The following is a 55233-nucleotide window of genomic DNA, read 5'->3' on the forward strand; positions in this document are numbered from 1 at the left end:
AGCTCGCGTCCTCCGGCTACGCCGTCGGGGGTGCTACGCACCCTGGGCCCTCCAGACGCCTACGTTCGGCCTCCTGAGGTCGCGTTTCGCGTTGTCTGAACCTCCGCGCGCTTAGAAGCAAAAGCAAAGCGCAGAAGCAGAAGCAAAGCGCTCTGCTCAGATTATTTTGCCAATGGATCATCCCAAAAATGCCGCTCAGTCTCCTGCAGGATATCCGCACGGCTCAAACCCAAATCCTGCAGCATGGCATCGCTGATACTCGCCAACTGCCGCCGCTGCCGATACAACTCAATCCAGCGCGCTGGCCGCCGCGCCAGCTGCTGCCAAAAGTGAGTGAAGTTGATGGTGGATTGCTGCAAGCCACTAACCTGACCTTTCATCGTGAAGCCCTCCGTATCGATGGCTTCAGTCTCTGCCCAGGCTTAAGATCAATCCAACGAATGTTTCTTATGCAATGCATCTCGGAGATTGATGCAATGTCACAGTACCAAAGCCTCGACCCCGACGTGCTTCGCACCTTCGTCGCCATCGCCGAACAAGGCGGTTTCACCCGTGCCGGCGAAATCGTCAACCGCACCCAGTCGGCCGTGAGCATGCAAATGAAACGCCTGGAAGAAGACATCCTCCAGCGCCAACTCTTCGAACGCGATGGCCGCCAGGTGCGCCTGACTGCCGAAGGCCAAGTACTGCTGGGCTACGCGCGGCGCATTCTCAAATTGCATGGCGAAGTCTTCAATACCCTGCGCATGCCACACATGGTCGGCGTGGTGCGGGTTGGCACCCCCGATGACTACGCCATGCGTTATCTGCCCACCATTCTCTCAAGCTTCGCCCAGGCCTACCCTCTCGTGCAGGTCGAAGTGCACTGCGAATCTTCCAAGTACCTGATGCAACGCCAAGACCTCGACCTGACCATCGTGACCCGCGAGCCTGGCAACGAAGTCGGCCAGCTGTTACGACAGGAACGCATGGTATGGGCCGCTGCCGAAGGCTTTTGCCCACATGAACAACGGCCCATGCCCCTGGCGCTGTTCAACACCGACTGCTTCTGCCGTGCCTGGACCTGCAACGCCCTCGAAGCTCAGGGCATCGACTATCGCACCGCCTACACAAGCCCCAGCATTGCCGCAATCTTCGCTATCGTCGGCGCCGGCCTGGCGGTGACGGCGCAGTTGCAGAGCCTGATCAGCGGCAACCTGCGCATCCTTGGCGAACAGGACGGCCTGCCACAGCTACCGGTGGCCAACGTCATGCTGCTGCGCAACCGCCACAGCCAGTCTCCGATCATCGACGCCATGGCCGACTATATCGCCCAAGGCTTTCAGTGAGGGAGCAGCCAGACTGGCGTGCGAGCTACAGTTCGAAGCCCAGCATCACCGCACACACCACCAGAAATACACAGAACAGCGCCCGCAGCGCCTTCTCCGGCAGCGCGTGGGCCAGCTTCACGCCCCAGCTGATGCTCAGCAAGCCACCAATCGCCAGTGGGATGCCGATCGCCCAATCAACACTATGGTGCACGCCGTAAGTGAACAACGTCACCGCCGTACTTGGTGCAGCCAGGGCCAGCGACAGACCTTGCGCCACCACCTGCGTGGTACCGAACACACTGGTCAGAATCGGCGTGGCCACCACAGCCCCACCCACCCCGAACAACCCACCCAGGGTGCCGGCGAAGCTTCCCAGCACGCCTAGCCACGGCCAGGCATAGCGCATCTCGGCAGTGGGCGGCGAGGCCCTGAGGAACATGCGCAGCACGTTCCAGACTGCCAATGCCACCAGGAACCCGACGAAACCCAGGCGCATGGCGTGGGCGTCCAGGCCAACCGCCCAGATCGACCCCAGCCAGGCAAAGACAAAGCTGCACAACGACAGCGGCACGGCATGGCGCAAGGCAATGCGGTTGCGCTGATGGTAACGCCATAGCGCCAGCAGCACGTTAGGTACCACCATCACCAGCGCCGTCCCCTGGGCCAGCTGCTGGTCAAGACCGAACAACACACCCAGGGCTGGGATGGCTATCAGCCCGCCGCCAATGCCGAACAACCCACCCATCGTGCCCAGGCCCGCGCCCAGTACGATATACAGCAACCACTCGATCATCAGGGGTCCACCCAGCCAATTTAATTGCACGCATGCTAACCAACCACGGCTGGCAGCGAAACGCACAGCAACGCACAATGGCTATGCGCTTGACGCACAACCAGCATCTCTGCAAGGCCCGCCATGAGCCCCGACACCCTGACCGACCAACTGCGCCTGTTCCTCGATGTACTTGAAAGCGGCAGCTTCTCGGCCGCCGCGCGCCGCTATCCACTGACCCCCTCTGCGGTCGCGCGGCGGATCGACAATCTCGAAAGCGCCCTGGGCAGCCGCCTGTTCACCCGCAGCACGCATGCCGTACGGCCAACGCCGGCCGGCAAGGCGTTCGCCGAGCGTGCCCGACGTATCGTTGAAGAGCTGCGCCTGGCCCGCGCCGAGGCGGTATCACTGAGCAGTGCACCCGAAGGACTGATACGCATCGACGCTCCGGCTGCCTTCGGGCGACGCCATCTGGCGCCGGCCATCGCCGATTTCCTGGTGGCTTACCCTGGCCTGGACGTACAACTGCGCCTGATCGACAGCTTCGTCGACCTGCACGGTAGCCACCTCGGCGAGGTGGACCTGGTGTTGCGCGCAGGGCCACTCGCCGATACGCGCCTGGTCGCCACGCCGCTGGCGTACATGGTGCGCATCGCCTGCGCCAGCCCGGCCTATCTGGCCAGCCGCGGGGTGCCTGCCTGCCCCAGCGAACTGCCGCAACATGATGGCCTGGACTGGGACGGGTTGGCGCCGCCGTTCGCCTGGCGCTTTGCGCTCGAAAACGGCGTGCGGCTGTATCGTCCATCACGCATGCGCATGACTGCCAACAATGCAGAGGCCTTGTTGTTCGGGGCCCTGGCCGGCCTGGGTATCGCCCATTTGCCCACTTGGCTGATCAGCGACTACCTGCTGCGCGGTGAACTGCTAGCGCTTTTCTGCGACAACGGCCTGCCGCCCGCCGAGAGTAGCGGCATTTATGCGTTGCGCCTTGAACATGAAACGAACTCTCGCAGTCGTTTGCTGCTCGAATTTCTCAAGAGCCGCTTCAGCCCGGTGCCACCATGGGATCAGGCTTTGCGAAGTGAGCTGCGCTGGAATTGAGCGCACTAACCTTAAGCATGCTAGATTTCTCCATTGATGACATTCAAGGACCTGCATGAACGCCACTATCCACGCTTCCTGTGACGAGCTGCTGCTGGACAACCAGGTCTGCTTCGCCCTGCATTCGACCTCGTTATTGATGACCAAGGTGTACAAGCCCCTGCTCCAGGCACTGGGCCTGACCTACCCCCAGTACCTGGCGATGCTGGTGCTGTGGGAACAGGATGGCCTCACCGTGGGTGAAATCAGCCAGCATCTATTAACCGACCCAGGGTCGCTCACCCCACTGCTCAAACGCCTTGAGAGCGAAGGCCTGCTGCAGCGCAACCGCAGCCGTGAAGACGAACGTGTGGTGCTGGTGCAACTGACCGACAAAGGCCGAGCGCTGCAAGACCAGGCGAAAAAGGTCCCGCCCTGCATACTCAAGGCCAGTGGGCGCAGCCTTGAACGCCTGCAACACCTGCAGGCTGACCTGTTGGAACTGCGCGAAAGCCTGCAAAAAAACTTGTAGGGGCTACGCTGTGTGATGCTCGTTCGGACCAACGGTTGAAATTTATCTTGCGCGCAAAATAATAGCGCGCTAACTTAGATTCCGTACCCACTTGACGCCACCCGATCCCGGGGGCGCACAGCACACTAGCGAGGCTCAAGATGCAAAAGGTCACTCCGCTGTACATCGCAGAAGCCACCTCCACTGGCGGTCGCGACGGCAAATCACGCTCCAGCGATGGCAAGCTCGACGCCAGGCTGAGCACCCCGAAGGAGCTGGGCGGCGTCGGCGGCGAGGGCACCAACCCTGAGCAACTGTTCGCCGCTGGCTACTCGGCTTGCTTCATTGGCGCGCTGAAATTCGTCGCCGGTCAGGAGAAAAAAACCCTGCCCGCCGACTCGTCGATCACTGCCAAGGTCGGCATTGGCCAGATCCCGGGCGGTTTCGGTCTGGATATCGACCTGCACATCAACCTGCCCGGCCTGGCGCAGGCTGATGCCCAGAGCCTGGTCGAAAAGGCCCACCAGGTCTGCCCGTACTCCAACGCCACCCGCGGCAACGTCGATGTGCGCCTGCACGTGACCGTGTAATCACAGGTATAAAAAAACCCGGCATGTGCCGGGTTTTTTGCGTTCTGCAAGAAGCTTACTTCTTGGAACGGCCCTTGAAGCTGTTGTCGCGAGTGTCGATGTCGATCCACTCGTCGATCTGGATGAAGTCGGCAACCGAGATTTCGGTACCGTTCTTCAGCTTGGCAGGCTTCATGACCTTGCCCGAGGTGTCGCCACGTGCAGCGTTCTCGGTGTAGACGACCTGACGGCTGATGGTGGTCGGCAGTTCAACCGATACCAGACGGCCTTCGAAGAAGACCGCTTCGCAGACGTCTTCCATGCCTTCTTCGATGTACGGCAGAACGGCTTCGATGTCCTCGGCGTTCAGTTCGTACATGGTGTAGTCGGTGGTGTCCATGAAGGTGTATTCATCACCATTGATGAACGACAGGGTCGCTTCTTTGCGATCCAGGATCACGTCGTCCAGCTTATCGTCTGCACCGTAGACGGTTTCAGTCTTGTAGCCGGTCAGCAGGTTTTTCAGCTTGGTCTTCATGATCGCGCTGTTGCGACCCGATTTGGTGAACTCGGCTTTTTGAACCAGCCACGGGTCATTGTCGATCCGCAGTACGGTACCGGGTTTCAGTTCTTTACCAGTTTTCATTACGAAGTATCCGAATCTGGATGGATTTATAAAAATCGAGGCCGCATATCATAGCCAATTTCGGTAAAACTGTACCAGCGCCTTGGCAAGGTCCGGCTGAGCGGCCTGGCGGGCAGCCCAATCGCGCGCATGCCGCTGCAGTTCCGGCCAATGTTTACGGGCGCCTTGCCAGGCTTGGGCCATGTCGCGATCCATGTTCCAGGCGCGCCACAACGCCACCAAGGCGTCGCTGGCCGCGTCCGACAGGCCGTGTCGGTAAAGGCCGACGAACGCTTCGAGCTTTTCCCAGTGGGCGTTTTCATCCTGAACGTAGATGTGCCACAGCATCGGTCGCGCCGCCCACTGCGCACGCACGAAGGAATCTTCACCGCGCACGGCGTTGAAGTCACAGCTCCACAACAGCCGATCATAAGCCTCCTGGCTGACGAACGGGAGGATCTGTACCGTCAATGCACCGCGCCGATGCAGCGCCCCAGGTTGCAGTTGCCGCTCCCCCAGCCACTCACCCAGCTGCCCGACAATGCGCCCCTGAGGAACCAGCAGATGCACCGGGCTGGGCTCCTCGACCAACGCGTCGAGCCAGCTGCCGAGCTGGCTGTTTTCGTAGGCGAACAGGGAAATCAACAACGCGCCAGGCTGCGGATGGACGCTCAGACTCTGCAAAAACGCCGTGCGCGCCTGAGTCGACTGCTCGAACGCCTGGCGCTGCTGCAGCAGACTGGCCTCACGCAGCAGGCCGCCGGTTTGCTCGGTAAACCCTGGAAAGAAAAACACCTTGCGCAGGCCGTTGGCCTGGGGGGACGGCAAGCCGTGGCAGCCCTGCACCCAATCCTCGGCACTGAGGTACTCAAGGTTCAGCCACAGCACGGGTGACCGCCGGGTGCGCATGGCTTCGACATACGCCGCAGGCAATTGGCAGGCGAACGCAGCAATCACCACATCGGCAGGCTCGACCGGCTGCCATTGGCCAGGCCACGCGCGCACCTCCACGCCCTGCTGCCATTGCCGCGCGGCATCGTGTTGAGCACCTGGGCACAGTGGCACGAAGGCATTCAGGTCGTCGACCCACAGGCGCACGGCCAGCCCATGCTCGGCGACCAACTGGCGGGCCAGGCGCCAGGTCACACCGATGTCGCCGTAGTTGTCGACGACGTTGCAAAAAATGTCCCAAGTGGTTTTCATGTGGCCCTGCCTTGTCCTGGGAAAAGTCGCGGATTCTGCGGATAAATCGGCGCGGACGAAAGCATCGCACGGAAAACAGGCCGGGGCCATGCGACAATGACTACCCTGCCCGCCCTGCCAGGAGGCGTCATGATCCGCCGTCGTGAACTGAAGGTAACGCTCAAACCCCTGCAACTGATCATCTGCGTGGCGCTGGGCCTGTGGCTCGGTGCGATGGCGATTGCCCTGAGCCTGTGGCTGGCGCTGCATTTGTGGCCTGCGCAAGTCGCCCCGGTCGCCCAGGCGCTGGCACCTGCGCTGAGCCAACCAACGCCGCCCGCCGCCCCGCCCGGCGATGCCCAGGGCGAGATGTTCGAGCGCTACAAGGACATTCTGCAGCAACAGCAATCGCAGCAGGCCGCTGACGCCGCGCAAGGCAATCCGCGCCACCTCAACAATCCCAAGTGCCAGTTCTGGCTCGCGCAGAACCGCACGGCGCCGACCGACAAGAGCCAGGCCAACGTGTTGGAGTTCTGTTACTGACATGGACAAGGTGCTATTGCTCGGACGCATCGTCGCCACACTCCAAAGCGACATGCAGGTGCTGCAACGAGCAGCGCAAACCGCCTATGAGGCCGCTACAGCCGAAGAGAACATTGCCGAAAACAAGTACGACACCTTAGGCCTGGAAGCCTCCTACCTGGCCACCGGCCAAGCTCGGCGCACTGCGGAAATTCGTCAAGCGCTGCTGACTTACCAGCAACTGCTGCTTCGCGACTACGACCCGGCGCGGGGCGTGCAGGTGAGCAGTCTGGTGACCCTTGAAGATGAGCACGGTGCACGGCGCTTGTTCTTCGTAGGGCCAGAGGCGGCTGGGCTGAAGATCGATGAGGGTGCGCAGCAGGTTACCGTGATCACCCCGCGTGCCCCCTTGGGCCAACAGCTGCTGGGTAGACGGGTTGACGATGAGGTAAGCCTGGGCGCGCAGATCTTCTTTATCGTCGCCATTGCCTGAGCGCCTGATAACGGGCGACATGCTAGGATGGCGCCCCCTTTTTATCAGCCTGTTTCGCCCTTGCCGTGAGCCAAGCGTGCCCGCAGCGCACGGGTCGCTGAATAGGTTTCGTCCAAGGACACCTCGGCATGCCCCTGCTTCGCCCCCACCTGCCCCTGAGCCTGCTCAGCCTGGGCCTGGCACTGCACAGCCTGCAAGGCTGGGCAGACACCCACGTGGAGCTCGCCCCCGTGCAGGTGTCCGATATCTTGGCCAGCGACGGCTACGCGGCAAAAGAAGCCTCGGTCGGCGGCTTTGCGCCTGCAACACTGCTCGACACCCCCGCCTCGGTAAGCGTATTCAGTCAGCAGCTACTTGAAGACCGTCAGGTGCGCTTGCTCAGTGAAGTGCTGCAAAGCGATGCCTCGGTGGGCGAAAGCTACGCGCCAGTTGGCTATTACGAGAACTTCAACGTGCGCGGCTTCGAACTGAACGCTGCCAGCAGCTATCGCATCAACGGCCAGACCATCGCCGGCGAGCAGAACGTGGCGCTTGAAAACAAGCAGCAGGTCGAACTGCTCAAAGGCCTGTCCGGCCTGCAAAGCGGTGTGTCGGAGCCGGGCGGGTTGATCAACTATGTCACCAAGCGCGCCGCTGACGTACGCAGCGTGACGCTGGCGAGCAATGCCCAGGGCGAGCGCTACCTGGCCACCGACCTGGGCGGCTGGTTCGGTAGCGAACGCCAGTTTGGCCTGCGCGCGAATCTCGCCCACGAAGACATACGCTCGTATGTCGACCATGCCGATGGCACGCGCGACTTCGCGTCGCTGGCATTCGACTGGCAGCTGAGCGCGGCAGCCAGCCTGCAGCTGGACGCCGAATACCAGCACCGTGAACAACGTTCGGTGCCGGGCTATCAATTGCTGGCTGGCAGCGCGTTGCCGCATGGCATCGACCCGAGCGACCGCCTGGCGTACCAACCCTGGGCCAAGCCTGTGCAGAACGATGCGCTGAACCTTGGCGGGCGCTTTGAGTACCGCTTCGACGAGGCCTGGACCGGCACCCTGAGCGCCTCGCGCAGCAAGGTGGTGATCGACGACTACAGTGCATTCGCCTGGGGCAGCGAAAACGGCATGCAAGCGCATTTCAGCGCTGCCGGCGATCACGACATCTATGACTTTCGTAGCCCCGACGACACCCGCCGCACCGATGAAACCCAGGCCTTGCTCAACGGCCGCTTCACCGCCCTGGGTGTGCAGCATGAACTGATCCTGGGCGCCAGCGCCCAACGCCGCACCCTAGACCAGCGGCCTTATTACAACGTGCTGGTCGGCAGCGGCAACATAGACGCCGGCGCACCTTTCGCAGCGCCATCGGACGAGCCGATCGGCGCCAGTCAGAAGCGCTTGGACAGCCGCCAGTACGGCTTGTTTTTCAGCGATCGGATCACCTTCGACGAACACTGGCAGGCTGTATGGGGCGCCCGCGAAGTGCGCCTGGACGAGCGAACCTGGGACGAGACCGGCGAGCCTGGGCGACATACTCGTCAGTATCAGTTGCTGCCCAACGCGGCGCTGATGTTCAAGCCCGACCTGGACACTACGCTGTACGCCAGCTACGCCAAGGGGCTGTCCGCCGGCGCGACGGCGCCGTGGTACACCAGCAATGCCGCTGACATCCTCGCCCCGACGCTGTCGCACCAGTTGGAGCTGGGCATCAAGCGTGACTGGCAGGGCCTGAGCTTCAACGCCGCGTTGTTCCAGATCCGCCAAGAGTATCAATACGCGCGTCCCGATGGCGCAGGCAGCTTCACCTATGTGCAGCAGGGCCAACAAAAGAACCTCGGGCTGGAGCTGGGCGCCACCGGCTGGTTGACGCCCGACCTGCAGATCCACGCCAGCGCCGCGGCGATACGTGCTCGGGTGCAAAACAGCGGCACCGACGCTTACGAAGGCCATCAGGCCATTAATGTGCCGCGGCTCAGGGCGGCATTGCATGCCGACTATGCCCTGCCGCTACCGGGGCTGGCGCTGCTCGCTAGCGCACGCTACAGCGCCAGCAAGTACGCCAGCCAGGCCGGCACTGTGCAGGTGGGCGGTTATACGGTGTTCGACCTGGGCAGCCGCTACACCACGCAGGTAGGTGGCTACCAAACGGTGCTGCGGCTGACCGTCGACAATGTTTTCGACAAACGCTACTGGCGCGACGTAGGCGATTACCTGGGAGACAACTACTTGTTCCAAGGCGCACCGCGTACGGCGCGCCTGTCGGCGTCGGTGAGTTTCTAGCGAGCGCATAAGCCCTGGCGCCAGCGCGCAAAGCGGCATCGGCCGTGCGCTGGCGACATGGACAGGCTGCGCTGAAAGCAAAAAGCCCCCGAGCTTTTCAGCGCGGGGGCTTTCGCAGAATGTGGCGGTGAAGAAGGGATTTGAACCCTTGATACGATTTCTCGTATACACACTTTCCAGGCGTGCTCCTTCGACCACTCGGACACTTCACCGTTTCTCTTCAAGGCATTCACCCTGTCGAGGCGCGCTAATTTAGTGGAAGGGCTTTTCTTTGGCAAGCATTTTTTTTAGTTTTTTCATGTATTTAAGCCATCCTGACGAAATGTGACGATGGCCAAGGCAATGCTGCCATTCTCGCCAGCGCTTTTACCCAGGCAGCCGCCCTGCCCTAGACCTGGCGCAGCATAGCGCCGGCCGGCTGACCGAGTAGTCAGTCTTGCTGCTTTACCTGGCCGGCCGTGCTGGGTAACGTCAGCGCCACGCCACCCAAAGGATTTTGCCATGAGCGACTTGATCTCCTACCACGCCGAAGACGGCATCGCCACGCTGACCTTGAACAACGGCAAGGTCAATGCCATCTCGCCCGATGTCATCAGCGCCTTCAACGCCGCCCTGGATCGCGCCACTCAAGAGCGCGCGGTGGTCGTCATCACTGGCCAGCCCGGCATCCTTTCCGGTGGCTACGACCTGAAAGTCATGACCTCTGGCCCGAAGGAAGCAGTCGCCCTGGTGACCGCCGGCTCGACCCTGGCCCGCCGTCTGCTTGCGCATCCCTTCCCGGTGGTCATTGCCTGCCCAGGCCACGCCGTGGCCAAAGGGGCCTTCCTGCTGCTGTCGGCCGATTACCGTATCGGCGTCGAAGGGCCATACAAGATCGGCCTGAACGAGGTGCAGATCGGCATGACCATGCACCACGCCGGTATTGAGCTGGCCCGTGACCGCCTGCGCCGTTCGGCCTTCCAGCGCTCGGTGATCAACGCCGAGATGTTCGAGCCCAAAGAAGCGCTCAAGGCCGGCTTCCTCGACAAAGTGGTGCCCGCCGAGCAACTGCTCGACGCTGCCCACGACATCGCCCACGAACTCAAGAAGCTGAACATGCAAGCGCACAAGAACACCAAACTCAAGGTGCGCAAGGCGCTGCTCGATGCACTGGACGAGGCCATCGCGCTCGATCAGGGCTACATGGGCTGACCCGGCCACGCCGCCATGACGGCTCACGCCAAGGTTTGCCCCAACCAGTGCACAGCCGTACACTGGCCGGCGACTGTCTGGTGTGAGTCGTACCATGCTTTATGTGCTTCGTATGTTTCTGCTGGGTCTGCACTTCATCCTGGTCGGATTGGTGGGCCTGGTGATCGGCCTGTTGCGCCCGTTCAACCCTGACAACAGCCGCGTGTTCGCGCGCCTGTACAGCGTGCCGGCTACCTGGCTGATGCGTATCAAGGTCAAGGCACAGGTCGGCCCACTGTGGGATCAGCCGCCCGGCTGTGTGATCGTCGCCAACCATCAATCGAATTTCGATCTTTTCATTCTTGGCCATGTGGTACCGCCGCGCACGGTGGCCATCGGCAAGAAGAGCCTGGGCTGGATCCCGCTGTTCGGGCAGCTGTTCTGGCTGGGCGGCAACGTGCTGATCGATCGCAAGAATGCCTACCAGGCGCGCAAGGCCCTGCAAACCACCACGCGCACCCTGCGCAACGACACCTCGATCTGGATCTTTCCCGAGGGCACGCGCAACCCGGGCGAGCAACTGCTGGCCTTCAAGAAAGGCGCGTTCCACATGGCCATTGAAGCCGGCGTGCCGATCGTGCCGGTATGTGTCAGCCGCTATGCCCGACGCATGAGCCTGAACAGCTGGCGACGGCGCACCGTGATCGTCCGCTCGCTGCCGCCGATCGCTACCCAAGGGCTCAGCCAACAGGACCTGCCGGCCTTGATCGAGCAGTGCCGCGCGCAAATGCAACAGTGCATCGACCGCATGGAAAACGAACTGCAGCAGCGCTAGGTTGCTCTGCTGGCCGCTTCGGCCCAAGCTGTACAGCGAGTACAACCGAACAAGTGGATAACCATGGGTCGAGTCGTGGCATCGGCGGTGTACGCCGCAGGCAGGAAAGTGACCAACATCAGCATCGACGAGGGCCGTGAATGGGCGTGCAAGCCCGGCCATTTCGTGTGGATCGGCCTGGAGGAACCCAACGCCGAGGAGCTGGCCACCCTGCAGTGTCAGTTCAATCTGCATGAGCTGGCCATCGAGGATGCCCTGGAAAAACACAGCCGGCCCAAACTCGAGACATTCGGCGACGCGCTGTTCATCGTCACCTATTCTCCGGTGCGCCTCGAGGGCAAGCTGGAGTTCATCGAAACCCATATCTTCGCCGGCAACGGCTACGTCATCACCTGCCGCAACGGCCACTCCAAGTCCTATGCGCTGGTGCGCCAACGCTGCGAGGCGCGGCCGCTGCTGCTCGAACATGGCGAAGATTTCGTGCTGTATGCCCTGCTCGATTTCGTCACCGAGAACTACCAGCCGGTCAGCGAAGCGATCCACAGCGAAATCGAAGCGCTCGAACAGAGCGTGCTGAGCAACTCGCTGCAAGAGGCAGACATCCAGCGCCTGCACAGCCTGCGCCGGGACATTCTGCGCCTGCGTCGCTACGTGGCGCCGATGGTGGAGGTAAGTGAGGAGCTGCAGCGCCTGAGCTTTCCGTTCATCGACAAGAACATGCGCCCGTACTTTCGCGATGTGCAGATCCACGTCACACGGCAGATGGAAGACTTGTCCGGCATTCGCGACATCGCCAGCCAGACCATCGAAATCGGCATGCTGCTGGAAGCTTCGCGGCAGAGCATCGTGCAACGCAAGTTCGCCGCCTGGGCGGCGATCCTGGCGTTTCCCACGGCAATTGCCGGTATCTACGGGATGAACTTCCAGAACATGCCCGAGCTTGGCTGGCACTACGGCTACTATGCCGTGCTCGGGGTGATCGGCTTGGGCTGCGCTGGCTTGTACGCCAGCTTCAAGAAGTCTGGCTGGCTCTAGCAGCCCTTGCGCAATCAGGCGGCGCTGTCGCGAGCCTTGCTTGGCTGCTGGATGAAACGCAGCATCCATTCGCCGACTAGGTCGCCCTGGTGCTCGGTGGCAAGGCTGGCAATGGCTTTCTGGTAGACCTCATCGCCCAGGTACTGCTGGCGCGCATCGAGCAGTGCCCGTGAGTAGTCGTTGACGAATTCCGGGTGCCCCTGGAAGCACAGCACCTGATCGGCGATGTAGTACGCAGCGTTGGGGCAGAACTCGCTCGACGCTATCACGGTAGCGCCGGCAGGCACCTCGGTCACCTGGTCCTGGTGGCTGATCAGCAAGGTCAGCTCGCCTACCTCGGGGTCCATCCAGGGTGCATGTGCGGTAAGGGTGTAGCGGTGGGTGCCCACGCCCCAGCCCTGCTCGGCACGCTCGGCCTTGCCACCGAGGGTCAAGGCCAGCAACTGGTGACCGAAGCACACGCCCAGCAGTTTTTCGCCACGCTGATAGAGCTTGAGCAGATACGCCTTGAGGGTCTGGATCCAGGGGTCGTCACCGAACGAATCAGCCTTGCTGCCAGTCACAAGATAGGCGTCGAAGCGCTCGCCCTCGGGCGGGTAAACGCCATTCATGACGTTGAATACACGGAACTCGGCTGCGATCGGCTGACGCGCGAAGAGCTGCTCGAACATCCTGCCGTAGCCCTGGTACTGCGCGGTCAACTCCGGTCGCAGGACATCGGTCTCAAGGATGCAGATGCGTAACGACATAGGGATAGTCCTGAACGACGTGAGTGGAAATCAGCTATAGAGCCTGACGCGAAAGACACGTACAAGCAAGTAGGGTGCACTGACGAACGGTCACATTTTGCCTGGGTTGGTTCAGCGGCACGCCAGGCGTCTAGGCAGAGCATGTGAGCATGGCGCCAACGGGCTTAATAACCCATCGCAATTGATATTTAGGTTTTTAGTACAAAGCGTTCTCGACCCAGGAAGACGCTGGCCGCTTGAGTGGTTTATATCCACATACATGAGGCAAGCAGACCCGACAAGGAAGCCACCGGGTATTCAGGAATAACAACAAAAAGGCGGTCCGCCATGTTCAGACAATCGAAAATTCGCCAAGCCGGGCTGATTCTCTTCGCAACCACGTTGCTGTTGATTCTGCCCAACCTCACACGCCTGTTCGGCTGACGCTCCTGGCCACGCTTGGGTTAACCTGCGCATTTTCATGTGCGGAGAATGCCCCATGCGTCGATGCATCGCCCTGATGGCGCTGCTGCTGAGCCAATCACCGTTGGCGGCGCAGTTGAACCTGGAACTGGGTAACGGCGCCCGGCAGTGGTCCAGTCAAGCGTTGCTCGAGCATCCTCAGGCCCGCGACATCGCCATCGCGCACGATGTGTCGTACAAACGCAGCATGCACTACCGCGCCGTGCCCGTCTCGGCGCTGCTGCAAGGGGTGCAGCCGAGCGACCATTTGCAGGGGGTGGCCCTGGACGGCTTCGCGGCAGAAATGCCGGCGGGGCCATTGCTGCAGAATGGGCCTGCGCGCGCATGGCTTGCCGTGGAAGACCCGGCCAAGCCGTGGCCGGCATTGGCCAAGGGCAAACCTAGCGCCGGGCCCTTCTACCTGGTATGGACCGATCCGCAGGCAAGCGGCATCCGACCAGAGCAGTGGCCGTTTCAGATCAGCACTATCCGCCGCCTGGCACCGGTCGAGCAGCGCTTTCCAGCGCTGTTGCCCGATCCGCAGCTACCTGCTGAGAGCCCGGTGCGCCAGGGCTTTGCCCTGTTCCAGCAAAATTGTCTGGTGTGCCATCGATTGAATGGCGCAGGGGATGCGCAGTTCGGCCCGGACCTGAACGTGCCGCACAACCCTACTGAGTACTTTCAGCCGCAGTACTTGCGCCAATACATCCGCGACCCGCAAAGCCTGCGCCATTGGCCGCAGGCGCGTATGCCAGGGTTTGCCGAAGCGGTATTGAGCGATGAGCAACTGGACGCCTTGCTGGGCTACCTGAGCCATATGGCAGGCCTTAGACCGGCAAAAAAATGAGGGCTGCCAAGCAGCCCCCTTTGCGCATCCTGCACCCAAGCAGCAGTGCAGGCCTGTGAATGGCCTAGGCCATTATGCGCTCCTGTTTGACGCCCCAGCCTTCGACCTCACCGCCATGGGGCGAAACCACTTGCTCGAAGGCTTCCTCGAAGTCGCCGATGCCGCCGTAGGTAGCGAACATCACCTTGCTCAACTCCAGGTGCCAGGCGCCATCGTCCATTTCGTGGACCTGCGCATTGAGCGATTCGCCCACGAACTCCCCGGCAGCCCGCCTGGCGGCGGCTTCGTCTGGAAATACCGCATAGAACTCGATGGGGTGGATGCGGGTGAAGTCAAAACCACCCGCTTTCATCTGGCGCAGCACATTGCTGCTGATATCGTCGCTTTGGCTGCTCATGAATCGTCCTCCCGAATAAAACAATGGATAGACTTTCCGTGCACTACGCACCTGCCAGTACCCCTGGCAGTCCGAGCTGATGCAAGACGCGAACAAAGACAGCGCAGGCTGGCAGACAAGGCCCGCGCCTTACAAGCGTAGCGCCTGCGATGGGGCTACGCCAAGGGGTGTGTCAGGGCGCCTCCTGAATGGTCGTGATGGTCACGCCGCTGTGCTCCTTGAGCCAACGCGCCGTGGGCGAAACCGTGCGGTCCTGAAAGTCGTTGAGATCCAGCTCGTCCATTACCGGAAACAGATGAGTTCGTATTGCCCGCGCAGCGTCTTCCTCGCTGGGGCAGTGCTCCGCATGCAAAAGCAACGACGTTGGCACGCCTTTCGGATCAGCAAAGATGACTTCCCACTCTTTCATCGAACGCGCCCTCTCGATCAAGGAACAACAGGTATGTAGTGCCTGTTAAAGCTGACCTTGGCCCTCGGCGATTGTTCATTAAGTCAAAGGGCCGCAGTGCGGCCCTTCGTCGTTCTTCATTTAGGCATGCCGTGCACTACACCGGCAGTGTTGTCGAGCAGGCTCTTGGTCGCGGTCTGAATGAACGCCTCGAGCTGCTGCAGCATCTGTGGCTGCTCTGGGCTTTCGATGAGTTCGGCCTTGAACTCGCGGCCCAGTTGGTAGCGATACAGACGCGGACTCATGTCCTTGGACTCGATGAGCAACTGATCACCCTTGACCAGGCCGACGATCTGCTCGCTGCCAGACGGCTTGATCATGCCCACGCCCTGATCGCCTTGCGGCAGGTTGAGCAGGTCGCGGCCCCAGCACTGATGGCGGGCTTGGCCACCCAGACGGCCCATGATGGTCGGCACGATATCGACCTGGGTGCCCACGGTGTGGTTGATGGCACCGAATTTTTCCTGAATACCGGGGGCGATCAGCAGCAGCGGCACGTTGAAGCGGCCCAGGTCCAGTTCGGTGACTTGCTGGTGGTTGCCAAAGCCGTGGTCACCGACGATGACGAACAAGGTGTCCTTGAAATAGGGCTCCTTGCGCGCCTTCTCGAAGAACTGCCCCAAGGCCCAGTCGGAATAGCGCATGGCCGTCAGGTGTTCATCGAGGCGGCCCTGGCCGGTGACTTTCTCCACCGGCAGGTCAGCCGGCAGGGCGTAAGGAGTGTGGTTCGACAAGGTCTGCAACAGCGCGTAGATCGGCTTCTTGCCATCGTGCTTGGCGAGTTCTTCGTTACCGCGGTCGAACATGTCCTGGTCGGACACGCCCCAGGTCGGGTCGGAGAACACCGGATTGACGAAGTCGTTACGACCGATGAAGGTGGTCATGCCCTGGTTGCCGAAGAAACCAGACTGGTTGTCCCAGGCGAAGTCGCCGTTATAGACATACACATCGTCATAGTCGCGCGCACCGAGCAGTGCCGGCAGGCCAGACAGCTTGTGGCCGCCCTCTGGGGTCTGCATCAGGTACTCGAAGCCGGGCAGGTTGGGGAAGCAGGCCATGGTGGCGAACATACCCTGATGGGTATGGGTGCCATTGGAGAAGAAGCGGTCGAACAGCAGCCCTTCCTTGGCCAGTTTGTCGAAGTACGGGGTGATGTTGTTCGGGCTGCCCAACGCACCCACCGAGTGGCCGGCGAAGCTTTCCATGAGGATGACTACAACGTTCTTGATCGGCAGCGTCCGCTCGGCTGGCGGCAGGAAGTCGCGGCGCACGGCGGCTTCATCGGCATCGACCAAGGTATCGTGGGCGGTCAACAGCTGCTTGCGCACGGTATCGGTGGCCAGCGCCTGCTCCAGTACCGGCTTCCAGATGTTGGCGCGGTCTTCACCGAAGCGGCTCTTGGCGGCGTCGATCAGCGTGAGGGTGCCATTCAGGCCCAGCTGGTTGACGAAGTTGGAGTCGGTGGTGAAGGCATCGCCCCAGCGCATGGGCGGGCCTTGACGCAAGGTGCCACGGGCGGCGACCACGGCCACCAGCAGGATCACCATGAACACCGCCAGGCGGTTGTACCATGGCGCCACCGGGCGCTGGCCAATGCTGCGGGTGGCGCGGTCGATACCCTTGAACAGCAGGCTCAGCAACCAGGTGCCGAAGGCCCATGCCAACAGGTAGCGCACCACCGGGAAGCCATACCAGAGCATGCTCAGCACGGTCTTCGGGTCTTCCTTGATGTACTGGAACACCAGGCCGTTCAGGCGCTGGTGAAATTCACGGTAGAAGTCCATCTCCATCAGGCCGAGGAACATCACCACGCTGGAAGTAAGCGTCAGCCAGAAGCGGAACAGGCCGCGCCGCGCCATCAGCCAGGGGCTGAGGATGGCCAGCAGCAAGGGAATGCTCAGGTACACCACCACCCGCAGGTCGAAACGCAGGCCGTTGAGCAAGCCCTCGGCAACCGTCGAATAGGGGGTCTCGCCGATCATGTCGCTGTTGTAGGCCAGCAGCGCGAGGCGCACCAGGCTCAGCATCAACATGATCACCAGGGCGCAAAGCAGCGTGTAGGCCAGGTGCGATTTCAAGGTCGGCGTGAAAGCTCGCGCGCCCTGTTGCTTCAAGGCATCCGTGTTAGCCATGAAAGAGGAAGTCCTAGGATTGCGGGTTGCTAAGAGGGCGCCGGGCGTTACCCAGCGCAGCATTGTGCGGGTGCGGATTCTCTTTAAACCAATGTGAAAATTTTGTCACGACCCTGTTGCTGATTTTGTCGAGCCCGCCCCCCGGGCGCCCGCGGTGCAGCGCGGGCCGGCGATGGCCCAGATGATCACCCCGAGCACGGGCAGCAGTGCGATCAGCAGCACCCATAGCGTCTTGACGACCGCCGTGGCAGCGCTGCGCAACACGTTGTAGATCGCCCACAGGCTCAAGCCCAGCAGCGCCAGGCCAACCAGGTCGTTGAATGCAGCGCTCATTCGCCAGCTCCTCCATGAAAGGCTTGGCAGCATACGCGTCTATCGAACCAATAGAAGGGAATCCTTGGCCACACCCACCGGTCACTGAATAAACTGGTCGCATTCATGAATTCGAGGTTTACATGCCCCCCGCCCACACCGACAGCGCCGTCCCACCCTCTTCCATGCGCAGCGCCTGGCGCCAGCAGATGCGCAGCACGCCCTGGCTCAGCGCGGGCCTGGGGGCCAGCCTGCTGGCGGTGCTGGTGCTGCTGGTAGCGAGCTTCTGGAACGCGGTGAACGGCGATCATGCCGACAACTTGCACCTGGCGCTGCTGGGCGGGCTGTCGGGCTTCGCGGCGACTGCGCTGGGGGCCGGGCTTGCCGTGGTACTGCGCGACGTCAGTACGCGCAGCCAGGACGTCATGCTGGGCTTCGCTGCCGGCATGATGCTGGCGGCCAGCTCGTTTTCGCTGATTCTGCCGGGCCTGGATGCCGCCCGGGAGATCACCGGCAGCGGCCCTGGCGCTGCATTCACGGTGGTACTGGGCATGGGCCTTGGCGTGTTGCTGATGCTCGGCCTGGACCGTTTCACCCCTCACGAGCATGAAAGCACCGGGCCTTGTGGGCCGGATGCCGAGCGCATCAACCGGGTCTGGTTGTTCGTCTTGGCAATCACCTTGCACAACCTGCCCGAGGGCATGGCGATCGGCGTCAGTTTCGCCAATGGCGACATGAACATTGGCCTGCCGCTGACCAGCGCCATTGCCATTCAGGACATTCCAGAAGGCCTGGCCGTGGCACTGGCGTTGCGCGCGACCGGCTTGTCGAACCTGAAAGCTGCACTGGTGGCGGTGGGCTCCGGGTTGATGGAGCCGCTGGGCGCGGTGATCGGCTTGGGCATCTCGACCGGCTTTGCCCTCGCCTACCCCATCAGCATGGGCCTGGCGGCCGGTGCGATGATCTTCGTGGTGTCCCACGAGGTGATCCCGGAAACCCACCGCCATGGCCACCAGACGTCGGCGACCTTGGGCTTGATGGGTGGCTTTGCGGTGATGATGTTTCTCGACACCGCGCTGGGCTGAGGGTGACAGGCAGGCCCGCAGCTCAGACGTGCACCGCGACCTTGAGCGCTTCCAGTGCCGGTTCGACCTTGATACCGAGCTCTGCGCCCAGGTCCAGGACACGCTGCAGATCCTGCTGACCGACCATGACCATTTGCAGTTCGTCGTCCAATAGCTGGCTGAAATTGAGCAGCACGTAGCCGCCCGCCTCCTTGTTCAACGCGCCCATCTGCACCTGGATGCGGTTGAGAGCGGTCAAAGGCTCGGTGCGCGCCAGCTGCTTGGGCTTGAGGGTGAACGGCACGCTCTTGTCGAAGGACTCGCTGATGTGCTGGAACAGCTCTTGGTAGCTGTCGGCCTGAAACACCACGGTATCGGGCAAGCTGCCAAGCACCACCCATTCACCGAGGGGTATCGGGAAGCTGTCGTCGTAGTTGATATCAGGATTGGCGGCGAGGAAAGCGGCCGGATCGGCGTAGGCCTGGGCGGCTTCCTCGGCGATGCGCTCGATCTCCTCATCGCGCATGCAACCGGCGCCGATGAGGCGAATGAATTCGAGCAACTGGATTTTCATGAAGGGGCCTGCGGCGCGGAAAAGTCGCCAAGGATAGCCGCAAAAGCCCCCGAACCGTTAGCCGGCCAGCGCTTGCAGGCGAGCTGCCGCATCGACCGCGCCCATGGTCTGCGCCGCCATCAGCGCCGTGGCACCGCGCGCGTCCTGGCGCGCTGGGTCAGCGCCCTGGTCCAGCAGATAGTCGAGGATTTCGAGGCGGTTGAACATCGCCGCCAGCATCAATGCCGTGCGCCCGTCCTCAGCAGCCGCATCGACCGGCACGCCACTGTCGAGCAGCAAGCGAATCATCGCCATATCGCCCTTGAAGGCGGCGCCGGCGATCGGCAACTGGCCATTGTCGTTGGCAATCAAGGGATCGGCCCCATGCGCCAGCAGTACCTGCACGGCCTGGTGGTGGCCATGGTAGCTGGCCAGCATCAGCAGGGTGTCGCCCTTGTGGTTGCGCAGGTTGGCGGGCAGTCCGCTGTCCAGCAGGCGTTCAAGCATCTGGGCATCGCCTTGGCGGGCACGCTCGAAGACTTGATCGGCAAAGGCTGCGGCTTCATCTTCGGTCATGGCGACGGCGGCGGGTTGTGCGGACATGAGGGAACCTCCTGGTAGTAAATGTTGCCCAAGTCTTTGTCAGGCATGCCATTGCCGTCAAAGGTTCCGAATCTATGGGCCTGATAGACAAACGCCTGACCCGTGCAAATTGCACTGTGCAAATTGCACGACCTTGCAGGCTGCACGGCAAGGGGTTCTGAAAATTCTCTCAACCACCTGATTTTAAAGGGTTTTCCCGGATCGCCATTTTTGGCACGGTCGCTGCAACTATCCACTCATGTCTGCCAACCTAACAGTCAGGAGTTGATATGGACCTCATCCAGGAAAAATTCGTCTCGGTGTTCCCGGCCTACCAAGTCGCCACCCAGCCTCGCCCTGATGGTGGCGTACTGCTGACCCTGCGCGCCGCCGATGGCAAAGTCACTCGCCGCGTGCTGACCTATGGACAACTGCACAGCGCCGAGCAGCTGTCCTGGGCTATCAGTGCAATCCGCCGGGACCTGGCTGAACAGGCCAGCGAGCTGCCCGTTATTTCGATGTTGCAAAGCCAGCAGCGTTTCGCGTTGCCGACCTACCGCTGAGTTTTGTCTGTACCGGCCTTTCGCGATGTGAATCAACTCCTACACAGATACTGCAGTGCCCATAGGGATGGCGGGGTACCTGCGTAGGAGCTGACTTACCCGTGAAGGGCCCGGTCAGACACTAAAACTCATCGATTCCGGCAAACAACCGGGCTGATTCATCGCCCGTGAACGTCAGTTGAGCGCCCTGCTCATCCTTGGTCAAGCGCACCGCCACACAGAACGGGTTATCCCCTAGCTCGATCCAACGCCTAGCGCCTGCTGGCACCAGCAGCTGATCGCCCTTCTCGCACACTACCGCATACACCCAATCCTCCACTCGCACTGCCAGTTGCGCACGCCCCGTGACCACCGCGAATACCTCGTCGCTGGCGATGACGTGCTCGGCGCGCAGATCCGCCTGTGCAGCATCGACACCGTCACGGTTGATTAGCCTGCAGGCCGCGCTCCCGTGCCTGTCCATCAGCTGGTCAAGATGCACGCGACAGGCATCGAGCACGTGCGCGTCGCTGCCGCCGGGACGCACGCGCAGTTCGATCGGCGTGTGGCTGAAGGTCAAGCCAGCCTGGGCCAGGGTATTGGCGATGTCGTCCAGGTGCGTAAGCACCTTGTTCGGCAAGCCCGGGCTGGACGCATGAAAAACGCAAAGGATGCTCATCGGCTACGGGTCCTGGTGGCAATCAAACAAGTGGCAATGATAACGGCTGCAGCCAGCGCTGCGGCACTGGCCATACCAAAGGTGAAGGCCGGCCCCAGCTGTTTCCAGCTATACCCTGAATACAGCGCGCCCAGCGCGCCGCCGGTGCCGGACAGCGCGGCATACAGCGCCTGCCCCTGCCCTTGCTGGCGCGCGCCGAAGCTGGACTGGACGAAGGCGATGCTTGCGGCGTGGAAACAACCGAAGGTGGCTGCGTGCAGCACCTGGGCGACAATCAGCACCACCGGCTCATCGGCCAGATTGCCCAACAGCAACCAGCGCAATGCCGCCAGCAGGAAGCTGACCAGCAATACCGATTGCACGCTGAAGCGGGCGAATACCCGGCCCATGAGCATGAACATCAGCACTTCGGCAACCACGCCCAATGCCCACAGCAGGCCGATGGCTCCCCGGCTGTAGCCCAAATGCTCGAGGTGCAGGGTGAGAAACGTGTAGTAAGGCCCGTGGCTCAGCTGCATCAACGCCACGCACACATAGAACGCCAGCACCCCCGGAGCGCCCAGTTGGCGCAAAAAGCCGCCGGCCGCCGGCCGCTCGACATGCTCGACGGGGTGTGCGTTAGGTACCCACAGGCTGGCGGCGACGATAGCGGCCATCACGGTCACCAGCGCGACCGGGTAGATGTCCAGGCTCAACCATTCGAACAGCCGCCCGAGCCCGACCACGGTAATGATGAAGCCGATCGAGCCCCATAGCCGCACCTGGCTGTAGCGCGACGTCTGGCCATGCAGGTGAGCCAGGGTGATGACTTCGAACTGCGGCAGTACGGCATGCCAAAAGAAGGCGTGCAGCGCCATGACCAGCGCCAGCCAGGCGTAGCTCGTGCCGAAGAAGATCAGCGAAAAGCTCGCCAGGGTGGCCAATGCGCCCAGGCGCACGATCAACAGGCGCTGACCGCTGCGGTCGCCGAGCCAGCCCCACAGGTTGGGCGCGACGCAGCGCATCAGCATGGGGATGGCCACCAGCTCGCCGATGCGTGCCGCCGAAAAGCCCAGGTGGTCGAAATACAACGCCAGGAACGGCGCCGTGGCGCCCAGCAGCGCGAAATAGCACAGGTAGAAACTGGACAGCCGCCAGTAGGGAATCGCAGGCATGGGCAAAGCCTTGTGTGGCCGGTCCGAGCCCTTGAGCGCAAGTTGCAGGCGCTCTTCAGACGAGCGCGAAAGCATCGGACCTGGCGGTATCAGAGCTGACGCAACACCGGCGTACCCACCTTGACGTCGGCGTTCTGCGCGCGATGGCGCAGCAGGTGGTCCATTAGCGCAATCGCCATCATGGCCTCGGCGATCGGCGTGGCGCGAATGCCCACGCACGGGTCGTGACGGCCCTTGGTGATGACATCGACCGGGTTGCCGTGGACGTCGATCGAGCGCCCAGGGGTGGTGATGCTGGAGGTCGGTTTCAATGCCAGGTGCGCCACGATCGGCTGACCCGAGCTGATGCCGCCGAGGATGCCACCGGCGTTGTTGCTGAGAAAGCCCTCGGCCGTCAGCTCGTCGCGGTGTTCGGTGCCGCGCTGGGCCACGCTGGCGAAGCCTGCGCCGATTTCTACACCCTTGACCGCGTTGATGCTCATCAGTGCGTGGGCAAGTTCGGCGTCGAGACGGTCGAAGATCGGCTCGCCCAGGCCCGGCATCACGCCTTCGGCGACCACGGTGATCTTGGCCCCGACCGAATCCTGATCGCGGCGCAGCTGGTCCATGTACGCTTCAAGCTCCGGCACCTTGCTTGGGTCTGGGCTGAAGAAGGCGTTCTGCTCGACCGACTCCCAGGTCTTGAACGGGATGTCGATCGGGCCCAATTGGCTCATGTAACCGCGCACCCGAATGCCCTGGGTCGCCAGGTATTTCTTGGCGATGGCACCGGCCGCCACCCGCATCGCGGTTTCGCGCGCCGAGCTACGCCCGCCGCCGCGGTAGTCGCGCACGCCGTACTTGTGGTGGTAGGTGTAGTCGGCGTGGGCGGGGCGGAACAGGTCCTTGATCGCCGAGTAGTCCTTGGACTTCTGGTCGGTGTTGCGGATCAACAGCCCGATCGAGCAGCCAGTGGTGCGCCCCTCGAACACGCCGGAGAGGATTTCCACTTCGTCCGCTTCCTGGCGCTGGGTGGTATGCCGGCTGGTGCCGGGCTTGCGCCGGTCGAGATCGTGCTGCAGGTCGGCCAGGGAAATCTCCAGGCCCGGTGGGCACCCATCGACAATGGCGACCAACGCCGGTCCATGGCTTTCGCCAGCGGTGGTGACAGTGAACAGCTTGCCGTAGGTATTGCCGGACATGAGCGCTCCGCGAAATCAGCCTGAAGTGATCGAAAGCGCGCAGTATACAGATGGTTCGGCTGCCTGTGCTGGAGAACCTTCCCGCGCCGCCCAGGTCGAAAAATCACCTCCCCATGTAGTACCGCATGATGCCGCGTTTCGTTGCCCTGTTGCTCCTGTTGTGCACTGGCCTGGCCCAGGCCGCCGCTCCCACTGTCCTGCAACGCCCCATCGACTTGGACACCGGCCAGGGCGTGCTGCACGGCAGCCTGTTGTTGCCCCAGCAGGGCACACCGCCGCCGGTGGTGCTGATCATCGCAGGCTCGGGCCCGACCGACCGCGATGGCAACAACCCGGCCGGGGGCAAGGTCGACAACCTCAAGCGTCTGGCCCTGTTGCTGGCCAACGAACACATCGCCAGCGTGCGCTATGACAAGCGTGGGGTCGCCGCCAGCCAGCCGGCGACCCCGGACGAGCGCAACCTGAGCGTGCAGCGCTATGTCGACGACGTGGTCGCCTGGAGCCGCAAGCTCAAGGCCGATCCGCGCTTCGGCCAGCTGATCCTGGTGGGCCACAGCGAAGGCGCGCTGATCGCCAGCCTGGCCGCCGAGCGGGCCGGGGCCAGTGCGGTGATTACCCTGGCCGGCATGGGCCGGCCGCTGGCCGAGGTGTTGCGCGAGCAACTGGCCCAGCGTCTGCCACCGGCTCAGTTGGCCGCTGGCAGCGCCCTGCTCGAGCGCCTGCAGGCCGGGCAGACCAGCCTGGACGTGCCTGCTCCGCTGCGTCAGGTGTTTCGCCCCAGCGTGCAGCCCTACCTGATCACCTTGCTGCAGCAGGACCCGGCGCAGGCGTTCGGCCGCTTGCCGATGCCGGCGCTGATCGTCCAGGGGCGCAATGACGTGCAGGTCGATGTCGCCGACGCCGAACGCCTGAAAGCGGCCAAGCCCGATGCCGAGCTGGTGCTGATCGACGGCATGAACCACATGCTGCGTATCAGCCCCAAGGACATGCACCTGCAGCGCGACAGTTACCTGAACCCAGAGCTGCCGCTGGCACGCGAACTCGGCGAGCGGGTGGTCAGCTTCATCCACCAGCTGCCATCGGCTTAGCCCTCAATCATCGGCGAACGCTGCCGATAACGCGGTATTGGTGCTGCATCCGGGCCGCTGCATGGCCCATTTGCGCGGTCGCCGGCAGTTGCTGCCCGTCGCGCGTCCGTTCAGCGCCGCCCGTCCATGAGGAAACGCCTAGATGACCGATGCCACCGCTGCCGTCGAACCGGCCGAAGAGCCGCACGCCCCGGAACCTGCCGCCCTGCCCTGGGCCGACCTGGTGGTGGAGCACTTCCAGCTGCTGCGCCTGGCGCCGCTGACCACCGACCGCAACAGCGGCGGGCGGCCACTGCGCTTCGTCGAATTCGCCTATGCCGAGCGGCATGACAAGGCCCATAGCCTGCTGCGCATGGAAATTCGCCTGCCAGGGCAAAAAGTACGCAAGGAGCAGAATCAGCTCGACGTACGCGTCGACCATGCCGAACGCCGGGTCACCCTTGGGGGCGACAGCGGGCTGCAACTGGAACCGCTGAACCGCGGGCTGGGCCGCTTCATGCTCGGCCAGGCGGTGCAGTGGCTGCAGCGGCGCTGGTCGAATTATCGAGTCGAAGGCACCGCCCTGGCCAACAAGGACGCGCTCAACGAGGACAGCCGCCTGCGCCGCGACCGATTCCTGACCGCCACCGGGCTTGAGGTGGAATACGCCGACCCGCAGCACCTCAAGGGCCGCACGCTGGACACCACAGTCAGTCAACTCAAGGGCGGCTGGAACACCGAAAAGGTCCAGCAGGTCGGCATTCTCGAAGCGGCGGGCATGCTGCAACAGGCCGAACAGCTGCTGCAGGAAAAAGAAGGACAACTGCGCGAACGCGATGAGCGCGTGGCCAAATACCGCCGGGAAGACAGCGGGCTGCGCTTCACCATTACCTGCCTGGTGGCTTTTGCGGTGTTCCAGGCAGGCTTGCTGATCTGGATCGCCACGCGCTAAGGCGGCTGGCGCCGCCTTGCGGGCCGGGTGGTCTTCAGATGCGCGCCTTGAACAACCCCTGATGGGCGCGGCACTGCTCGGCGGTGAGCATGAACACGCCGTGCCCGCCGCGCTCGAACTCAAGCCAGGCGAAGTCCACCTCCGGGTACAGCGCCTCGACGTGCACCTGGCTGTTGCCGACTTCGACAATCAGCAAACCTTTTTCGGTCAGGTGATCGGCCGCCTCGGCGAGCATGCGCCGCACCAGATCAAGGCCATCGTTGCCACACGCCAGGCCCATCGCCGGCTCGTGGTGATACTCAGCCGGCATGTCGCCGAAATCTTCGGCGTCGACGTAAGGCGGGTTGGACACGATCAGGTCGAAGCGCTGGCCCGGCAAGCCGGCAAAGCCGTCACCTTGCACGGTGAATACGCGCTCTTCCAAGCCGTGGCGCTCGATGTTCTGGTTAGCCACTTCAAGCGCGTCGAAAGACAGGTCGGCCAACACCACTTCGGCCTGCGGGAACACCTCGGCGGCGACGATGCCGATGCAGCCTGAACCGGTGCACAGGTCTAGAATGCGCGCAGGCTCGCTGGCAAGCCACGGCTCGCAGCGTTTTTCCAGCAGCTCGCCGATCGGTGAACGGGGCACCAGTACACGCTCATCGACGATGAACGACATGCCGCAGAACCAGGCTTCGCCCAACAGGTAGGCGGTGGGTACGCGGTCTTCGATGCGGCGCTTGAGCAGGTGTTGCAGGCGTACCCGCTCGTCGTCCTCGAGCTGGCAGTCCAGGTAGCTGTCGGCGATTTCCCACGGCAGGTGCACCGCACCGAGTACCAGCAGGCGCGCTTCGTCCCAGGCATTGTCGGCACCGTGGCCGAAGAACAGTTCGTGCTCGTGGAAGCGGCTGACCGCCCAGCGAATGTGGTCGCGCAGCGTGCGCAGACGGGATGTGATCACGGGGTACTCCTATTCAGACCGTACAAAAGTCTAACAGCCCAACCCGCACAAATGTTCCTGCCGATGGCCCGATGGTTGGCCACAGGCCAGTAATCACGCCGCTTGCGTTGTCAACCATTCCCATTGGCGTCAAGGCAGAGGAGAATAGGTCCACAAAAGCCCTACCCAAGGAGCCCTTGATGTCCGTTCCAACCACGATGTTCCGCCTCACTGGCCGCGATTACCCGCCGGCCAAGCTGAGCCAAGCCAGCCTGATCATCATCGATGCGCAGAAGGAGTACCTCAGTGGTCCCCTGCAACTGTCGGGCATGGACGAGGCCGTGGCCAACATCGCCCGGTTGCTCGACGCCGCCCGCCAGGCTGGCCGTCCGATCATCCATGTTCGCCACCTCGGCACCGTTGGCGGGCGTTTCGATCCGCAGGGCCCGGCCGGTGAGTTCATCCCTGGCCTGGAGCCGCAAGACGGCGAGATCGTCATCGAAAAGCGCATGCCCAACGCCTTCAAGAACACCAAGCTGCACGACACCCTGCAAGGCCTGGGGCACCTGGACCTGATCGTGTGCGGCTTCATGAGCCACTCGAGCGTCAGCACCACGGTGCGCCGGGCCAAGGACTACGGTTACCGTTGCACCCTGGTCGAGGACGCCTCGGCAACCCGTGACCTGGCGCTCAAGGACCAGGTGATTCCAGCCGCCCAGATCCACGCCTGCGAAATGGCCGTGATGGCCGACAACTTCGCCTGCGTCGCCCCCACCGCCAGCCTGATCTGAGCCTTCGCGGCCCCGTGCCGCCCGGCCAGCGGGCGGAACCGCAAGGCCGGGTTCGAGTCCAATTGCGCAGGTCCACCGAGGAAACTGAAATGAAGCTCAAAGGCAGTTTCGACGCCAAGCGTCTGCGCCAGCGCCAACCGGCCAATTGGGCTGCACGCATCGCCGCTGGCCTGGCGGCCCTCATCGCGACATTGGGCATCTTGCTGGTCATGGCTGGTTTCGCCGGGCTGCTGGGCAACTACGCAGCGCTGGCCGAACTGAACGCCAATCGCCCATTGGCGGCGATCGTTGCCGGCGCCGGGTTGCTGATGCTGTACTTCGGCGTGCGCTTCTGGCGGCGCAGCCGCATCCGTCTGCGCCGCGGCCGTGAACTGAACCTGTCGCCGCACCTGATGAAAAAGCATGATTGATGGTTTGCCGGGTTGCCTCGCAAAACGCCTGGTACTGACGACACCAGGCTGATCGCGTAAACTACGCCGCCCACGTGGAGGCACCATGCAAGACGACGATTTTTCCCTGTTCAGTGCCGAAGTGCGCGGCGTCAAGCCGATCAAGCACGATCGCGCCGAGGTGGGCAAACCGAAAACCGACCGCAAGCAGTTGGCTGGCCTGCGCCAGGCCGCGACCGTGCGCAGCGATCAGGCGCTGGTGATCGACGGTCTGTCCGACCAGTTCGTGATCGACGTCGGTGCCGAAGACGAGCTGATGTGGCGCCGCGACGGCGTGCAGGAAACCCAGATCCGCAAGCTCAAGCTCGGCCAGATTGCCTTCGAGGGTAGCCTCGACCTGCATGGCATGAGTGTCGAGAAGGCACGCGAAACCTTGTGGGCCTTCATCGCTGAAGCCACCCAGCTGGAAGTACGTTGCGTGCGGGTCACCCACGGCAAGGCCGCGCGCCTGGACGGCAAGCGCCCGATGATCAAGAGTCACGTCAACACCTGGCTGCGCCAGCATCCCCAGGTGCTGGGATTCACCTCGTGTCAGGCGCGCCACGGTGGCACTGGGGCTGTGTATGTCATGCTCAAGCGAACCATGATGGAAGGCCGCGACGAGTAACGCCGTGCTTGCAGCGCCGCCCGCGCCGCCTTACCCTTCCTTTTTTGCGATTTTTCCCACAGGTAGATACATGTCCCTGGAACAGAACTACACCGAGATCCTTAGCCAGATCGGCGAGGACGTCTCCCGTGAGGGCCTGCTCGACACGCCCAAGCGGGCTGCAAAGGCGATGAAGTACCTTTGCCGCGGTTATGAGCAGACGCTGGAAGAAGTCACCAACGGCGCGCTGTTCACTTCCGATAACAGCGAGATGGTGCTGGTCCGGGACATCGAGCTGTACTCGATGTGCGAACACCACATGCTGCCGTTCATTGGCAAGGCTCACGTGGCGTACCTGCCCAAGGGCAAGGTGCTCGGCCTGTCCAAGGTCGCGCGGATCGTCGACATGTACGCCCGCCGGTTGCAGATTCAGGAAAATCTCAGCCGACAGATCGCCGATGCCGTGCAGCAGGTGACCGGCGCTGCCGGCGTTGCCGTGGTGATCGAAGCCAAGCACATGTGCATGATGATGCGCGGTGTCGAGAAGCAGAACTCGACCATGCTCACCTCGGTGATGCTCGGTGAGTTCCGTGACAATGCCGCCACGCGCAGCGAGTTCCTCAGCCTGATCAAGTGATCGGCGCCAGACCCGAGCCGGCCCCCAGGGGTCGGCTTGTGCATTTCAGGAGTAGCCCATGATCGTCAAAGCCCTGCGGGTCGGCCTCGGCCAGCTCATCGTGTTCGGCGACTGGATCAGCCGCCCAGCCAAGCGCAAGCGCGATGCCGCCGCTCAAGCGCGAGTCGAGCAGGAGGCCAAGCGCCTTGCGCTCTACCAGTTCCACGCCTGCCCGTTCTGCGTGAAGACCCGCCGCACCCTGCACCGCTTGAACGTGCCGGTGGCCTTGCGCGATGCCAAGCACGACCCCGTGCATCGCCAGGCCCTGCTCGAAGGCGGTGGCCGAGTGAAAGTGCCATGCCTGCGCATCGAAGAAAACGGCGAGGTCACCTGGATGTTTGAATCCAAGGCGATCATCGCCTACCTGGACCAGCGCTTCGCCTGAGCCAATCGCGGTTCAGCGGTTCACTCGACCATGGGCACATGCCGAGGATGGCTGGCCACACGCGCCAGCCAGGCGCGTACGGCCGGGTAATCGCTCAGGTCGAAACCGCCCTGATGGGCGACATGGGTATAGGCATACAGCGCAACGTCGGCGATCGAGTACTGCTCGCCCACCAGGTAAGGCGTCATCTGCAGTTGGCGCTCCATCACCTTGAGTGCCTTGTAACCGCCTTTGTGCAATTTGCGGTATTCCTCAACGCGCGCATCGGGCAGGCCCAGGTAGAACTGGATGAACCGCGCCACGGCGATATACGGCTCGTGGCTGTACTGCTCGAAGAACTGCCACTGCAGCACCTGGGTACGCAGCCGCGCCTCGGTGGGCAGAAATTCGCTTCCGTCCGCCAGGTAGTTGAGGATGGCGTTCGATTCCCATAGGCAAGTCCCGTCCTCGAGCTTGAGCACCGGCACCTTGCCGTTGGGGTTCATGGCCAGAAATTCCGCGGTTTCGGTTTCGCCCTTGAGAATATCCACCGCGTGCCACTCATACGGGCGGTCGAGCAGGCTGAGCATCAGCTTGACCTTGTAGCAGTTGCCCGATTGGTAGTCGCCATACACCTTGAACATCGCCCTTCCCCTTTCCACGCAATTGCGCACATTCGCCCAATAGTTGGCGACTGTACGGCTAAAAGCAATGCCTGCTGTATGGCAATGATCGAGCGCGTGCGCGCTAGGCTGAAAAAAATGCTTACATCTGGACAAGGACCTGCGCCCATGAACGACGCCACCTCCGCGCCTTTGCGGCCCCTGGCAGACACTTCGGCTTCTGCATTGGTGGCAGGCTTCATCGCCATGCTGACCGGCTACACCAGCTCGTTGGTACTGATGTTTCAGGCCGGCCAGGCGGCCGGCTTGAGCAGCGGGCAGATCTCGTCGTGGATCTGGGCGCTGTCGATGGGCATGGCGGTATGCAGCATCGGCTTGTCATTGCGCTACCGCACGCCGATCACCGTGGCCTGGTCCACACCGGGCGCCGCACTGTTGATCACCAGCCTGGGTGGGGTGAGTTATGGCGAGGCCATCGGGGCATACATCACCTGCGCGCTGCTGGTGGTGGTCTGCGGCCTGACCGGCAGCTTCGAGCGGCTGGTCAAGCGCATTCCGGCATCGCTGGCATCGGCCCTGCTGGCCGGTATCTTGTTCAAGATCGGCAGCGAGATCTTCGTCGCGGCCCAGCACCGCACCGTGCTGGTGTTGGGCATGTTCTTCACTTACCTGCTGATCAAGCGCGTGTCGCCGCGCTACTGCGTGCTGGCTGCGCTGGTGGTGGGTAGCGGTCTATCGGGGGCACTGGGATTGCTGGACTTCAGTGATTTTCGACTGGAGGTAGCGACGCCGGTGTGGACCAGCCCGAGCTTCTCGCTGGCAGCGACCATCAGCATTGGCATCCCGCTGTTCGTGGTCGCCATGACCTCGCAGAACATGCCGGGCGTGGCGGTGTTGCGGGCCGACGGTTACCAGGCGCCGGCATCGCCGCTGATCACCACCACGGGCCTGGCCTCACTGCTGTTGGCGCCGTTCGGTGCGCACGGGGTCAACCTGGCCGCGATCAGTGCGGCGATCTGCACTGGCCCGCACGCCCACGAAGACAAGCGCAAGCGTTATACGGCAGCGGTATGGTGCGGCGTGTTCTACGGCATCGCCGGCACCTTCGGCGCCACCTTGGCGGCGTTGTTTGCCGCGTTGCCCACGGAGTTGGTGCTGTCGATTGCGGCACTGGCGCTGTTCGGTTCGATCATGAACGGGCTGACCGTGGCCATGAGCGAGGCCAAGGAGCGGGAGGCGGCGTTGATCACGTTCATGGTGACGGCCTCCGGGCTGACCCTGTTCTCGATCGGCTCGGCGTTCTGGGGGATCGTCGCAGGGGTGGTGACGTTGCTGATCCTCAATCCGCGCAGGGCATGAAGCCTTGATGGGCATATTGCGGGTAAAAAATACGCGCTCACGCTCGAAACAAAGGCCCTTTGCGCCTGCAACGTCGTCCTGGGCATAAGCTATTCAGCAAGGCAGAAACCCTCAAAGCCTGAAGTGACCGACCATGCCCTTGAGGTCATTGCCCAGTTGCGCCAGTTCGATGCTGGAACGGGCATTGTCCTGCATCGCCAGCGCCGCCTGGTCGGCGCTGCCGCGAATCTGCGTCACGCTGCGGCTGATCTCTTCGGCTACCGAGCTCTGCTGCTCGGCGGCAGCGGCGATCTGTTGGTTCATCTGCTGGATCAGCGACACGGCCGAGGCAATGCTGCCCAGCGCGCTTTCGGTGTGCAGCGCATCGGTCACCGCCAGACGCACCAGCTCGGCACTGCCACGGATCTGCGCCACTGATTGCTCGGCATTGCCGCGCAGGCTGGCCACCAACCGTTCGATTTCATCGGTGCTCTGGCGGGTACGCCGGGCCAGCGCCCGCACCTCATCGGCCACTACCGCGAAACCCCGCCCCTGCTCACCGGCGCGGGCAGCTTCGATGGCGGCATTGAGGGCCAGCAGGTTGGTCTGCTCGGCCACGCTCTTGATCACCGCCAGCACATCGCCAATGGTGTGGATTTCTGCGCTGAGACTGTCGATGCCTTCGCTCGCGGTTTCAGCAGCGCTCGCCAGTTGCTCGATGCGCTGCATGCTCTGACGCACCACGCGCTGGCCAGCGTCGACCGTGTCATCGGCCGCCTGCGCAGCCTGGGCAGCCTGTTCGGCATTACGCGCCACGTCGTGCACGGTGGCGGTCATCTGTTGCATGGCAGTGGCCACCTGCTCGGTTTCTTCCTTTTGGCTGCCGACTTCACGGTTGGTCTGCTCGGTAACCGCCGAGAGCGCCTGGGCGCTGCCGGCCAATTGCTCGATGCCCTGCTGCAAGCCGCTGACCACGCCCGACAAACCCGCTGCCATCTGCTGCATGGCCTGGGTCAGCTGCCCGACTTCATCATGACGCGCGGCCTCTTGCTCGACGCTCAATTCGCCAGCGGCAATGCGTTGGGCCCGCGCAATCACCCGTTTGAGCGGCCCGATCACGGCGCGCGGGATCAGCCAGGCGGCGAGCAGGCCGACCAGCAGGGCCAGCGCAGTGGCCAGGACAATGGCCAGGCTGTTGCGGGTAAGTTGCGCCTGCATCTCTTGCTGCTCGGCGGCGTAGGCGCGGTCGACCTGGCCTGTGACCTGCTCGGCACGCGCTTGCAGCTGGGTCTTGATACCCTGCTCCTGGCCGAGCAGATCGGTGTATTCGTTGAGCTTTTCGGAGAAACTGGCGATGTGCCCGGCCACCTCGCCAAGCACGCTCTGATACCCAGGGTCAGTCACCGCAGCCTTGAGTTGCTCGACTAACTGCGCAGCTTCGAGCGTCTGTGCAATACGACCCTGGCCGTCTGGCTGTTCGCCCTTGCGGCTCTGCTCCAGACGCACCCGGGCTTCGTCCATGGCCTGCAGCATCAAACGCGAAACCTGGGCCACCTGCGTGGCCTGTTCGAGAAATTCACTGCCTTGCTGGCCCTGGGACTGCTTGAGCGTGTAGGTGCCGTCGTCGGCGAGCCCGGCCTGCAGCACATCGAGGTTGTTGGCAACGCTCGAGACCGACCAACTGGCGGTGTCCAGCGCGAGCTCCTTGGCCTGTACCGCCTGGACAAAGGCTTCAAAGGCCTGAGCATAGGCGCTCAGGTCGGCTTCGGCAGCGGCCAGTGCAGGCAGGCCGCGGCCGCGCTCGATCAGCCCCTGCAGGCCACTGCGCAGTGCGTCGGCCTCCTTGGCGTCGGAGCGCAAGGCAAAGGCCTGCTCATGCGCGCGCAGGCGCAGCAGGTCGGTGTTGAACTGGCTGAGCTGACGCAAGCCCTCGAAGCGTTGACCCACGCTGTGCAGCGCGGCCACACCGATGGCAGCCACCGCTACGGTGAGCAGCAACACCAAGGCAAAACCCAGCGCCAACTTACGGGCCATGCCCAGGTTGGCCAGAATACCGCGCCCGCTCGCCGCCATCGCCGATCCCCTCCCCCGAAGGTTTGCCAAGCGCAAGCGTGGCGCGCTTGCGCAGCGACCCACAAGGGGCATGCGGACAAATGGTGTCAAATGGCTATGAGCGTGTCGCGATCAGCTAGCTGAAGGTCGTCCTGCGTGCTGAAAGAACCGTTGGGCCCGGGCGTCCTGCCCATAGGCGACATTGATACGCAGCCAGTCGCTGGCGGTGCCCTGGTAATCGAAGGCGCTGCCGGGGGTGAGCAAGACCTCGTGCTGCAAGGCCAGACGCTCGAGACTGGCAAAATCCTGCCCTGCCACACGGGCCCAGACGAACATACCGCCATACGGCTCGCAGAACACCTGCCAGCCATACTGCTCGAGTTGCGCCAAAAGCTTGGCCATGTGCTGGCCAAGCCGTACGTTCAACCGCTGCACGTGCTTGCGGTAGCTGCCATTGCCCAGCATGTGGCTGACCACTTGTTCGGCGAAGCGCGAGGTACCAATGCCACTGACCATCTTCAGCTCCGCCGTACGTGCGATCAGCGCGTCGTCGGCGAGCAGGTAACCCACCCGCAGCGAGCTGCTCAAGGTCTTGGAAAAGCTCCCTAGGTAGATCACCCGCTGCTCGCTGTCGAGGGTCGCCAGACGGGTGGCCGGGCCCTGCTGGAAGTCGGCATAGATATCGTCTTCGACTATTCGCAGGTCGTGTTCACGGGCAAGTTCCAACAAGCGGTAGGCCACCTTGGGCGCAAGGCTGGTGCCGGTCGGGTTGTGGTACAGGCTGTTGATGAACAGGCAGCGTGGGCGATGGTGCATCAGCAGGTGCTCGAGCACTTCGAGGTCCGGGCCGCAGGCCGTGCGTGGCAGGGCCAACATCGTCACCTGCTGCTGGCGCAGCAGGTTGAACAGGTTGTAGTAACCGGGGTTTTCCACCAGCACGCTATCGCCTGGGCGCAGCAGCGTGCGTACCAGCAGATCGAGCGCGTGGCTGGCGCCTTGCGTGGTGAGGATACGCTCGGGAGCGGCAGCGATGTCCAATCGCGCCAGACGCTTGTGCACCTGCTGGCGCAGGCTGGCCAGGCCCTGGGGCGGGCAATAGTCGAACAGGTCCTGCGCATCGCCGCGGCTGACTTGACGAATCGCCTGGGCCAGCTCGGCCTCGGCACGCCAGCTGTTGGGCAACCAGCCGCAGCCAAGCTTGAGCATCTGCTCGTAGCCTTCGCGAAACTGCCGCCAGCTACCCTCGTTACCCTCCCCCCACACAGGCAAAGCGTCATGGACGCTGAGATCTTTGCGCGCGGCGACGAAAAACCCGCTGCCATGACGGGCCTCCAACCAGCCGCCGGCGACCAGACGGTCGTAAGCCTCGATCACGCACGAGGCGCTGACCGCTTGCTCGCGGGCCAGGGCCCGGATCGATGGCAAACGCGCACCGGGGCGCAAGCGCTGATGTTCGATCCAGGCTTGCAGGTGCTCGGTCAGCTGTCGCACCAGCGGGGTTGGGCTCAAGCGATCAAGGGAAAAGTGCATGGGGCTAGGTGTTTGTCGATTTCGGGCAAACAGTTAAGCATAAATGAGCGCCTGGTGTGCCTTGTTGCCAGGTGCAGGCAGCGGCACTGTTCGATGACCGGCCACCGTGCATGCCGCCGCTGACACTTGCAGAAACCAGGACCGTCCCATGCCCTCACGCAAAGCCCCCGCCCTACTCGCCTTCGCCCTTTGTACCATCACGCTGGCAGTTAATTTGCAAGCGCCGCTGTACATCGCCTATGCCGACCTCTCCGGCCAGGGCGCCGGCGCTACGGCAGTCGCTTTTTCCGGCTATGTGCTCGGCGTATTGCCGGTACTGCTGGCCTTGGGCGGGTTGGCCGATCGGGTCGGCCGGCGGCCGCTGATCGTGGCTGCATTGCTGTTATCGATGCTCGCCACCGGGCTGATGCTGCTCGCGCCAGGCCTGCCGACACTAGGCGTGGCGCGGTTCCTGTTGGGGCTGGGAACCGGTCTGGCCTCGGCCACCGCTACGGCCTACATGACCGAACTGATGGGTGATGGCGCCGCGCAACGGGCTGCCAGCTGGGTCACTGCCAGCACCTCGCTGGGTTTCGGCCTGGGCGCAGCGCTTACCAGCTTGTGCCTGCTGGGCGGTGCCAGCCTTGCGCCAGCGAGCTTTCCTGTGCAACTGCTGCTGGCGGCCGCCGCCGTGCTGTTGGTGTGGCGCCTGCCCGACCCGCGCCCAGCCCAACCCAGCGCCATGCTGCGCCTACCCAGCTACCCACCCGGCAGCGTGGTCCATGGCCTTGCCATTCTGCTGGCGTGGGCCTGTGTCGGCCTGGTCATCGCCCTGCTGCCTGGCATCCTGCGCCAGCAGGGCCTGAGCAGCTGGTCGGGGTTCTCGACGTTCTGCGTCATCAGCTGCGGCTTGCTGTTTCAGCCGCTGGCCAAGCGCATGCCCAGCCGCAGCGCGACCTTGCTGGGCCTGGCGATCCTGCCATGCAGCTATGGATTGCTGGCCTTTGGCGCAGACAGCGGCCGGTTATGGGCGGTGCTGGCCGGCGCGGTGGCAGCCAGCAGCGCGTGCTACGGGTTCGTCTACCTGGGCGGGCTGGCGGCGGTGAATGAACTGGCCGGCGCCGAGAAGACCCGCGCCAGTGCCGGCTTCTTTCTGCTGGCGTACCTGGGCTTCAGCCTGCCGGTGGTGCTGACTGGCGTACTGAGCGATCGCCTGGGGTCGGGCGCGGCGCTGCTGGGGTTCGGGGCCGTACTGCTGATCAGCTGCGCAAGCGTGGCCTGGGCGTTGTATCGCGCCAGTGCGCAGCCGTACGCGCTCGGCCAGCCTTGAGCCTGCGCGGCTGATGCCTGCCTAGATGGCGGTAGCACCACCATCGACGGTCAGGCTGTGCCCCGTGGTGAAGGCTGCCGCGTCGCTGCACAGGTAGAGCACCGCACCGGCGATCTCCTCGACCTTGCCGATGCGCCCGACCGGGTGCATGGCAGCGGCGAATTCGGCCTTGCGTGGGTCTGCCTCATAGGCGCGGCGGAACATGTCGGTGTCGATCACCGCCGGGCACACCGCATTGACCCGGATGCGCTTCTTGGCATATTCGATCGCCGCCGACTTGGTCAGGCCGATCACCGCATGCTTGGAGGCTGCATAGATGCTCATCTTCGGGGCAGCGCCCAGGCCTGCCACTGACGCTGTATTGACGATCGCGCCGCCGCCCTGGGCCATCAGCAGCGGCAATTGATACTTCATGCATAGCCACACGCCCTTGACATTGACCGCCATGATGGCATCGAACTCGGCTTCGCTGCCTTCGGCCAGGCGCCCCTTTTCGATCTCGATGCCAGCGTTGTTGTAGGCGTAGTCGAGACGGCCATAGGTTTCGATGACCCGCTCATGCAGCTGACGAACCTGTGCCTCCTGGGTGACATCACAGGCAACGAACAGCGCCTCGCCACCGGCCGCGCGAATCGACGCTACCGTGGCCTCGCCACCTACTGCGTCGAGGTCGGCCACCACCACCTTCAAGCCCTCGCCAGCGAAGGCCAGGGCAGTCGCCCGGCCGATACCGGCTGCGCCACCGGTGACCAGAACCACTTGGCCGGAAAAGGTCATGCTCATCGTCTGCTCCTGAAGGGGTCAATGAAGTCGAAGTCTAGCCAGCCGATCCCTTCGCCGGGCAGCATCATCAAGGCAGCGGTTGAGCTACTATGCTTGCCAGTGATTTTGCGGACCAACTTGCATCAGCAGGTTAAATTGACCGCTGTGCCCCATTGCCCATAAGGACCTGCCATGACCCAGACCAATCGCCGCTTCCTGCTCACCAAGCGCCCGCATGGCGCAGTGAGCCGTGACGACTTCACGTTCGAAACCGTTGTGGTTCAAGCCCCCGCCGATGGCCAGATCCAGGTACGCAACCTGTACCTGTCGCTCGACCCGGCCATGCGTGGCTGGATGAACGAAGGCAAATCCTACATCCCGCCCGTGGCCCTCGGCCAAGTGATGCGGGCGCTCGGCGTGGGCGAAGTGGTCGCCTCCAATCACCCCGACTACCAGCCTGGCGACCATGTCAGCGGTGCCCTCGGCGTACAGGACTTCTTCACCGGTGAACCGCAGGGTTTGCACAAGATCGATCCGAGCCTGGCGCCGCTGCCACGCTACCTCTCGGCGCTGGGCATGACCGGCATGACCGCGTACTTCGCCCTGCTCGAGGTCGGCCAGCCAAAAGAAGGCGACACCGTGGTGATTTCCGGCGCGGCAGGCGCTGTCGGCAGCATCGTCGGGCAGATCGCCAAACTGAAAGGTTGCCGCGTGGTGGGCATCGCCGGCGGCGCCGAGAAATGCCGATACCTCAAGGACGAGCTGGGCTTCGACGGGGTGATCGACTACAAGGCCGAAGATGTCCTGGCCGGCCTCAAACGCGAATGCCCGAAAGGCGTGGATGTGTATTTCGACAACGTCGGCGGCGAGATCCTCGATGCCGTGCTCACCCGCATCAACTTCAAGGCACGCATCGTCATCTGCGGCGCCATCAGCCAGTACAACAGCAAGGAAGCGGTCAAAGGCCCGGCCAACTACCTGGCACTGCTGGTCAACCGTGCGCGCATGGAGGGCTTCGTGGTCATGGATCACGCCAAGGACTATGGCAAGGCAGCCCAGGAAATTGCCGGCTGGATGGCCAGCGGCAAGCTCAAGAGCAAGGAAGACGTGGTCGAGGGCCTGGAAACCTTCCCCGAGACCCTGCTCAAGCTGTTCAACGGCGAGAACTTCGGCAAGTTGGTGTTGAAGGTCTGACAGCGGTGCAGCGCCCGTGCAGGCCCGCGAAAGGGCCGGCACGGGCAGTGCAGATCTTGTAATATTCCCCATCGCCACTGAAACCAGTGACTGGGATTTACAGAGATGACCATGATCAAGATCACCCCCACCATCGAGTGCTCCAACACCGCCCCGTTCGTTCTCTTTGGCGGCATCAACGTGCTCGAGTCCGAGGACCTGGCCCTGACCGCCTGCGCCGAATACGTGCGGGTTACCGAGAAACTGGGCATCCCCTACGTGTTCAAGGCCAGCTTCGACAAGGCCAACCGTTCCTCGATCCACTCCTACCGCGGCCCCGGCATGGAAGAAGGCCTGCGGATCTTCGAGAAGGTCAAAGCCGAGTTCGGCGTACCGATCATCACCGACGTACACGAGATCCATCAGTGCGCGCCGGTGGCCGAAGTGGTCGATGTGCTGCAGCTGCCGGCATTCCTCGCCCGCCAGACCGACCTGGTGGTGGCCCTGGCCAAGACCGGCAAGCCGGTCAACATCAAGAAGCCGCAGTTCCTCAGCCCCTCGCAGATGCAGAACATCGTGCACAAGTTCAAGGAAGCCGGTAACGACCAGCTGATCCTGTGCGACCGTGGCACCTGCATGGGTTACGACAACCTGGTGGTCGACATGCTCGGTTTCGGCGTGATGAAGCGCACCTGCGACAACCTGCCGATCATCTTCGACGTGACCCACGCCCTGCAGAACCGCGACCCGTCCGGTGCAGCGTCCGGTGGTCGTCGCGAGCAGGTGGTCGACCTGGCCCGTGCTGGGATGGCGGTTGGGCTGGCGGGGTTGTTCCTGGAAGCTCACCCGAACCCAGACCAGGCCAAGTGCGATGGGCCAAGCGCCCTGCCGCTGGACAAGCTGGAGCCGTTTTTGGCGCAGATCAAGGCATTGGATGAGCTGGTGAAAGGGTTCTCGCCATTGGTTATTGCCTGATCGTTACGCGATCAACCAAGGGCCGACATACCGCGTATGTCGGCCTTTTTTTACATCTGTTACAACCCCACACGATCTTTTAACAACTGCCCTGCTAGGATCCCCGCTCGCGATGGATCTAACACCGTCTCGCGTCACAACGATAAGCAAATCAAGTACATGCGCTGCGCGCATTCGCAGCGCTGCAACCGGGGGATTCAATGGATTTATGGACGGCCTTCCAGGCACTCATTCTGGGAGTAGTAGAGGGAATCACTGAGTTCCTGCCTATCTCAAGTACCGGCCACCAGATCATCGTCGCAGACCTGATCGACTTCGATGGCGAACGCGCCATTGCTTTCAACATCATCATCCAGCTGGCAGCGATCTTGGCAGTGGTGTGGGAATTTCGCGGCAAGATCCTTGAAGTGGTGTTCGGCCTGACCACTGAGCCCAAGGCCCGTCGCTTTACCGGCAACTTGCTGCTCGCGTTCATGCCGGCGGTGGTGCTGGGCGTGCTGTTCGCCGATCTTATCCATGAGTACCTGTTCAACCCGATCACCGTCGCTGCGGCACTGGTCGTCGGCGGGGTAATCATGCTGTGGGCCGAACGGCGTCAGCATGAAGTGACGATCGATCACGTCGAGCAGATGCGCTGGAGCCACGCATTGAAGATCGGCTTCGTGCAATGCCTGGCGATGATCCCAGGTACGTCGCGCTCGGGCTCGACCATCATCGGCGGTTTGCTGTTTGGCTTGTCGCGCACGGCGGCCACCGAGTTTTCGTTCTTCCTGGCCATGCCGACCATGGTTGGAGCGGCAGTTTACTCGGGCTACAAATACCGCGACCTGTTCCAGCCCAGTGATCTGCCGGTGTTCGCCGTAGGCTTCGTCACCTCTTTCATCTTCGCCATGATCGCGGTGCGCGCGTTGCTCAAGTTCATCGCCCACCACAGCTACGCGACGTTTGCCTGGTACCGCATCGTGTTTGGGTTGCTGATCCTGGCGACCTGGCAGTTTGGCTGGATCGATTGGTCGACTGCCCACGGGTGATGCTGCACGCACCAACGAAAAAGGGCTGCAATGCAGCCCTTTCTGTATGCATCCGTTTCAGCCGCGAATTTCTGCGACCACCGCCGCCAGCGCCTGGGCTGGATCGGCGGCCTTGCTGATCGGGCGGCCGATAACCAGATAGTCAGAACCTGCGTCCAGAGCCTGGCGTGGGGTCAGGATGCGACGCTGGTCATCGACAGCACTGCCCGCTGGGCGAATACCTGGCGTGACGAGCTGCAGCCCTGGGTGAGCAGCCTTCAAGGCCGGCGCCTCCAGGGCCGAGCATACCAGGCCGTCCATCCCTGCTTTTTCCGCCAGGGCGGCAAGGCGCAGCACCTGCTCCTGAGGGTCGACATCCAGACCGATACCGGCCAAGTCCTCACGCTCCATGCTGGTCAGCACCGTCACACCGATCAACAGCGGCTGCGGCCCGCTGCGCTTGGCCAGTTCCTCACGGCACGCTGCCATCATGCGCAGACCACCGGAGCAGTGCACGTTGACCATCCACACACCCATTTCAGCGGCAGCTTTCACAGCCATGGCAGTGGTGTTGGGGATATCGTGGAACTTGAGGTCCAGAAATACTTCGAAGCCCTTCTCGCACAGGGTTTCGACAATGCCAGCTGCGCTGCTGGTGAACAGCTCCTTGCCAACCTTGACCCGGCACAGGGCAGGATCGAGCTGGTCGGCCAGCTGCAGGGCGGCGTCACGGGTAGGGAAATCCAGGGCGACGATCAGGGGCGTCTGGCAGGCGGACATGGGCGGGTTCTCTTGGCAAGTCGTAAACGGCGCGCATTGTAAACGAAGTCACAGTCCGTAGGGGGCAAAGATCACTGATCAATGGATACACGGTGCTGCCTGAGAGCCGGACAAAGTGCAGGTCACAGACTGGATGAGGCCAACAGCCTGAGTGCCGAGAATTCGTGCCCGTCGATCAAATCCGAAGGTGACGAGCATTTAGGAATGTGTATAAATGCGCACACCTAAGCATCACACCGCCGAGCAATGATGACTGCGCAAACTTTCGCCTCCAAAAACCTTGATATAGAAGTCCTTCGAGCGTGCGCCATTACAATCACGGTAGTAGCCCATCTAGGGGTGCTACATCCTTCATGGTACAGCTGGTCGAATTACTTTTGGCTAGGCGGGGGCGTCGATCTATTTTTTGCCATATCAGGTCTATTGATAACCGGCACACTCCTCAAAGCCTGCTCGCAAGGCGCCTCTTTTTGCGCCATCGCAGGGCCATTCTGGGTGCGTCGAATATTCCGGCTGTGGCCTGCTGCATTGTTTTGGTCAAGTCTCACGCTGGGCATCACATACAGTGTGCCTCTGTCGGAAACATTCGCTCCCGCCACCGCGGTCTTTGACTCGTGGTTGTACGGAGCCCTTAACTTGCAAAACATCCACATCTGGCTAGTGGGCAGCTCAGGCGCGCCTCCCACGCCGCTGTGGCACTACTGGAGTTTATCGCTCGAAGAGCAATTTTATGTGCTATTGCCTATTGCACTTGCGTTGATCAGCAATAAGAAACTCCTCATACTTCCCGCACTGGCTTTGGCACTTTTACAATCATTTCATCTACGCCCCTGGGGTTCGCTTCTGTGGTTCATTCGCAGCGATGCGTTATTGTATGGGGTGATCATTGCGCTGCTTTGGCATTACTACGGGGCTCGCTTGATGTCGATATTCACGGCAGTGAACAGAGCCACGTTAAGCGCTGTTTTCTTGCTTAGCTTGCCCTTGCCTGTTGTTTTAGCGCAGCCAACCTGGTTCAAGTACTACATGGGTTTTGTCGCCCTCAGCGCTAGCTGGGCGGTTTTGGTAGCGTCGGCTAACCTCAACCTTAGCGGGCAAGCGCGCAGGCTACAGCGGATCGCCTTGTATGTAGGTGCCAGATCGTACTCGATTTACTTAGTGCATAATCCGGTTCTCGCATTCACGAGAGAGGCTTTCCTCGCCAGGGGCACCATTGACCTGACATCGTCAACCGCTCAGTGCGTTTCACTTCTGATAGCGCTTTCAGTGACGCTTCTGCTTGCCGATCTTTCCTATCGCATGATCGAAACACCGCTCAGAACCTACGGCACCGCGCTGTCTAGAGCCATGGCTCACAGACCATCCCCCAATTCCAACTCTGCGGGTCCTCAGCTAGGTAATCATCGCTGAGGTTTGACGAAGTGGGCCATGTTATCTGATCAAACGCAGCGGCGAAGAATGCGCAAACTCAACGTCGATACCTGACTAGAGCGACTGCGATAGCCTTGTTTGAACCAAATGACTGAGTGGCTGATCACATCTATATATGCGGCAACGTAAAGAAAGGAGATGCGACATGCCTTGGTATGCCTGGCTAATACTCGTCGTAGCGATAGGGTCGATCGTGGGCGGGCTGATGATGCTGCGCGATACGGCGAAGAAATTGCCACTGACTGAAGAGCAACTGCGCAAAGTGCGCGAGCGCAATGCTGAGGCGGATGCCAAGGACGCGCAGGATCGCTAGCCCTGTTCAAACGGTACCGGGGTTGTTTGAGCCAACCCCGGTCACCTCCCCTAGTCGACCATGAGCTTGCCGCGGTTGCGTTCGAGCAACGCGCTACCAATGCCCTTGATCTCCAGCAGTTCGTCTACCGATGCAAAAGGGCCATTGGCGTCACGATAGGCAACGATGGATTCTGCCTTTGCCTTACCAATCCCAGTGAGTTCTTTCTGCAAGGTCAAGGCGTCTGCGGTATTCAGGTTGAGCGTCGCGGACTGGCTTTGAACTTGACTAACGATCGGCACCGGTTCGGCCACTGGAGCGGTCGAAGCTGGGGCAGCGCTGAGTGAGAATGAAAGGCCAGCGAACAGTGGCAGCAGCAGGTAGCTAAGGACGTTGTTTCGCATGAGGGCACTCCTGTGAGTTAGGTTAAGCGCAGCGGACTCCATGGCTGCGCATTCAAACTAACCTCTCACCTGCGATTATCCCAGCATGATTTCAACGGGAATGGTTACCAAATTAGACGTCACCGTATGTTGCGCACGCGCTGTGGGAATGCCCCCACGGCGCATGTGCACTTGTCCTTCTGCATCAGAAGATAGTGTCGCGTAGCACTCGTTGCAGATACTGGCCATAGCCATTCTTGGTCATGGGTGCTGCGAGCTTCTGTAACTGCTCGGCATCGATCCAGCGCTGACGATACGCCACCTCCTCGGGACAGGCGACCTTCAGGCCCTGCCTCCGCTCGATGGTCGCGATGTAGCCGCTGGCTTCAAGTAGCGAGTCATGGGTGCCGGTGTCCAGCCAGGCGTATCCACGCCCCATGACTTCAACGGAAAGCTGGTCACGCTCGAGGTACAGGCGATTGAGGTCGGTGATCTCCAGCTCGCCGCGAGACGAGGGTTTGAGGCCCTTGGCCATCTCGATCACATCTTGGTCATAGAAATACAGGCCGGTGACCGCATAGTTGGACTTGGGCTTGAGGGGCTTTTCCTCCAAGCTAATTGCCCTGCCACTGCTGTCAAACTCGACCACCCCATAGCGCTCTGGGTCGGTCACATGATAGGCGAATACGCTCGCACCCTCATTGCGACCCATGGCATCGAGCAGCAGCGATTGGAAGTCATGGCCGTAGTAGATGTTGTCACCCAGTACCAGCGCCGATCGGTCGTTCCCGATGAAGTCTTCACCGATGATGAAAGCCTGGGCCAGTCCATCAGGTGTCGGCTGTACCGCATAGGTGATGTTGATACCCCATTTGTGGCCATCGCCCAGTAATTGCTCGAAGCGCGGCGTGTCCTGGGGGGTGGAGATGATCAGAATGTCGCGGATGCCCGCCAGCATGAGGGTGGTCAGCGGGTAGTAGATCATCGGCTTGTCGTAGACGGGCAGCAGCTGCTTGGAAATTGCCAAGGTGGCCGGATGCAAGCGGGTGCCGGAGCCCCCCGCAAGGATGATGCCTTTTCGATTCAGCATGGTCATTGGGATAGAGAACCGTGGTGGATGGAGGGTGCGCAGCTTGCTAGCTCTTTGCTATCAATGAAAATTCTAGCATCAGCCACGATCCTGGTAGTTTTTCTCGACCCAAGAGCGATAACTCCCGGACAACACAGCTTCTACCCACGGATTGTTATCGAGGTACCACGAGACTGTCTTGCGTATACCAGATTCGAAGGTCTCAGCAGGTCTCCAACCCAATTCTCGTTCAAGTTTCCGGGCATCGATGGCGTAGCGGCGATCATGACCCGGACGATCACTCACATAGGTTATCTGTTCCGCGTATGACTTCCTGTCCGCCCTGGGACGCAACGCGTCCAGCAACACACACACGTGGGTGACGATGTCAATGTTGGACATTTCGTTCCACCCACCCACGTTATAAACCTCCCCTACCCGCCCGCCCTCGAGGACGCTGCGAATAGCGCTGCAGTGGTCTTTCACATAGAGCCAATCGCGAATCTGCTGACCGTCGCCGTAGATCGGCAGCGCTTTGCCTTGCAGTGCATTGACGATTATTAGTGGTATGAGCTTTTCTGGAAAATGCAGCGGGCCATAGTTGTTCGAACAATTGGTGGTCAGTACTGGAAGTCCGTAAGTATGGTGGTAAGCCCTCACCAAATGGTCACTGGCTGCCTTGCTGGCCGAATAGGGGCTGTTAGGCTGATACCGGTGGTTTTCAGTGAAGGCGGGCTCGTCTGCCGTTAGCGAGCCGTATACTTCATCTGTCGAAACGTGCAAGAAGCGAAACAGCTCGCGCTTCGCCCCTTCCAGCGTCTGCCAGTACGCACGTACTGATTCGAGCAGTGAAAACGTACCGACCACATTGGTTTCAATGAACGCCTGAGGCCCATGAATGGAACGGTCCACATGAGACTCTGCAGCAAAATTGAGCACGGCCCGCGGCTCATGCTTCGCCAGTAGCTGAGCAACGAGCGCCGAGTCGGCGATGTCTCCGCGCACGAAGACGTGCTGTGGATTGCCATCGAGGGTAGCCAGGCTCTGAAGATTTCCGGCGTAAGTGAGCTTGTCGAGATTGATGACCGTCTCAGGCGAGGCGCTGGTCCAATCGAGCACAAAATTCGCACCAATGAATCCGGCTCCGCCGGTAACCAGAATAGTCATGAGTCAAGTCGTCCAAGGCAGGGCTAATGAGTGGCTGGCGATAGTGTAGACGCAATGGCGCGTGCATCCGAGCAACCTCGGGGCTGGGCAATGCAGCTTTTGCTGAAGTCGGCGTTTCAGTAACCTTAGTTGAAAGGTGAGGTGCTCAGGCCTGGTTATCCCGACGACCGATCGCACAGGGAAAGGGCAACACCGGCGGGAAGGGCTGAGCGCAAAGAGCAAGCGTCCAGCCCATGGCTTATCAGGGCTCCAGCCGCCGCTGCTGGTAAATCCAATCCACAATCTCGCCTTCTGGGGCATAGCCGCTGACCGTTTCACGCAGCAGTTGCCTGACGCGGACGAAATCGTCGTTGGCGGCAGCTTCCAACAATGCTTGCAACGCGTCCTTGAGTTCATCCCACGGCAGATGGTCCTCGTTGGCGCTCATGATCATCGGGTGACCGGTCGCAAGAACGTTGTCACCGATCAACAGCTCCTCGTAGAGTTTTTCGCCAGGGCGCAAGCCAGTGAACTCGATGGCGATATCACCAACGGGATTACGCTCACTGCGAACGCTGAATCCCGACAGGTGGATCATCTTCTCGGCAAGTTCGACAATGCGCACCGGCTCGCCCATGTCGAGTACGAACACATCCCCGCCCTTACCCATCGAGCCTGCTTGAATGACCAACTGTGCAGCCTCAGGAATGGTCATGAAATAACGGGTGATCTTAGGGTGGGTGACCGTCAACGGCCCACCCGCCTTTATCTGTTTGTAGAACAGGGGAATGACGGAACCTGAGGAGCCCAACACATTGCCGAAGCGCACCATGGTGAAGCGCGTCTTGTTAACCTGCGATACGTTGCCGGCGTCCCCGAACAAAACCGGCGCCAGCTCCTGACTGAGCGCCTGAAGCGTCATTTCTGCCAGACGCTTGGTGCTGCCCATGACATTGGTGGGCCGTACGGCCTTGTCGGTTGAAATCAGCACAAAGTTGTCGACGCCCGCCTGCAGGGCTGCCTGCGCCGTGTGCAAGGTGCCGATGACATTGTTGAGCAGTCCCTCGGTGATGTTGTGTTCCACCATAGGCACATGTTTGTATGCCGCAGCGTGGTACACCGTATCGACGCGCCAGGTCTTCATGATGTCTAGTAACTGCGCCTGATTGCGTACCGAGCCCAGGATGGGCACCACACACACTGACAGCGACTCGATCCGGACCTTCTGTTCAAGCTCTGAAAGGATGCTGTAGAGGTTGAATTCGCTGTGATCGAAAAGCAATAAGGTCTTGGGCGCCTGACGCAGAATCTGCCTGCACAGTTCCGAGCCAATCGAGCCCCCGGCACCGGTTACCAATACCGTCTGGCCTACGATGCAGCGCTCGAGCAGGTCGCTCTGAGCTGGCACGGCATCGCGCCCGAGCAAGTCGGCAATGTCGACCTCCTGGATGTCGTCGACCTTGACCTTTCCGCTGGCCAGGTCCATGAACCCCGGGATGGTGCGTACGTGGAGCGGAAAACGTTCCAGATAATTCAGGATCTCTCGGCGGCGTGTGCGAGTGGAGGATGGAATGGCCAGCAGAATCTCCTGGACATCCGTATCTTCGATCATCCGCTGTAGCTGCTCGGGATGGTAGACCTGCAGCCCTGCAATCACCCGATCGGTCAGACTCGCGTCATCATCGATGAAAGCAACCGGACGCATCACTTTATCCATGCGCAAAGCGGCAACCAACTGGTTGCCCGCAGTGCCGGCACCATAGATGGCAACTTTAGGCAGCCCGTCATCACGACTGGCGAAGGGTACATGCTGCACGGCAGCAGTGAACCAGCCGCCGAGGAAGTACTGACGCATCGCCAGACGCAAGCCGCCAATCAGAATCAGGCTCAGCCACCAATAGTTGAACGTGATCGAGCGTGGCACGACATTTTCGTGATTACTGGACCAGTAGATGATGAATCCAAGTATCAATGCCGAGAGCGTCACGGCTTTGATAATGGCAACAAGCGCGTCGTTACCGAAATAGCGCATCACCGCACGATAAAGGCCGAAACGGATAAACAATGGAATCGACACCAGGGGCGCACACAAGAACAGCCATGTGTGATCGGTGAGCGGATTCGCCAGATCGTCGATACCCAGGCGCACTACGAATGCAAGCCACAAGGCCGCCCATATGAGGACGATGTCCGTCATTACCTGCAGCAGACGTTTATGTCGCCGCGGCAGAGCCAGCAGTTTAGTACGCACCTTTTCCATAACTCCTCTAGAAACCTTCCTATCCTTGACAGCTTGAGCCCTTCAACCTTGATGAGGTTGCTCAAGCGTCCCTGCACGGTACCGCACCGCCAGCGCAACCAAAGGAACGTAGGCCACCAACAGCCCAACGGCGCCGTCAAGACCAAACTCTAAAACACATACCGCGATCGGCAGAAGCCAGAACAAATTGATGCCCATCACCGCAAGCGTCACGGGCAAATGCCTGCCGTATTCACGGGCAGCAAATTGGTAAGCATGGCTGCGATGCGCCTCATAAACCCGGTCGCCGCGCATCACTCGCCTGATCAGCGTATAGGTCGCATCAACGATGAAAACGCCCAGCAATATCAGCCAGCACCAGAACAATGTCGGCGACAGCCAGGCAGCTTGCAGCGACAAGCCGCCCAGAACGATCCCCAGGAAACCGCTGCCAGCATCCCCCATGAATATCTTGGCCGGTGGAAAGTTCCAAAAAAGAAAGCCACCGACAGCGGCTGCCAGCAGCAGTGGCAACGCGGTAAAGGCGTGAAGACCTGCCAGCACGTAGAGGAGCGCCGCACCTAGACAGACTGTGATCGCCTCCACACTGGCAATGCCGTCGATGCCATCCATGAAGTTATAGAGGTTGAGCAGCCAGACCAGATAAACGGCAGCGAGCAGGCCGCCAAGCCAGCCAAGATCCACTTGCCAGCCGAACACGGTCAATGGGGCCAAGCCGCCTAGCCATACCAGCATCCACCCAGCGGCGACGAAGTGCCCCAGTAGCCGCCAGCGAGCGGCGATGTGGCCATGGTCGTCCATGAAGCCGATGACCGCGATCAACGACCCTGCACCACCTAACGCCACCAAGGCATCGATTTGCGACGTGCCGGTCAGCATGAAGCCGAAAAGTGCTAGCAGGAAGGACAGCACGATCGCGACCCCTCCCCCTCGCGGCGTAGGAACAGTATGCGAACTCCTAGCATTCGGAACATCCATCACACTGCGCTCAAGGGCGTAACGGCGTAGCCCTGCAGTCATCAACCAAGAACAAGCCAATACGATGGGTACCGACAACAAAAGCATCATTTTCTAACATCTTCCTGATAAGACCTAGCTGTTGCGCGCAGTGCATCATCAACCCCTAGAGGTGGCTGCCATCCGAGACGCTCTTGCGTGCTACTTATATCTACCTGCAAGGAGCCGCACAATCTGCGAGAAAGGGCACCTTTACCCAGAAGCTTGGCGCCAGCATCTAGCATCCAAGACGGTATTGGAAGCAGTCGAGCGGGTTTATTCAATGCACTGGCCATCCGCTGCAGCAGATCTGGTGTCGAAAGGTCGTCCCCATCGCTGACCAGAAAGACCTGACCGGCTGCAGCCGGGTGATCAACGCATGTGACGATCAAGTCGACTAGATTACCCAGTGCGACGAGGCTACGCTTGTTGCGGATGGCAGCGAAAGGCAAGGGGACGCCTCGATCAAGCCAACGCATCATGTTGAGGAAATTAGCCCTCACACCGGGCCCATACACGAGAACTGGCCGAATGATCACGATTTCCATGCCAGTCGCAGCGCCGTGCGCCAGTAGTCCCCTCTCAGCCTCCAGCTTGGAGATTCCATAGGGATCGATAGGCTTGGGCTCGTCATCTGACCTATAAGGACGACCAGGCTGGGTTTCTTCACCATTGACCTTGATCGAGCTCACAAAAATGAAACGCCGTGCGCCTGCATCGCTAGCCGCGCGCGCTAACGCTAGCGTGCCGTCGACATTGACTCGACGGAACTCTGCGAGTGGATCGGCTGACTTGTCAGACATAATGTGAACACGCGAAGCGCAATGCACCACGACGTCAGGTCGATGAACTGCAAACTGGGCAGATTGATCATCAGTGAGATCATGAATGGGGTAGCTCAGCACGCCATCCGGCATGGCACGCATAGGTGTACGCAGCGGAATAATGACCGCTAGATCTGCAGTACTGCTAAGCACCTGTAAAACCGCTCGCCCGACAAATCCGGATGCACCAGTGAGAATAATTCGCATTTTTGCCTTAGCGTTTATGGTGATAGGCGCGCTGTGTCTACCAGTTCAGCTCATAAGCCAGACTTGACAGTCGCTCGACGTGACGGAACACACCTAAAAAACAGGATGACTATCTGCTTCACGCCTGCTCTGAAACAGGGAGCAGGCATCGAGCAGACGGGTGAGGAATGATTGCAAAATCCTCGGCAGATATCAAAGCTACGCCGAGCATTGGGCCGCTCTAGGATGGACAGCTTGAGTAAAACACAACAGAATCCCCGCCTACTCTCAGGTTAGCCGTCAGAAATCATGTCCAACGGGAAAGTCTCTAACGCACTGTCGTCACCAGTCATCGCCAGTATCACTGCGGTCATCGGCCGATTTTTGCTGCTTGGTACCGGTGCGCTTACAGGCGTCATCATTCCACTGACGATGCCACAAACATCAGTCGGAATGTTTTTTCTCGCGCAATCTGTAATTGCAGCACTTGCCACAGTCGGCCAATTGGGTATGAGCATCACGGCACCCGCCGGAATCTCAAACGCTCAGGGGCATCGCGACACAGGAAAAGTGATGCAAGTGATACGCCGCAGTCTGCTGCTGGCCCTGTTTTCCACGGTTTCGATAGCAGTAGGCTTCAATCTATGCATACACCTGCTTTCGCGAGTGGAGGAAGCAGATCTACTGAATGTGCTTCACAGTCTTGCACCACTGATTTCCATAAGCATGGTGCTTGCAGCACTATCCACCATCATCTCCGAGCAACACAGGGCGCTCGGCCACTTCGTACAAGCTAGCTTCCTGACAACTGGCGCAAGCGTGGCTAGCGCTGCGACCGTTACCTTGGCATGGCGCGCAGAAATAAAACTCGACCTCGACCTGCTTATCCTAGCAGGGCTCGCCGGGGCAGGTATCACGACGCTGCTCGGCAGCTACAGTCTCATGCGCTGGTATCGAAAGCAACCCGCCGTGGAGCCCCAATCCAGCACTAGCTTTGTAAGCTTATTACGGGATACGCGTCCTAATCTCACCACCACTGTGACGCTTTTCGCAATGGCGCAAGCCGATCTATGGATCATCGCCTGGTTTAGCGATTCTGCTGGATTAGCGGTCTATGGCCTTGCCTCGCGCTTGGCTGCCCTAGTGCTGATCCCGCTCGCCGTAATCAATACAGTTGTTGCTCCATCCATAGGCCGTATTTGGATCCGCGGAAAAAAACGCTATTTGCAAAGGGTGCTGGGGGTTGGCGCGGGAGCGGCGACTACCCTCGGATTGGCGGGATATCTCGTGTTCATGCTCAGCGGCCAGTTCTTACTATCTCACGTGTGGTCGGACGAATATGCCGATGCCTACTACATCTTTGGCATACTCGGCATTTCCCAACTGGTACAGACCTACGCGGGTACCGCTGGCTTCGTGCTGATGATGCTTCAAAAGCAACATATCGCAATGCGAATATCTGTGATCAGCGGAGCATGCATGATAGCAGCAGGCTTTGTGGCTATGTGGCTGTATGGAATCATTGGCCTAGCCGTGGTATACAGCCTAGGCGGCGTCACCCAGTCGCTGGCACAGATTTACTTTGTTAAGCGTGAATTCAATCTCAACCCCACCGCGAATTACTCCTCACTGCGTCGATTTGCGCGTTTCTATTACCGTCGAAAGGTTTCATATGGTCGCGAGTAACCTAATGCCGCGGGTGTCGATCGTCATCCCCACCTACAATACAGCGCAATATTTGCCCGATGCTATAGAAAGCGTGCTGGGGCAGAGCTACCCGAATGTTGAGCTCATCGTCGTCGACGACGGATCGACGGACCATACACCTACGCTCTTGGAACAACATCCAGGTAAATTTATCCGCTACCGTCAGGCGAATGCAGGTCAAAGCGCCGCGATGAATTTTGGCTGGGAAAAATCCAGCGGTGAGCTATTAGGTTATCTCAGTGCCGACGACCGGCTGCACCCTCGAGCCATTGAAGCGATCGTCGACGCCATGGCGCAAGCTCCGGACGCAGCGCTGGCCTATCCAGACTTCTGCGTCATCAATGAAGATTCAAAACAGCTGCGAATCGTTGAAACTCCGGAATACGAGGAGCGACTACTCATTGCCAATTTCCAGTGCTTACCAGGCCCGGGTGCGCTATTCCGTCGCTCTGTCTGGGAGCAGGTCGGAGGATGGAATACTGAGTTGCGTAACATTCCTGACATGGACTTTTTCTTAAGATTTTGTCAGCATGGCAGATTCATACGAGTTGCTCAGCCACTCGCCGATTTCCGGATTCACTCCGGGTCTACCACGTATAATGCCTGCAATCCAGAGCGAGCTGATGAGCCACTTCGGGTGATCAGGAGTTTTTACAATACTCAAGGACTCTCCTCTTCCATACTGAGATGGAAAAGGAAAGCGGAGGCCAACGCATTCATGCTGTCGGGCTTCATGCATGGATACTCCGGGCGGTATGCTAAATTTATGGCGCGCATCGGCAGGGCGGTAACGCTGGATCCTACTTCGGTTCTATCACGCAAAATGGTCAGCTATCTGCTAACCATTTGCCGGCCGAAACCTAAAGCTTAGCTGTGCTGCAGATAAAATTCATTGCAACGCCTAATGCAAACGTACTCTAGTGTGAGTAAGCGCGCATCAATCACATCAGGCAATTTCGAGATTATGACAACAGCAACCGGAACCTACAGCGCCACCTCGACAATTGATTGTCTTGTGGCCCCACTATTTGCAGCGTGCGCCTGGGTATCTCTTAACCCCTTTTTCCTGTGGAGTTCCGGGCGACACATGGCGATCGCCGGCATGTTGTCTGGTCTCCTGGCGGCTGGAGCTTTCATGCTGGGGGACCGCCCTCGTCGTCGTGAATTTTCCGGATTCATGCTTATTTGTGTTTTCGTAATTTACATCAGCCTCTTGCCCAAAGTGGACGGCACCACTACCCGCTGGTATTTTGTGCTTCCGACGCTGCTGGCGCTAATGGTGTTTTCAGACGAAAGACGTAGCGGCGTGCTGCAATGGTTTACCTGGATATTCACACTGAGTCTGATACCAGGAATCATTTTCTCACTCTGCGCAGCGGCCAACATTCCTGTCACGTTCGACCATATACCGTTGTTGAATCCGGTCATGGCCGCGGCTGGGGGCTATTATCTACACGCGCCAGGTGCTTTACTGCTGGCGAGTAACAATCTGTCAATGCCATGGGGCGGTGAGCTCTACCGTCTCTGCGCCATGTATGACGAGCCGGGGATGGTAGGCACTCTCTCTGCCTTCATACTTGCTGCCAATCGCTTTCGCCTGAAACCATTTCCATTTCTGATCGTCTTCATCGGCGGGCTGCTCTCGTTCTCGCTTGCGTTTGTTGTCATGGCCGCAATCGGGTTTCTATATCGCCTATGGCAAGTCCGCTCCTTTCTCGGCGTGATACCTCTAGCGATACTGGGATTTTTCGGACTGCTGATTCTAGGCGTTATCAAACCGACTGTCGCGCCCCTAGCAGCTGTAGAAGTACCAGCTCAAGTAGTAGTAGTACCAACAGCCGCACCACAGCTATCAATTCCGTCGCCAGAATCTAAGGCATCCGATACGAATGAGCTGTCTGCTAAGGAACTGGTACAACCGCTGGCGCCGAGCGAAGAAGTTGTCATGACCACGCCGGCACTACCGGTTGTTGTAGAGCCGGAAACTGAGCTTCGACAGACTAAATATATTAACAATCGCTCCCTTCCAGAGATGGATAAGCTGATTGCTAAATATTGGAGTTCGGACACCAAGACTATACTGCTCGGCCTGGGTGCTGATTCGAGTGTCGTCTATGGAGGCGTATCGCAAGTCGTGACCCGATTGCTAACCGATTTTGGACTAATCGGCGCGGCACTGTTCACGCTCGGTATGATCAGTTTGGTTCTGACTATCACGCGTACGGCAGAGTTGCCATCATGGACACTGTTGTTTTTCCTGCTCTTCGCACTGAGCGTATATCAGCGGCCTATTGTTTGGATGCCCTACGCGTTTACCATGTTCATTTGCAGCGCTGTCATGGCCGGGCGCCGACACTCCACGCCGAACCCAGAGATCCCCTAAATTGAGACTCCAGCCTGAAGCTGGTCCGACCGAGAGCGATCGGACCAGCTTCAGGCTAACCGGCCATCGACCCCGTGCGAATAAGACGATCAAATCTCTGCAGCATCGCGCGAACAGCCGCCTTCCAGGTATAGTTCTTCATCACAAAGTCTTTGAGTCGCTGCCCTTTTTGCTTGAGCTCAGCAGGATCCACTAGAAGCTGTTGGAGACCGTTGGCGATACCTTCTTCACTTGCAGGTACTACTAACCCGCCATCAACACTTGCAACTTGCTCGAAACCACAGGTATCCGTCAGTAGCACGGGAACACCTAACATCCCTGCCTCTAGCGCTACCAAAGACATCGCTTCGGATCTAGACGGAATTACCAAAAGCATTGCACCTCGGTATACTTGCGTCCGCTCCTGTTCATTCATAAACCCCAAGAAACGGATCTTGTCAGTCAACCCTGACAATCTCACCCGCTCTTGCAAATCAGCTTGCATGCCAAAATCCGGACCTGCCATAACAAGCGGAAACTGCTGGGCCAATGGCGTGCTTAGATATGCACCGATTAAAAAATCTGGCCCTTTGACTGGTGCCAGTCGCCCCATAAATAGAATATAAGGCTCTTCTGGAATATTTAGGGTTCTCGATGGCAGCCGCGCTTGAGGTTCCGAAACGGCATTCTCAATCACTACAACTGAGTCCAAAGGCACCCCGGACACCCGCGCGATGATTTGCCGCTCTAGCTGGGTAATAGCAATGAATCCAGAAGCAGCTTTTATCAGCCAACGGCCAAGAAAAAAATGGAAGATTTTCATGACCGGCCGCGGTGAGCCCACCGAAGCGAATTCGCCGGCTGGACACAAAACATAGGGCCGCCTACCTATCAAGGCTAGCAATCCTATGGCGACACTCAGCAAGTTCCAGTACCCCATGATGTGAATCACATCGGCATTGCGCACCGCCCGCCATGCGCGCCAGGGGTTGAGCAAAGGCAAGGGAAACCGGTTTCCCAAGTGACCGGTGATATACGTTTTCACTCCAAGCCCGTCGAACTCACTCTGCCATGAATTGCCATTCATGCCCATGACTTCACAGGATGCACCTGCCTTGGCCAGATGGGTCGCCAAATGGCGGGTACGCTCGGCAGTACCGCCGCCCCTTTCGGCATCCAGAGAGATATTGACCAGAAGCACTTTCATGCTTGTTCCTTGAGTTTCTCTATATAAAAGCGTAACTGCTGATTGAAGTCTGCAGTCGCAGGCTGCTGCCATTCATTCAATCGCGACTCCTTGAATCTGCGCATCGGATTGGCGTTACTGATGTTGCGCAGGCGCAGCAGCGCGCGCAGCACAGATTGCGGCAAGTGCGGCAGATAGCCTACAGAAGGCCGATTGAAAGCCTGCATCAGCACATCCTGCAGATAACCGAAGTTGTTATCCGGCGCAGCATCATCGGTCACCAGCACCACTTCACCTTGGCGTATAGCCGGGACCTGGGCCACGAAGAGCAGCGTCTGGACTACCTTCTGGACACTGACCAGGTGCATGCGCCTCGCGCCGTACAACGCGCGACGCAACCCCAGCTTCCAGGCGGGGGCATGCCTCACTTCATCCACGAAGGACACGATGTTCAAACCGCCCTCGCCGAATACGGCGCCAAGGCGCACCACTACGACCTCGAATGCGTCTGCAGCGATGGCACGCACTAGCGCCTCGGCGCCTGCATGTTCACGTTCATATGGCGTTTTCGGCTCGATAG

General features: G+C 60.7%; 58 protein-coding genes, 1 tRNA gene and 1 pseudogene (1 of these 60 only partly in view). 30 read left to right on the forward strand and 30 right to left on the reverse strand.

Annotation, left to right across the window (positions count from 1 at the left end; genetic code table 11):
* Window positions 1–161 precede the first annotated feature (161 nt).
* The gene (locus tag FS665_RS19140) at window positions 162–380 is read right to left on the reverse strand and encodes a DUF1127 domain-containing protein (RefSeq protein ID WP_145191994.1); all 219 of its coding nucleotides are present in this window, start codon (window positions 378–380) and stop codon (window positions 162–164) included.
* Between the two features lie 96 nt (window positions 381–476).
* Here FS665_RS19140 and FS665_RS19145 point away from each other — a divergent pair, with 96 nt between their 5' ends.
* On the forward strand, window positions 477–1328 hold the full coding sequence (locus FS665_RS19145) for a LysR substrate-binding domain-containing protein (protein WP_145191997.1): 852 nt from the start codon (window positions 477–479) through the stop codon (window positions 1326–1328).
* A 25-nt stretch (window positions 1329–1353) separates the two neighbouring features.
* On the opposite strand, the gene FS665_RS19150 is transcribed toward FS665_RS19145, so the two are convergent.
* Window positions 1354–2103 carry a sulfite exporter TauE/SafE family protein gene (locus tag FS665_RS19150; RefSeq protein ID WP_145192001.1) on the reverse strand — a complete coding sequence of 250 codons (750 nt, stop codon included), beginning with the start codon at window positions 2101–2103 and terminating at the stop codon, window positions 1354–1356.
* Between the two features lie 123 nt (window positions 2104–2226).
* On the opposite strand from FS665_RS19150, the gene FS665_RS19155 reads away from it, so the two are divergent.
* The 3 genes from FS665_RS19155 to FS665_RS19165 all read left to right on the forward strand — a co-directional run bounded on the left by FS665_RS19155 (window position 2227) and on the right by FS665_RS19165 (window position 4263).
* A complete protein-coding gene (locus FS665_RS19155) occupies window positions 2227–3183 on the forward strand; it encodes a LysR family transcriptional regulator (RefSeq protein ID WP_145192004.1) in 957 nt (318 codons plus the stop codon).
* 55 nt (window positions 3184–3238) lie between these two features.
* Entirely contained in the window at window positions 3239–3694 is a 456-nt protein-coding gene (locus FS665_RS19160; RefSeq protein WP_145192007.1) for a MarR family winged helix-turn-helix transcriptional regulator, read from the forward strand.
* A 140-nt stretch (window positions 3695–3834) separates the two neighbouring features.
* Window positions 3835–4263 carry an organic hydroperoxide resistance protein gene (locus FS665_RS19165; protein WP_145192010.1) on the forward strand — a complete coding sequence of 143 codons (429 nt, stop codon included), beginning with the start codon at window positions 3835–3837 and terminating at the stop codon, window positions 4261–4263.
* 55 nt (window positions 4264–4318) lie between these two features.
* Here FS665_RS19165 and efp read toward each other — a convergent pair whose 3' ends face one another.
* Both efp and earP read right to left on the reverse strand, forming a co-directional pair.
* Complete coding sequence (gene efp / locus FS665_RS19170) at window positions 4319–4888, reverse strand: elongation factor P (RefSeq protein WP_013971530.1); 570 nt, start codon at window positions 4886–4888, stop codon at window positions 4319–4321.
* A 48-nt stretch (window positions 4889–4936) separates the two neighbouring features.
* A complete protein-coding gene (gene earP, locus FS665_RS19175; protein WP_145192013.1) occupies window positions 4937–6070 on the reverse strand; it encodes an elongation factor P maturation arginine rhamnosyltransferase EarP in 1134 nt (377 codons plus the stop codon).
* A 129-nt stretch (window positions 6071–6199) separates the two neighbouring features.
* Between earP and FS665_RS19180 the strand changes: the two genes are divergently transcribed.
* The 3 genes from FS665_RS19180 (at window position 6200) to FS665_RS19190 (ending at window position 9331) form a co-directional block, all read left to right on the forward strand.
* Complete coding sequence (locus FS665_RS19180) at window positions 6200–6592, forward strand: hypothetical protein (RefSeq protein WP_145192016.1); 393 nt, start codon at window positions 6200–6202, stop codon at window positions 6590–6592.
* A 1-nt stretch (window position 6593) separates the two neighbouring features.
* Window positions 6594–7064 carry a GreA/GreB family elongation factor gene (locus tag FS665_RS19185; protein ID WP_145192019.1) on the forward strand — a complete coding sequence of 157 codons (471 nt, stop codon included), beginning with the start codon at window positions 6594–6596 and terminating at the stop codon, window positions 7062–7064.
* Window positions 7065–7192: 128 nt separating this feature from the next.
* Complete coding sequence (locus FS665_RS19190) at window positions 7193–9331, forward strand: TonB-dependent siderophore receptor (protein ID WP_145192023.1); 2139 nt, start codon at window positions 7193–7195, stop codon at window positions 9329–9331.
* 122 nt (window positions 9332–9453) lie between these two features.
* On the opposite strand, the gene FS665_RS19195 is transcribed toward FS665_RS19190, so the two are convergent.
* Window positions 9454–9543: transfer RNA gene (locus FS665_RS19195), tRNA-Ser, on the reverse strand.
* A gap of 289 nt (window positions 9544–9832) precedes the next feature.
* Between FS665_RS19195 and FS665_RS19200 the strand changes: the two genes are divergently transcribed.
* The 3 genes from FS665_RS19200 (at window position 9833) to FS665_RS19210 (ending at window position 12371) form a co-directional block, all read left to right on the forward strand.
* The gene (locus FS665_RS19200; protein ID WP_145192025.1) at window positions 9833–10522 is read left to right on the forward strand and encodes a crotonase/enoyl-CoA hydratase family protein; all 690 of its coding nucleotides are present in this window, start codon (window positions 9833–9835) and stop codon (window positions 10520–10522) included.
* 94 nt (window positions 10523–10616) lie between these two features.
* Entirely contained in the window at window positions 10617–11336 is a 720-nt protein-coding gene (locus FS665_RS19205; protein WP_145192028.1) for a 1-acyl-sn-glycerol-3-phosphate acyltransferase, read from the forward strand.
* A 63-nt stretch (window positions 11337–11399) separates the two neighbouring features.
* Window positions 11400–12371 carry a magnesium and cobalt transport protein CorA gene (locus FS665_RS19210; protein ID WP_145192031.1) on the forward strand — a complete coding sequence of 324 codons (972 nt, stop codon included), beginning with the start codon at window positions 11400–11402 and terminating at the stop codon, window positions 12369–12371.
* A 14-nt stretch (window positions 12372–12385) separates the two neighbouring features.
* On the opposite strand, the gene FS665_RS19215 is transcribed toward FS665_RS19210, so the two are convergent.
* The gene (locus FS665_RS19215; protein WP_145192034.1) at window positions 12386–13120 is read right to left on the reverse strand and encodes an amidotransferase; all 735 of its coding nucleotides are present in this window, start codon (window positions 13118–13120) and stop codon (window positions 12386–12388) included.
* A 478-nt stretch (window positions 13121–13598) separates the two neighbouring features.
* Between FS665_RS19215 and FS665_RS19220 the strand changes: the two genes are divergently transcribed.
* Window positions 13599–14408, forward strand: coding sequence for a cytochrome c (locus FS665_RS19220; protein ID WP_145192037.1), 810 nt, complete (start codon window positions 13599–13601; stop codon window positions 14406–14408).
* 64 nt (window positions 14409–14472) lie between these two features.
* On the opposite strand, the gene FS665_RS19225 is transcribed toward FS665_RS19220, so the two are convergent.
* From FS665_RS19225 to FS665_RS19240, 4 genes are all read right to left on the reverse strand, one after another.
* A complete protein-coding gene (locus FS665_RS19225; protein WP_145192039.1) occupies window positions 14473–14805 on the reverse strand; it encodes a ribonuclease E inhibitor RraB in 333 nt (110 codons plus the stop codon).
* 172 nt (window positions 14806–14977) lie between these two features.
* Window positions 14978–15214: a hypothetical protein gene (locus FS665_RS19230; protein WP_145192042.1), complete on the reverse strand. Its 237-nt coding sequence runs from the start codon at window positions 15212–15214 to the stop codon at window positions 14978–14980.
* Between the two features lie 116 nt (window positions 15215–15330).
* Window positions 15331–17385, reverse strand: a complete 2055-nt coding sequence (locus FS665_RS19235) for an LTA synthase family protein (RefSeq protein WP_145192045.1) — start codon at window positions 17383–17385, stop codon at window positions 15331–15333.
* 105 nt (window positions 17386–17490) lie between these two features.
* Window positions 17491–17718, reverse strand: a complete 228-nt coding sequence (locus FS665_RS19240; RefSeq protein WP_145192048.1) for a PLD nuclease N-terminal domain-containing protein — start codon at window positions 17716–17718, stop codon at window positions 17491–17493.
* 122 nt (window positions 17719–17840) lie between these two features.
* Between FS665_RS19240 and FS665_RS19245 the strand changes: the two genes are divergently transcribed.
* Complete coding sequence (locus FS665_RS19245; protein WP_145192051.1) at window positions 17841–18782, forward strand: ZIP family metal transporter; 942 nt, start codon at window positions 17841–17843, stop codon at window positions 18780–18782.
* 22 nt (window positions 18783–18804) lie between these two features.
* On the opposite strand, the gene FS665_RS19250 is transcribed toward FS665_RS19245, so the two are convergent.
* Together FS665_RS19250 and FS665_RS19255 are read right to left on the reverse strand one after the other, a co-directional pair.
* The gene (locus FS665_RS19250; protein ID WP_145192054.1) at window positions 18805–19335 is read right to left on the reverse strand and encodes a hypothetical protein; all 531 of its coding nucleotides are present in this window, start codon (window positions 19333–19335) and stop codon (window positions 18805–18807) included.
* Window positions 19336–19392: 57 nt separating this feature from the next.
* Window positions 19393–19917, reverse strand: coding sequence for an ankyrin repeat domain-containing protein (locus tag FS665_RS19255; protein WP_145192057.1), 525 nt, complete (start codon window positions 19915–19917; stop codon window positions 19393–19395).
* Window positions 19918–20186: 269 nt separating this feature from the next.
* Between FS665_RS19255 and FS665_RS19260 the strand changes: the two genes are divergently transcribed.
* Window positions 20187–20459 carry a DUF3509 domain-containing protein gene (locus FS665_RS19260; protein ID WP_054883680.1) on the forward strand — a complete coding sequence of 91 codons (273 nt, stop codon included), beginning with the start codon at window positions 20187–20189 and terminating at the stop codon, window positions 20457–20459.
* A gap of 121 nt (window positions 20460–20580) precedes the next feature.
* Here FS665_RS19260 and FS665_RS19265 read toward each other — a convergent pair whose 3' ends face one another.
* From FS665_RS19265 to aroC, 3 genes are all read right to left on the reverse strand, one after another.
* Window positions 20581–21117: an oxidase gene (locus FS665_RS19265; protein WP_145192060.1), complete on the reverse strand. Its 537-nt coding sequence runs from the start codon at window positions 21115–21117 to the stop codon at window positions 20581–20583.
* Complete coding sequence (locus FS665_RS19270; protein ID WP_145192063.1) at window positions 21114–22271, reverse strand: MFS transporter; 1158 nt, start codon at window positions 22269–22271, stop codon at window positions 21114–21116. The genes FS665_RS19265 and FS665_RS19270 overlap by 4 nt, the downstream gene beginning before the upstream one ends.
* Before the next feature lie 89 nt (window positions 22272–22360).
* Window positions 22361–23452 carry a chorismate synthase gene (aroC, locus tag FS665_RS19275; RefSeq protein WP_145192066.1) on the reverse strand — a complete coding sequence of 364 codons (1092 nt, stop codon included), beginning with the start codon at window positions 23450–23452 and terminating at the stop codon, window positions 22361–22363.
* 125 nt (window positions 23453–23577) lie between these two features.
* Here aroC and FS665_RS19280 point away from each other — a divergent pair, with 125 nt between their 5' ends.
* Window positions 23578–24540 carry an alpha/beta hydrolase gene (locus FS665_RS19280; RefSeq protein WP_145192069.1) on the forward strand — a complete coding sequence of 321 codons (963 nt, stop codon included), beginning with the start codon at window positions 23578–23580 and terminating at the stop codon, window positions 24538–24540.
* A 142-nt stretch (window positions 24541–24682) separates the two neighbouring features.
* Window positions 24683–25471 carry a hypothetical protein gene (locus tag FS665_RS19285; protein WP_145192072.1) on the forward strand — a complete coding sequence of 263 codons (789 nt, stop codon included), beginning with the start codon at window positions 24683–24685 and terminating at the stop codon, window positions 25469–25471.
* A 34-nt stretch (window positions 25472–25505) separates the two neighbouring features.
* On the opposite strand, the gene prmB is transcribed toward FS665_RS19285, so the two are convergent.
* Entirely contained in the window at window positions 25506–26414 is a 909-nt protein-coding gene (gene prmB, locus FS665_RS19290) for a 50S ribosomal protein L3 N(5)-glutamine methyltransferase (RefSeq protein ID WP_145192074.1), read from the reverse strand.
* A gap of 179 nt (window positions 26415–26593) precedes the next feature.
* Between prmB and FS665_RS19295 the strand changes: the two genes are divergently transcribed.
* From FS665_RS19295 to FS665_RS19315, 5 genes are all read left to right on the forward strand, one after another.
* Window positions 26594–27184, forward strand: a complete 591-nt coding sequence (locus FS665_RS19295) for a cysteine hydrolase family protein (protein ID WP_145192077.1) — start codon at window positions 26594–26596, stop codon at window positions 27182–27184.
* Window positions 27185–27273: 89 nt separating this feature from the next.
* The gene (locus FS665_RS19300) at window positions 27274–27594 is read left to right on the forward strand and encodes a hypothetical protein (RefSeq protein ID WP_145192079.1); all 321 of its coding nucleotides are present in this window, start codon (window positions 27274–27276) and stop codon (window positions 27592–27594) included.
* Window positions 27595–27679: 85 nt separating this feature from the next.
* Entirely contained in the window at window positions 27680–28240 is a 561-nt protein-coding gene (locus FS665_RS19305; protein ID WP_145192082.1) for a Smr/MutS family protein, read from the forward strand.
* A 70-nt stretch (window positions 28241–28310) separates the two neighbouring features.
* On the forward strand, window positions 28311–28856 hold the full coding sequence (folE, locus tag FS665_RS19310) for a GTP cyclohydrolase I FolE (RefSeq protein ID WP_145192085.1): 546 nt from the start codon (window positions 28311–28313) through the stop codon (window positions 28854–28856).
* 58 nt (window positions 28857–28914) lie between these two features.
* Complete coding sequence (locus FS665_RS19315) at window positions 28915–29280, forward strand: glutaredoxin domain-containing protein (protein WP_145192088.1); 366 nt, start codon at window positions 28915–28917, stop codon at window positions 29278–29280.
* A 20-nt stretch (window positions 29281–29300) separates the two neighbouring features.
* On the opposite strand, the gene FS665_RS19320 is transcribed toward FS665_RS19315, so the two are convergent.
* A complete protein-coding gene (locus tag FS665_RS19320) occupies window positions 29301–29903 on the reverse strand; it encodes a glutathione S-transferase family protein (protein ID WP_145192091.1) in 603 nt (200 codons plus the stop codon).
* A gap of 147 nt (window positions 29904–30050) precedes the next feature.
* Between FS665_RS19320 and FS665_RS19325 the strand changes: the two genes are divergently transcribed.
* Complete coding sequence (locus FS665_RS19325) at window positions 30051–31241, forward strand: benzoate/H(+) symporter BenE family transporter (RefSeq protein ID WP_145192094.1); 1191 nt, start codon at window positions 30051–30053, stop codon at window positions 31239–31241.
* A gap of 111 nt (window positions 31242–31352) precedes the next feature.
* Here the strand turns inward: FS665_RS19325 and FS665_RS23995 are convergent, their stop codons facing one another.
* From FS665_RS23995 to FS665_RS19335, 3 genes and pseudogenes are all read right to left on the reverse strand, one after another.
* The gene (locus FS665_RS23995; RefSeq protein ID WP_371921300.1) at window positions 31353–32225 is read right to left on the reverse strand and encodes a methyl-accepting chemotaxis protein; all 873 of its coding nucleotides are present in this window, start codon (window positions 32223–32225) and stop codon (window positions 31353–31355) included.
* Window positions 32214–33365 (reverse strand): annotated as a pseudogene (locus FS665_RS24000) (HAMP domain-containing protein); the annotation flags it as partial. The gene FS665_RS23995 and the pseudogene FS665_RS24000, both read right to left, overlap by 12 nt.
* 39 nt (window positions 33366–33404) lie before the next feature.
* Window positions 33405–34802 carry a PLP-dependent aminotransferase family protein gene (locus FS665_RS19335; protein ID WP_145192100.1) on the reverse strand — a complete coding sequence of 466 codons (1398 nt, stop codon included), beginning with the start codon at window positions 34800–34802 and terminating at the stop codon, window positions 33405–33407.
* A 148-nt stretch (window positions 34803–34950) separates the two neighbouring features.
* Here FS665_RS19335 and FS665_RS19340 point away from each other — a divergent pair, with 148 nt between their 5' ends.
* Window positions 34951–36111, forward strand: coding sequence for an MFS transporter (locus FS665_RS19340; RefSeq protein ID WP_145192103.1), 1161 nt, complete (start codon window positions 34951–34953; stop codon window positions 36109–36111).
* A 21-nt stretch (window positions 36112–36132) separates the two neighbouring features.
* Here the strand turns inward: FS665_RS19340 and FS665_RS19345 are convergent, their stop codons facing one another.
* Window positions 36133–36894 (reverse strand): SDR family oxidoreductase, encoded by a 762-nt coding sequence (locus FS665_RS19345; RefSeq protein WP_145192106.1) that lies wholly within the window; start codon window positions 36892–36894, stop codon window positions 36133–36135.
* Window positions 36895–37065: 171 nt separating this feature from the next.
* Between FS665_RS19345 and FS665_RS19350 the strand changes: the two genes are divergently transcribed.
* The 3 genes from FS665_RS19350 (at window position 37066) to FS665_RS19360 (ending at window position 40052) form a co-directional block, all read left to right on the forward strand.
* Window positions 37066–38067, forward strand: coding sequence for an NADP-dependent oxidoreductase (locus FS665_RS19350; protein WP_145192109.1), 1002 nt, complete (start codon window positions 37066–37068; stop codon window positions 38065–38067).
* A 111-nt stretch (window positions 38068–38178) separates the two neighbouring features.
* Window positions 38179–39021: a 3-deoxy-8-phosphooctulonate synthase gene (kdsA, locus tag FS665_RS19355; protein ID WP_145192112.1), complete on the forward strand. Its 843-nt coding sequence runs from the start codon at window positions 38179–38181 to the stop codon at window positions 39019–39021.
* A gap of 200 nt (window positions 39022–39221) precedes the next feature.
* Entirely contained in the window at window positions 39222–40052 is an 831-nt protein-coding gene (locus FS665_RS19360) for an undecaprenyl-diphosphate phosphatase (protein WP_145192115.1), read from the forward strand.
* A 57-nt stretch (window positions 40053–40109) separates the two neighbouring features.
* On the opposite strand, the gene pyrF is transcribed toward FS665_RS19360, so the two are convergent.
* Window positions 40110–40811, reverse strand: coding sequence for an orotidine-5'-phosphate decarboxylase (gene pyrF, locus FS665_RS19365; RefSeq protein WP_145192118.1), 702 nt, complete (start codon window positions 40809–40811; stop codon window positions 40110–40112).
* A 249-nt stretch (window positions 40812–41060) separates the two neighbouring features.
* Between pyrF and FS665_RS19370 the strand changes: the two genes are divergently transcribed.
* Window positions 41061–42221, forward strand: coding sequence for an acyltransferase (locus tag FS665_RS19370; RefSeq protein ID WP_178108371.1), 1161 nt, complete (start codon window positions 41061–41063; stop codon window positions 42219–42221).
* 166 nt (window positions 42222–42387) lie between these two features.
* On the forward strand, window positions 42388–42555 hold the full coding sequence (locus FS665_RS19375; protein ID WP_145192124.1) for a DUF2897 family protein: 168 nt from the start codon (window positions 42388–42390) through the stop codon (window positions 42553–42555).
* A gap of 50 nt (window positions 42556–42605) precedes the next feature.
* Here the strand turns inward: FS665_RS19375 and FS665_RS19380 are convergent, their stop codons facing one another.
* From FS665_RS19380 to FS665_RS19405, 6 genes are all read right to left on the reverse strand, one after another.
* Window positions 42606–42938, reverse strand: coding sequence for a helix-hairpin-helix domain-containing protein (locus tag FS665_RS19380; protein WP_145192127.1), 333 nt, complete (start codon window positions 42936–42938; stop codon window positions 42606–42608).
* A 184-nt stretch (window positions 42939–43122) separates the two neighbouring features.
* Complete coding sequence (rfbA, locus tag FS665_RS19385; RefSeq protein WP_178108377.1) at window positions 43123–44004, reverse strand: glucose-1-phosphate thymidylyltransferase RfbA; 882 nt, start codon at window positions 44002–44004, stop codon at window positions 43123–43125.
* 81 nt (window positions 44005–44085) lie between these two features.
* Complete coding sequence (gene rfbB / locus FS665_RS19390) at window positions 44086–45153, reverse strand: dTDP-glucose 4,6-dehydratase (RefSeq protein WP_145192130.1); 1068 nt, start codon at window positions 45151–45153, stop codon at window positions 44086–44088.
* Window positions 45154–45394: 241 nt separating this feature from the next.
* The gene (locus tag FS665_RS19395; protein WP_145192133.1) at window positions 45395–47392 is read right to left on the reverse strand and encodes a nucleoside-diphosphate sugar epimerase/dehydratase; all 1998 of its coding nucleotides are present in this window, start codon (window positions 47390–47392) and stop codon (window positions 45395–45397) included.
* A 42-nt stretch (window positions 47393–47434) separates the two neighbouring features.
* Window positions 47435–48460, reverse strand: coding sequence for a glycosyltransferase family 4 protein (locus FS665_RS19400; protein WP_145192136.1), 1026 nt, complete (start codon window positions 48458–48460; stop codon window positions 47435–47437).
* Entirely contained in the window at window positions 48457–49419 is a 963-nt protein-coding gene (locus tag FS665_RS19405; RefSeq protein WP_145192138.1) for an SDR family oxidoreductase, read from the reverse strand. Before FS665_RS19405 ends, FS665_RS19400 begins: the two co-directional genes overlap by 4 nt.
* A 288-nt stretch (window positions 49420–49707) precedes the next feature.
* Here FS665_RS19405 and FS665_RS19410 point away from each other — a divergent pair, with 288 nt between their 5' ends.
* Genes FS665_RS19410 through FS665_RS19420 form a run of 3 tightly spaced genes read left to right on the forward strand, consistent with a single transcriptional unit; the run spans window position 49708 to window position 53488 of the window.
* Window positions 49708–51084: a lipopolysaccharide biosynthesis protein gene (locus FS665_RS19410; RefSeq protein ID WP_145192141.1), complete on the forward strand. Its 1377-nt coding sequence runs from the start codon at window positions 49708–49710 to the stop codon at window positions 51082–51084.
* A 4-nt stretch (window positions 51085–51088) separates the two neighbouring features.
* Window positions 51089–51976, forward strand: coding sequence for a glycosyltransferase (locus FS665_RS19415; RefSeq protein ID WP_218570371.1), 888 nt, complete (start codon window positions 51089–51091; stop codon window positions 51974–51976).
* Window positions 51977–52027: 51 nt separating this feature from the next.
* Window positions 52028–53488, forward strand: a complete 1461-nt coding sequence (locus FS665_RS19420) for a hypothetical protein (protein WP_178108372.1) — start codon at window positions 52028–52030, stop codon at window positions 53486–53488.
* Between the two features lie 55 nt (window positions 53489–53543).
* Here FS665_RS19420 and FS665_RS19425 read toward each other — a convergent pair whose 3' ends face one another.
* Together FS665_RS19425 and FS665_RS19430 are read right to left on the reverse strand one after the other, a co-directional pair.
* Entirely contained in the window at window positions 53544–54674 is a 1131-nt protein-coding gene (locus tag FS665_RS19425) for a glycosyltransferase family 4 protein (protein ID WP_178108373.1), read from the reverse strand.
* Window positions 54671–55233: the 3' portion of an NAD(P)-dependent oxidoreductase gene (locus FS665_RS19430; protein WP_145192154.1), read on the reverse strand. 364 nt of this gene lie beyond the right edge of the window; the window shows 563 of its 927 coding nt (coding positions 365–927); its start codon lies off the right edge, out of view; its stop codon occupies window positions 54671–54673. Before FS665_RS19430 ends, FS665_RS19425 begins: the two co-directional genes overlap by 4 nt.

The organism is Pseudomonas sp. URMO17WK12:I11 (assembly GCF_007677725.1).
GTDB lineage: Bacteria > Pseudomonadota > Gammaproteobacteria > Pseudomonadales > Pseudomonadaceae > Aquipseudomonas.

Coding starts and splice junctions, on each gene's coding strand:
- FS665_RS19285 (WP_145192072.1), top strand. CDS start 24,683: ATGACCGATGCCACCGCTGCCGTCGAACCGGCCGAAGAGCCGCACGCC.
- FS665_RS19425 (WP_178108373.1), bottom strand. CDS start 54,674: ATGAAAGTGCTTCTGGTCAATATCTCTCTGGATGCCGAAAGGGGCGGC.
- FS665_RS19280 (WP_145192069.1), top strand. CDS start 23,578: ATGATGCCGCGTTTCGTTGCCCTGTTGCTCCTGTTGTGCACTGGCCTG.
- FS665_RS19295 (WP_145192077.1), top strand. CDS start 26,594: ATGTCCGTTCCAACCACGATGTTCCGCCTCACTGGCCGCGATTACCCG.
- FS665_RS19145 (WP_145191997.1), top strand. CDS start 477: ATGTCACAGTACCAAAGCCTCGACCCCGACGTGCTTCGCACCTTCGTC.
- FS665_RS19160 (WP_145192007.1), top strand. CDS start 3,239: ATGAACGCCACTATCCACGCTTCCTGTGACGAGCTGCTGCTGGACAAC.
- FS665_RS19325 (WP_145192094.1), top strand. CDS start 30,051: ATGAACGACGCCACCTCCGCGCCTTTGCGGCCCCTGGCAGACACTTCG.
- earP (WP_145192013.1), bottom strand. CDS start 6,070: ATGAAAACCACTTGGGACATTTTTTGCAACGTCGTCGACAACTACGGC.
- efp (WP_013971530.1), bottom strand. CDS start 4,888: ATGAAAACTGGTAAAGAACTGAAACCCGGTACCGTACTGCGGATCGAC.
- folE (WP_145192085.1), top strand. CDS start 28,311: ATGTCCCTGGAACAGAACTACACCGAGATCCTTAGCCAGATCGGCGAG.
- FS665_RS19215 (WP_145192034.1), bottom strand. CDS start 13,120: ATGTCGTTACGCATCTGCATCCTTGAGACCGATGTCCTGCGACCGGAG.
- FS665_RS19190 (WP_145192023.1), top strand. CDS start 7,193: ATGCCCCTGCTTCGCCCCCACCTGCCCCTGAGCCTGCTCAGCCTGGGC.
- FS665_RS19150 (WP_145192001.1), bottom strand. CDS start 2,103: ATGATCGAGTGGTTGCTGTATATCGTACTGGGCGCGGGCCTGGGCACG.
- FS665_RS19230 (WP_145192042.1), bottom strand. CDS start 15,214: ATGAAAGAGTGGGAAGTCATCTTTGCTGATCCGAAAGGCGTGCCAACG.
- FS665_RS19375 (WP_145192124.1), top strand. CDS start 42,388: ATGCCTTGGTATGCCTGGCTAATACTCGTCGTAGCGATAGGGTCGATC.
- FS665_RS19370 (WP_178108371.1), top strand. CDS start 41,061: ATGACTGCGCAAACTTTCGCCTCCAAAAACCTTGATATAGAAGTCCTT.
- FS665_RS23995 (WP_371921300.1), bottom strand. CDS start 32,225: ATGCAGCAGATGGCAGCGGGTTTGTCGGGCGTGGTCAGCGGCTTGCAG.
- FS665_RS19140 (WP_145191994.1), bottom strand. CDS start 380: ATGAAAGGTCAGGTTAGTGGCTTGCAGCAATCCACCATCAACTTCACT.
- FS665_RS19320 (WP_145192091.1), bottom strand. CDS start 29,903: ATGTTCAAGGTGTATGGCGACTACCAATCGGGCAACTGCTACAAGGTC.
- FS665_RS19265 (WP_145192060.1), bottom strand. CDS start 21,117: ATGAGCATCCTTTGCGTTTTTCATGCGTCCAGCCCGGGCTTGCCGAAC.
- FS665_RS19300 (WP_145192079.1), top strand. CDS start 27,274: ATGAAGCTCAAAGGCAGTTTCGACGCCAAGCGTCTGCGCCAGCGCCAA.
- FS665_RS19165 (WP_145192010.1), top strand. CDS start 3,835: ATGCAAAAGGTCACTCCGCTGTACATCGCAGAAGCCACCTCCACTGGC.
- FS665_RS19200 (WP_145192025.1), top strand. CDS start 9,833: ATGAGCGACTTGATCTCCTACCACGCCGAAGACGGCATCGCCACGCTG.
- FS665_RS19345 (WP_145192106.1), bottom strand. CDS start 36,894: ATGAGCATGACCTTTTCCGGCCAAGTGGTTCTGGTCACCGGTGGCGCA.
- FS665_RS19360 (WP_145192115.1), top strand. CDS start 39,222: ATGGATTTATGGACGGCCTTCCAGGCACTCATTCTGGGAGTAGTAGAG.
- aroC (WP_145192066.1), bottom strand. CDS start 23,452: ATGTCCGGCAATACCTACGGCAAGCTGTTCACTGTCACCACCGCTGGC.
- FS665_RS19255 (WP_145192057.1), bottom strand. CDS start 19,917: ATGTCCGCACAACCCGCCGCCGTCGCCATGACCGAAGATGAAGCCGCA.
- FS665_RS19415 (WP_218570371.1), top strand. CDS start 51,089: ATGCCGCGGGTGTCGATCGTCATCCCCACCTACAATACAGCGCAATAT.
- FS665_RS19395 (WP_145192133.1), bottom strand. CDS start 47,392: ATGGAAAAGGTGCGTACTAAACTGCTGGCTCTGCCGCGGCGACATAAA.
- FS665_RS19380 (WP_145192127.1), bottom strand. CDS start 42,938: ATGCGAAACAACGTCCTTAGCTACCTGCTGCTGCCACTGTTCGCTGGC.
- FS665_RS19235 (WP_145192045.1), bottom strand. CDS start 17,385: ATGGCTAACACGGATGCCTTGAAGCAACAGGGCGCGCGAGCTTTCACG.
- rfbB (WP_145192130.1), bottom strand. CDS start 45,153: ATGACTATTCTGGTTACCGGCGGAGCCGGATTCATTGGTGCGAATTTT.
- FS665_RS19225 (WP_145192039.1), bottom strand. CDS start 14,805: ATGAGCAGCCAAAGCGACGATATCAGCAGCAATGTGCTGCGCCAGATG.
- FS665_RS19400 (WP_145192136.1), bottom strand. CDS start 48,460: ATGATGCTTTTGTTGTCGGTACCCATCGTATTGGCTTGTTCTTGGTTG.
- FS665_RS19155 (WP_145192004.1), top strand. CDS start 2,227: ATGAGCCCCGACACCCTGACCGACCAACTGCGCCTGTTCCTCGATGTA.
- FS665_RS19350 (WP_145192109.1), top strand. CDS start 37,066: ATGACCCAGACCAATCGCCGCTTCCTGCTCACCAAGCGCCCGCATGGC.
- FS665_RS19305 (WP_145192082.1), top strand. CDS start 27,680: ATGCAAGACGACGATTTTTCCCTGTTCAGTGCCGAAGTGCGCGGCGTC.
- FS665_RS19335 (WP_145192100.1), bottom strand. CDS start 34,802: ATGCACTTTTCCCTTGATCGCTTGAGCCCAACCCCGCTGGTGCGACAG.
- FS665_RS19250 (WP_145192054.1), bottom strand. CDS start 19,335: ATGAAAATCCAGTTGCTCGAATTCATTCGCCTCATCGGCGCCGGTTGC.
- FS665_RS19340 (WP_145192103.1), top strand. CDS start 34,951: ATGCCCTCACGCAAAGCCCCCGCCCTACTCGCCTTCGCCCTTTGTACC.
- FS665_RS19240 (WP_145192048.1), bottom strand. CDS start 17,718: ATGAGCGCTGCATTCAACGACCTGGTTGGCCTGGCGCTGCTGGGCTTG.
- FS665_RS19180 (WP_145192016.1), top strand. CDS start 6,200: ATGATCCGCCGTCGTGAACTGAAGGTAACGCTCAAACCCCTGCAACTG.
- FS665_RS19245 (WP_145192051.1), top strand. CDS start 17,841: ATGCCCCCCGCCCACACCGACAGCGCCGTCCCACCCTCTTCCATGCGC.
- FS665_RS19220 (WP_145192037.1), top strand. CDS start 13,599: ATGCGTCGATGCATCGCCCTGATGGCGCTGCTGCTGAGCCAATCACCG.
- FS665_RS19210 (WP_145192031.1), top strand. CDS start 11,400: ATGGGTCGAGTCGTGGCATCGGCGGTGTACGCCGCAGGCAGGAAAGTG.
- FS665_RS19205 (WP_145192028.1), top strand. CDS start 10,617: ATGCTTTATGTGCTTCGTATGTTTCTGCTGGGTCTGCACTTCATCCTG.
- FS665_RS19260 (WP_054883680.1), top strand. CDS start 20,187: ATGGACCTCATCCAGGAAAAATTCGTCTCGGTGTTCCCGGCCTACCAA.
- FS665_RS19405 (WP_145192138.1), bottom strand. CDS start 49,419: ATGCGAATTATTCTCACTGGTGCATCCGGATTTGTCGGGCGAGCGGTT.
- kdsA (WP_145192112.1), top strand. CDS start 38,179: ATGATCAAGATCACCCCCACCATCGAGTGCTCCAACACCGCCCCGTTC.
- pyrF (WP_145192118.1), bottom strand. CDS start 40,811: ATGTCCGCCTGCCAGACGCCCCTGATCGTCGCCCTGGATTTCCCTACC.
- FS665_RS19270 (WP_145192063.1), bottom strand. CDS start 22,271: ATGCCTGCGATTCCCTACTGGCGGCTGTCCAGTTTCTACCTGTGCTAT.
- FS665_RS19185 (WP_145192019.1), top strand. CDS start 6,594: ATGGACAAGGTGCTATTGCTCGGACGCATCGTCGCCACACTCCAAAGC.
- FS665_RS19410 (WP_145192141.1), top strand. CDS start 49,708: ATGTCCAACGGGAAAGTCTCTAACGCACTGTCGTCACCAGTCATCGCC.
- FS665_RS19315 (WP_145192088.1), top strand. CDS start 28,915: ATGATCGTCAAAGCCCTGCGGGTCGGCCTCGGCCAGCTCATCGTGTTC.